The organism is Magnetospirillum fulvum MGU-K5, assembly GCF_000442515.1.
Classification (GTDB): domain Bacteria; phylum Pseudomonadota; class Alphaproteobacteria; order Rhodospirillales; family Magnetospirillaceae; genus Phaeospirillum; species Phaeospirillum fulvum_B.
On the sequence record NZ_AQPH01000011.1, the window covers coordinates 1 to 55,886 of the forward strand.

Genomic DNA, 55,886 nt, shown 5'->3' on the forward strand with positions numbered 1-55,886 from the left:
GGTCCGCAACGTCTCGGTCGCCGTCTGCGGCCCGACCGAAACCGCGACGATCTCGGTGGCGACGCCCGCTTCTTTCAGCCGAACCGCCTCCTCGACCGCGATCTCGTCAAACGGATTCATGCTGAATTTGATGTTGGCGGTCTCGACCCCGCTCTTGTCCGATTTGACCCGGACCTTGACGTTGTAATCAACCACCCGTTTGACCGCGACCAGGATCTTCATCTTCGACACAACCTCGCAGACCGGCCGGGCGGCCCTTAATATGGTGGCGCCAGGCGGAAATTGGTATTGCGATGCACAATAAAGGCGGGCGGTGGCGATGTCAACGTCACCCCAGGCGACAGAGGAAAGCGGGTCAAGTGCCCATATAGCGCTTTTCGACGTCTCGGATCAGTTCGATCCCCTGGATCATTTCAGTCATGATGAAGTCGGCCCGCTTGATCGGTCCGCCGGAATTGGGGCGGGGGAACATTCGGGCAAAGGAACTCATGATAACCGTCAGGCCGCACAGCGCAGCGCCGATGGTAATATGATAGCGTTCGACCATGGTGCGGATCGCGCGAAATTCTTCCTGACTGATATTTTCCCACATTTCGCGGGTGCGTTTCTCGAAGACTTCAAGCCGCCCGGTGATGGTCGCGCTCATCGAGTTGATGACTTCTTCGACCATGTCGCAGGTCTTCATCAAATTGACGTTTTGTTTCAACTGAAAGTGGCTGCGGATCGGGGCCAGTGCGCGAACACAGGCAGTGAAATAGGGTTCCAGCCGGTCGAGGCAGTGGCGGAAGTAGCTGAGCGACATGAAGGTGTCGCCGTAATCTTCCAGGAAGCGAGGGACGTCGAACACTTCGATATTGAGGCTTTGCGCCATCGATTCGAGGCGGACGCGGGCCTTCTTGACGTCGGGATCGCGAAACAGCCGCAACAGATCGTCATAGCTTTCGAAATTCACGTCCTCGCCCGAATAGATCATCTTCATCAGCGGGCGGGTGAACATCACCATATAGCGGGTCAGCTCGGCCGCCTTTTCCGGCGACAGCTTCAACGCGGCGTAATCGTTGACCATGATCCCGTGCTCGCGCAGCGAAATCCGCAGCGAGTAGACATCGTAGCTGGGCAGCAAAGCGAGGCGGCGCAGGATCATCAGGTCGGGATGGACCTGATCGGCCGGCCAGTTGAACATCGCGGGCAGGGCCTCGACCTCGATCTGGCCCGACCCGGTCTGAATGTCGGAGAAGATTTCGACAACGCTGCGCAGTCGGACGTTTTTGATCAGGCGGGCTGCCTGCAACGCCGGGGTCTGGAGCGGGATGATCGACAGCGGCAGGACGAACAGGGAATCCATGTCGCTGTCATTGATCGGCTTCAGCCCGTCGTCGTCGGTCATGTCAGACGGCGTCCGCTTTTGGGTTGGCCGCGCTGGCTTCGGCCGCACTGGCCGCGGTGGCGATGATGTCGCCGAATTCGCGCAAGAACACCGATCCCTTGACGGTGCGCTGGATCAGCACCGAGCGGCGATCGTGATCATCGACCTTGCGCTTGATCAGGCCGTATTCGGTCAGCCGGTCAAGCGCCCGGGTGATCGCCGGTTTCGAGACGTTGAGATGCGCCGCCAGCCCCCGCACCGTGTGCGGCGGTGGGATCAGATAAACGGTCAGCAGCAGAGCCATCTGCCGCGCCGACAGATCCGGGGCGTCGCGGCGAACGCTCTCGACGATGGCACCACGCCACAGATCAAGAGCCTGTACGGCCTTGAGTTCTACACTCATCATGGGCCCAGTAATCGTTGCGACGACGAAATATTCTAGCCGAGCCGTTTCAACACGGCAATGACCGATTTCATTTTGCCCCCTTTGCGGCGGAACTAAAACAAATAGTCGCTAGGTCGCGACCAGAGGCCCGTCAGTCCTGGGAAACCGGGCGGCGATCACGGCGAACAACGCGCGCAGAGCCAGGGCTTCGCCGCCTTCGGGCCGACCGGGCCGGGCCGCGCCGTTCCAGGCCATCACGTCGAGATGGGCCCAGGCAATGTCCGGTCCGACGAATTCCTGGAGGAACAGGGCCGCGGTGATCGCCCCGGCATAGGGGCCGTCCGAAACGCTGGCGATGTCGGCAACCTTGCTGTCGAGCAGGCGGCGATAGGGGGTGTGGAGCGGCAGCCGCCACAGCGGATCGGCCTCGGCCCGTCCGGCGGCCAGAATCTCGTCGGCCAGCCTGTCATCGTTGCAGAACAAGGCGGGCAGGTCGGGACCCAGCGCGGTGCGCGCCGCCCCGGTCAGGGTGGCGATGTCGATCAACAATTCGGGAGCCTGCTGCGCCGCCTCGCTCAGGGCGTCGGCCAGGATCAGCCGCCCCTCGGCGTCGGTGTTGCCGATCTCGACGGTCAGCCCTTTGCGGGTGGTCAGCACGTCGAGCGGGCGCATCGCCTCGGCCGAGACCGCGTTCTCGACCGCCGGGATCAGCACCCGCAGCCGCACCGGCAGCCTCGCCGCCATGATCATCAGGGCAAGGCCGAGGACGTGGGCGGCACCGCCCATATCCTTTTTCATCAGCTTCATCGAGGAAGACGGCTTCAAATCCAGGCCGCCGCTGTCGAAGCAGACGCCTTTGCCGACCAGGGTCACCCGGGGGGCGGTGTGATCGCCCCAGGTCAGGTCGATCAGGCGCGGCCGCCGCGCCGTCGAGGCGGCGCGGCCGACGGTGTAAATCGCCGGGTAATTTTCTGCCAGCAGACCATCGCCGACGATGGTGCGGCAATTGGCGCCGAACCGTGCCGCCAGGGCTTCGGCCGCCCCGGCCAGTTCGGCCGGGCCAAGATCGGCGGCGGGCAGGTTGACCAGATCGCGGACCAGCCGGGTCGCCTCGGCGCAGGACGAGACCCAGTGACGATCGGCCAAAGCGGGCCAGACCAGATCGGGACCGTCGCGGCGCGGGGCGTTTTTGTAGCGGTCGAAGCTATAGCCCGCCAGGGTCCAGCCCAACGCCGCCCATGATGCGGCGCGCGTGCTGTCGGGTTCGGGATCGAGCCGATAGCAACCAAGCGGCAGCCGGGCGGGCAGGGCGGCCAGGCTCCACGGGTCTTCGGGGTCGGCCAGCCCGGCCAGAGCGGCGGCCAGCCGTCCGTCCGGTCCGGGGATCAGGCACAGCGATCCCGCCTCGGCGGTAAAGCCGACCGACTCGACCCAGGCCCGGGCCGAGTCGTGGGAGTCCAGCCATGGCCCCAACTCCGCCTTGGTCAGAGGGACCAGCGCCACCGTTTTCGTATCCGCGCCAAGCTCGATCAGGTGTTCCGTCACCGTGCGTCTCCCGCAACCATCTGCTTTGTAAAGATGGCCGAGTCGTCGCCCGCTGAAAAGAGGGCTGGATGCGGCCAAAGGGCGATGCGACAGTCTTTTCCGACGTTTGATCTGGAGAACGAAGCCATGTCTCTCATCCTGGTGGTCGGAACCAAGCGGTTTTCGTCGTGGTCGCTGCGTCCCTGGCTGGCCCTGAAGGCAACCGGGGCACCGTTCGAAGAGGTCGAGATCGCCCTGCGCCAGCCCGGGACCAAGGCCGAGATTCTGAAATGGTCGGCGGCGGGCAAGGTGCCGGTGCTGGTCGATGACGGGGTGCAGATCTGGGACTCGCTGGCGATCTGCGAGTATCTGGCCGAACGTTTCCCCGAGGCCGGATTGTGGCCCGATGACCCGGTTGCCCGCGCCGTCGCCCGCTCTGTGTCGGCCGAGATGCATGCGGGGTTCCCCGTCCTGCGCCAGCAATGCTCGATGGATTTGCTGCTCGATTCGCCGCTGGCCGATCCTTCTCCCGAACTGCTGACCGAAATCGCCCGGATCGATGCGCTGTGGAGCGATTGCCGCGCCCGCTTCGGCGGCGGCGGTCGGTTCCTGTTCGGCCGCTTCACCATCGCCGATGCGATGTATGCCCCGGTGGTGACCCGCTTTGCCACCTATCATCTGCCGCTGGGGCCGGTCGCCGCCGCCTATCGCGATGCCGTTCTGGCCTGGCCCGCTCTGGCCGAATGGAAGGCCGATATCCGGTCTTAGGTCGTCACGGACGGCAGGGCGATTGACAGTCTTGTCGTCAGGCGAAAAGATGAGGCCGCAACGGCCCGTGGGGGACGTGGTGAAATGGTAAACACTGACGACTTAAAATCGTCCGGCTTCGGCCTTGCGGGTTCAAGTCCCGCCGTCCCCACCATCTTTTATCTCCGTTCTGGCTCGAACGGAGCAGCGTGAAGGCAACCGACTGGACCTGTTTCATCATTCAACGGAGGGAAAATGGGCTTTCATCGTCATTTTGGACTGCCGAAGGGGGACCGGAATCAGACAGACAAAAGGACGCTCTCTCCCGTTTTGGTCTTTGGGGTGACCTTTGTCGCCGTGATTGCCGCTTTTTATGTGATCGTCACCAAGTTCTAAGCCCTTCCGGGGGCGGAAGGGCGTATCCTCATCGACAGACATGTGAACCGTTGGTTTGTCGGGAGGGCCGCCTCCACACACCGGGAACCGCCGGTTCCCGGACCGGTCCCGATCTTAAACGGGGCCGGACGGGGCATGGGCTTACGTGCCGGGTGGATTTTCACCGCGCCAACGTCGGAGCCTTAATGTCGGGCCTGCGGGGATTTTCCCTCGCCGGATACCGGAGCGCCGCCAATGCCAAGGTTTCGTGGGGCCATTCAGAACGCCAAGGACATGGTGGCCGAATCGACCAAGATGGTGGCGGATTCAACCAAGATGGCAGCGGATTCGGCGCGTCAGGCTGGAACCAACTTCGATGCCGACATCGCCGCGTGCCGCAAGGCGGTCGCCGACAGCCGCATTCTGTTGCAGCGCAGTCGTCTGAAGTAGTCCCAACCGGCCAAAGACTTGGCCGGTTGACGTGTTCCGCGCTCTATTCCTCGCCGTTTTCGGCCAGCACGGTTCCCGCCAGATAGAGCGAGCCGCAGATCAGGATGCGGGCGGGGCCGGGCAGACGGGCGGCCAGATCATCCAGTGCCGCCGCGACCGAGATCGCGGTTTCGGCCTGATCGAATCCGGCACGGCGGGCGGCGGCCAGAGTGTCTTCGGCCGACAGCGATAGCGGCTCGCCCGGAATGGTGACGGTGCGCAACTGGGCGATGCGGGGGGCAAGCGGCTGGAGGATGCCATCGGCATCCTTGGTTGACAGCAGCCCCATCACCGCCCCCAGCGGGCGGTCGTTCCAGGTTCCGATGTGGGCGGCCAGCGCCAGCGCGGCGTGCGGATTGTGCCCGCCATCGAGCCAGATGTCCCAATCCGCAGGCAGACGGTCGACCAGGGCCCCGGCGCCTAGGCGTTGCAGCCGGGCCGGCCATGTTACCCGGCCCAGCCCGGCGGCGAGGCGGTCGCGGTCAAAGCCGGGCAGGAGTGTCGGCTGGGCGGTCCGGGCCAGATGCTCGGCGGCAGCCAGCGCCACGGCGGCGTTCTGGCGTTGGAACGCGCCCGGCAAGGTGGGGGCGGGCAGCGTCATCGACCCGAACCGGCTAGTATACAGCAGCGATCCGTCCGGGGCGGTTTCGGCGGAAAAGTCGCGCCCCTCGACGATCAGCGGAACCCCCAGCGCGGCGGCACGCGCCTCGATCACGGTCTGGGCCTCGTCGGGCTGCGCGGCCAGGATGCAGGGAACGCCGGGCTTTAAGATGCCCGCTTTTTCCCCGGCGATCGCGGCCAGGGTGTCGCCCAGATAGCTTTGGTGGTCGAGCGCGATCGGGGTGATGATTGTCAGCGCCGGATGATCGACGACGTTGGTGGCGTCCAGCCGCCCGCCCATCCCGGTTTCCAGCAGGCACAGATCGGCCGGAGTACGGGCAAAGGCCAGCAGGGCGGCGATGGTGGTCGCTTCGAAAAAGGTGATGCTGCCTTCGGCATTGGCGGCTTCGACCTCTTCGAGCAAAGCCTCCAGAATCCTGTCGTCGGGCAGGGCTCCGGCGATTCGGATGCGCTCGGCAAAGCGGACCAGATGCGGCGAGGTATAGACATGCACCCGCCGCCCGGCCGCTTCGGCCAGGGCGCGCAGGGTGGCGATGGTCGATCCCTTGCCGTTGGTTCCGGCAACGTGAACGACCGGGGGCAGGTGGCGGTGGGGATCGCCCACCACCGCCAGCAGCCGCCGCACCCGGTCGAGCGAAAGATCGATCACCGAGGGGTGCAGGCGGCCGAGGCGGTCGAGGACCGCCGAAATCACGCTCCGGCGACCTCGGGGTCGGGAGCGTCGATCGGCAGCGGGACCACCGGCGCGGCCGGGCTGCGGTTGCGCAACAGCGAGACCACCCGGATCATGGTGTCGCGCAGATCGCGCCTGGGCACCACCATGTCGACCATGCCGTGTTCCAGCAGGTATTCCGCCTTCTGGAAGCCTTCGGGCAGCTTCTCGCGGATGGTGGTTTCGATCACGCGGGCACCGGCAAAGCCGATCACCGCACCCGGTTCGGCAATGGCGATATCGCCCAGCATCGCAAAGCTGGCCGAGACGCCGCCGGTGGTGGGATCGGTCAGCAGCACGATGTAGGGCAGCCGCTTTTCCTTGACCTTATCGACCGCGACGGTCGAACGGGCCATCTGCATCAGCGACAGAATGCCTTCCTGCATTCGCGCCCCGCCCGAGGCGGGGATCACGATCAGCGCGGCGTCCTGGACCACCGCCAGTTCAGCGGCGGCCACCAGACCCTCGCCGACGGCAACGCCCATCGATCCGCCCTGGAAGTCGAAATTGAACCCGGCAACCACCACCGCCTGACCGCCCATCCGGCCATGCGCAACGATGATCGCATCGGTCTCCCCGGTCTTGGTCCGGGCGTCCTTGAGACGGTCGATATACTTCTTCTGATCCTTGAACTTCAAAGGATCGTCGGCGACCTTGGGCAGCTCGATGCGCTGGTACAAGCCGTCGTCGAACAGCATCTGAAGCCGCGCCTTGACCTTGAGGCGCAGATGGTGGCCGCAATGCGGGCACACATTCAGCGCCGCCTCGAGATCGCGGTGGAACACCATGTGGCCGCAGATGGTGCAGCGGTGCCACAAATTTTCCGGCACTTCGCGCGGCGCGACCAGCCGCTGGAATTTGGGGCGGACGAAGTTGGTCAGCCAGTTCATCGACAGGGCCCTTCTCTAGTGCGTTACCGCCGTGCGGCGCGGACGCCGGCGGCAAGTTCCTCGACCAGCGCCAGCGGCGCGGTGACCGTTGCGGGAGTTCCGATCGTGTCGGCGATCGCCTGGACGATGGCCGATCCGACCACCGCGCCTTCGGCCAGCCGGGCGACCCCGGCGGCCTGGGCGGGCGTGCGGATGCCAAAGCCGACGCAGACCGGAAGGTTGGTGTGGCGGCGGATGCGGCTCACCGCCTCTTCGATGGCGCTTTCCGAGGCCGAAGCCGTGCCGGTGACGCCCGCGATCGAGACGTAATAAACGAAGCCAGACGCATTGGCGAGCACGGCGGGCAGCCGGACATCGTCGGTGGTCGGCGTGGTCAGAACGATGAAGTCGAGCCCGACCGCGCGCAGATGCGGCACCAGTTCGTCGGCTTCCTCGGGCGGCAGATCGACGATGATCAGCCCATCGACCCCGGCCCGCGCCGCATCGGCGGCAAAGCGCTCGGCGCCCCAGGTGTGGATCGGGTTGTAATACCCCATCAGCACGATCGGGGTGCTGTTGTCGGTTTTGCGGAAAGCGGCGACCATCTCAAGGGTGGCGGCCAACGACGCCCCGGCGGCCAGCGCCCGTTGCGCCGCCAGCTGGATCGACGGGCCGTCAGCCATCGGATCGGTGAAGGGCATCCCCAGTTCGATCAGATCGGCCCCGGCGGCGGGCAGCCGGTCCAGGATGCTCTGGCTGGTAGCAATGTCGGGATCGCCCGCGGTGATGAAGGTGACCAGGGCGGCGCGGCCCTCTGCCTTCAGATCCTGGAAACGTTTCTCGATACGGCTCATCACACCAATCCCCCCAGATGGATGTCACCCAGCGCGCGGGCGATGGTGGCGACGTCCTTGTCGCCGCGCCCGGACAGGCAGACGACCATCAGATGATCGGCGGGCAGTTTGGCGGCGATCTTGCTGGCATAGGCGATGGCGTGGCTGGATTCCAGCGCCGGGATGATCCCTTCCAGCCGGGTGCAGCGCTGGAACGCCTCGACCGCCTCGGTATCGGTGACCGAGACATACTCGACCCGGCCGGTTTCATGCAGCCACGCATGTTCCGGGCCGATGCCGGGATAATCGAGACCGGCCGAAATCGAATGGGCCTCGGCGATCTGGCCGTCATTGTCCTGAAGCAGATAGGTGCGGTTGCCGTGCAACACGCCGGGGCGGCCGCCGCTCAGGCTGGCGGCGTGGGCCTTGTCGAGACCGTGACCGGCGGCTTCGACGCCGATGATCCGCACGGTCGCTTCGTCGAGGAAGGGGTGGAACAGCCCCATCGCGTTCGAGCCGCCGCCGATGCAGGCGACCAGCGAATCCGGCAGCCGTCCTTCCTGAGCCAGGATCTGGGCGCGGACTTCATCGCCGATCACCGACTGGAAGTCACGGACCATCGCCGGATAGGGATGCGGACCGGCCACCGTGCCGATCAGATAATAAGTGTCGTGGACGTTGGTGACCCAATCGCGCAGGGCGTCGTTCATCGCGTCCTTCAGCGTCGCCGCGCCGGACTGCACCGGGCGGACTTCGGCCCCCAGCAGCTTCATGCGGTAGACGTTGGGCTGCTGCCGCTCGATGTCGGTCGCGCCCATATAGATGACGCAGTCCATCCCGAACAGGGCGCAAACGGTGGCGGTGGCGACACCATGCTGACCGGCGCCGGTCTCGGCGATGATCCGCTTCTTGCCCATCCGCCGCGCCAGCAGGATCTGGCCGATACAGTTATTGATCTTGTGCGCGCCGGTATGGTTCAGATCCTCGCGCTTCAGGAAGATCTTGGCGCCGCCGAATGCTTCGGTCAGCCGTTTGGCATGATAAAGCGGGTTGGGGCGTCCGACATACTGGGACAGCAACTGGCGGAACTCCGCCTCGAAGGCCGGGTCGGCCTTGGCGGCGGCATAGGAGCGTTCGACGTCGAGGATCAGCGGCATCAGCGTTTCGGCGACATAACGTCCGCCGAAAATGCCGAAATGACCACGCTCGTCCGGTCCGGCGCGGTAGGTGTTCAAGCTCTGCATCAGTTTCCCATGGGCCTGGGCGGTGAAAGGGTGCAATAAAGCACGAAGTCCCCCCACCTGGGGAGTGGTTTTGTGGGCTTTTCTGCGCCCGATGTACAGAAGCCTCTTCGCCGGTTCGTCCCGGTCGCGGCATGATGGAGCGATGATACCGCCAGACCCGCCGGGAACCATCGCGGACGGCCCGTCCCGCCATCTCGACCTGATCGCCGAGATGATGGCCGCTTTCGCCCGCTCGCAGGATGTCGAGACGACCTTGCGGCTTGCCCTGATCCGCGCCGTCGAGCGGCTGGAAGCCGAGGCCGGATCGCTGTTTTTGCTTGAGCCCGATGGCGCGCTTCGCTGTCGTGCTGCGGTCGGGCCGGTCGATGTCACCGGGCTGCGCCTCGCCCCCGGCACCGGCATCGTCTGGCGCACAATCGAAACCAACAGCCCGCAACGGGTGGCCGATACCGGCCGCGATCCCGATTTCGCGCCCAGGGTCGATGACGCCACCGGCTTCGTGACCCGGTCGATTCTGTGCGCGCCGCTGGCGGCGGGGCCGGAACGGTTGGGGGCGATCGAACTGTTCAACAAGCAGGGCGGCGCTCCCTTTTCCGATGCCGATCTGGGGCTGTTGCAGGCGCTGGCCGCCTCGGCGGCGCTGGCGATGATCAATGCCCGTCTGCTGGCCGGGCTGGCCGAGCAGGAAGCGATGCAGCGCGATCTTGACCTTGCCGCCGAGATTCAGCGGGCGATGCTGCCGCCACCCCAGGGCGTGGACTCGCCGGTGCACGGACTCAATCGGGCTGCTCGCCGGGTGTCGGGCGATTTTTACGAGATCGTGCCCCTGTCCGACGGGCGGATCGCCTTTGCCATCGGCGATGTCGCGGGCAAGGGGATGAAGGCGGCGTTGCTGATGGCCCGCACCGCGAGCCTGTTCCGCTGTCTGGTCAAGCGCGAGGATGGTCCCGGCCGGGTGTTGGCGGCGATCGAGGCGGAATTGCACGAGACCCGGCTGGCCGGGACCTTTGTCACGATGATCGCCGGTTTGCTCGACCCCGCCCGGGGCCGGGTGGTGCTGGCCAATGCCGGGCACGAGCCGCCGGTGCTGGTTCATCAGGGCCGCTTCGTCGAGATCACCGAGGGGGTGCCGCCGCTGGGGATCGATCCCCGCTTGTTCGACGACGGCGTGCCCGAGACCGTGGTCGATCTCGATGGCGGTGCCCTGTACCTGTTCACCGACGGGCTGACCGAGGCGCGCGGTCTGGTCGGCGGGGTGATGCTGGGGGCCGATGGTGTGCTGGGGCTGTTGGCCGCCTTTGCCGCGATGGACGCGGCGGAGCGGTTGGAGACGGTGCTGCACGCGCTGGGTGGCGCGGTCAGCCTGGAGGACGACGTTACCCTGATGGTGGTCGAGGATCGCCTCCGTCCCCCCGTTCCGGCGGTGCAGCGTCTGTTTCCCGCCCGGCCCGAGGCGTTGGCGACGATCCGCGCCGCCGTCGCCGAGACCCTGGCCGGTCTGGGGGCAAGCGCCGAGGTGGCGGCGGATTGCGTGCTGGCGGTCGACGAGGCTTGCCAGAACATCATCCGTCATGCCTACAAGGGAGGCGAGGGTGATATCGTTTTGCACGTCGCCCGCGAAGAAAGCGACATTGTGATTCGATTGATGGATTTCGCGCCGCCGGTCGATCCGGCTAAACTGGTGTCTCGCCCATTGGACGAAGTGCGTCCGGGCGGATTGGGGACCCATCTGATGCGGTCGGTGATGGATACGGTCGGGTTCCGTCCGCCGCCGCCGGGGATCGGCAATCTGTTGGAAATGGTCAAGCGGAACGGTGTGCCATGAACATCACCTCCACCTTGTGCAACGAACTGGCCGTGGTGGCCCTGGAGGGCGACGTCGATCTTCGATGCAGCCCGGCTTTGCGCAAGGAATTGCTGGAACGGACCTTCGAACGGCGCGACATCGTGGTCGATTTGTCCGGAGTCGGTTATATCGATAGTTCGGGGATCGCCGGGCTGGTCGAGGCCTATCAGGGCGCGCGCGACAACGGCACCCGTTTTCTTCTGGCGGCCCCCAGCGAGCCGGTCCTGCGCGTGCTGCGTCTGGCCCGTCTGGACCGCGTATTCACGATCGTCGACAGCGTCGAGCCGCTTGCCGCCGCTTCTCCCGGAGAACCCTTGTCTTGAGAAAACCCGCCCGCCGTCCCCGTGCCCCCGCCAAACGGCAAGTGTCGCCCCGTCTGGTCGAACTGGAGATCGAACAGGTCGGTGCCCAGGGCGACGGTGTCGCCCGGTTCGAAGGTAATGTCGTGTTCGTGCCCTTTACCGTCGCGGGCGATCGCGTCCTGGCCCGGATCGAAGGGCGGCGCGGCGACGGACTGACTGCCGCCCTGGTCGAGGTGCAAAGCGCCGGGCCGGGCCGGGCCGATCCCGCCTGTCCGCATTTCGGACGCTGTGGCGGCTGCGCCCTTCAGCATCTCGACCCGGAGGCACATGCGGCGTGGAAGTCCGGGCTGCTGTCGCTGCATCTGGCCCGTGCCGGAATTGGCGACGAAACCCTGGCCCCGCTGGTGTCGGTGCCGCCCGGCACCCGGCGCCGTGCCGTGTTCGCCTGGAGCGTGCGCCGCGGCGAGGCGACTGTCGGCTTCAACGCCCGCGCCAGCCATGCGGTCATCGATCTGGAAACCTGTCCGTTGCTCGATCCGGCGCTGGTGGCGCTGCTCGAACCGTTGCGGCAGATGCTGGGCGGGATGGTCAAGACCGGCAGCGGCGACGCCACCGTGACCTTGACCGAGGGCGGCCCCGATCTGCTGATCGAGGGCGAGGCCCAACTGGACCTGTTCGGGCGCGAAACGCTGGCCCGTTTTGCCGAAACCGCCGATCTGGCCCGGCTGCACTGGCGTCGGCCCGGCACCGGCTTTGCCGAGCCGATTGCCCGCCGCCGTCCCGCCTTGGTCCGCTTTGGGGGCGTGGCGGTCGAACCGCCGCCGGGCGCGTTCCTGCAACCCAGCCCCGAGGGCGAGCGCGCCATCGCCGACCGGGTGGTTGCGGCCTTGACCGAGGTCGGTGGGCCGGTCGCCGATCTGTATGCCGGGTGCGGTAGTTTCACCCTGCCGCTGGTGCGGCTGGGGGCGGTTCATGCCGTCGAGGGCGAAGCCGCCCCGCTGGAGGCGCTGGGGGCGGCGGCGCGGGCCGCCGGTCTGGCGGTAACCACCGAAATCCGCGATCTCGCCCGCCGTCCGCTCAGTCCGAGCGAACTGGCACCGTACCGCGCCGTGGTGCTCGATCCGCCCCGCGCCGGGGCGGCGGCTCAGGTCGCCGAACTGGCCCGCTGTGTCGATCCCCGCAAGGGACCGGGGCTGGCGGCGATGGTTTCGTGCAATCCGGCGACGCTGGCGCGCGATCTGCGCGTGCTGATTGATGGCGGATGGACGTTAATCCAGATTATGCCTATTGACCAGTTCCCTTGGTCTGCCCATCTTGAGGCTGTAGCGATACTTCGTCGCTGATCGGTGAGGGGCGGGTGGACGGAAACGATCTCGATCTGGCCGAAGCATTGTGTGCCCGGCTCTGTCACGATCTGGCCGGTCCTTTGGGGGCGGTGGCGTCGGGCGCGGAATTGCTCGGCGAGGATCCCGACCCGGAAACGGCTCGTCTGGTGGCGTCGACCGCCGCCGATGCGGTTTCCCGTCTTCGCCTGTTACGGGCGGCGCTGGGGACGGCAGGGGGCGTTCGGCCCGAAGGAGAGTTGCGCGGACTGGCCCGCTGCTATCTCGATGCAGGGGCGTCGTCTGCCGCCCGCTTCGATCTGGTCTGGCAATCGGACCGGCCGGAGCTGACGGGCGAAATGGGGCGGTTGTTGCTGTCGCTGGTCGTGGTGGCCAAAGAGTCCCTGCCGCGCGGCGGACGGGTCTCGGTCGAGGTTTCGGCGGCTCCTGTCGCCGGTCGGTGCGGTGTGGCGGTTGGGTTTCACGGCCCGTCGGCCCGGCTCGAACCGGACAGTCGGGCAGCCCTGGGCGGGACGGTTCAGGTTTTTGGACCGCGTGCCGCAGTGGCGTGTTGGGTATCGAGACTGGCAGCGAGGGCCGATACTGCCATCGTTGTTGAGGATCAGGTCGATGGCGGATGGATAAGGACATGAAACCGCCGCTGTCGACTTCGTTGCGCAAACGGTTTTATTGTCGTCAGTGGGTCGAGACGGTTCTTCCAGAGCCATCCCGACCGTGTTATGACTAATCCGAGCTGCCTTTCGCGATTCCATCCGGGAGGCGGGAGGATTCGGTGCCCTTGAGGCCAGTGCCCGCGAGGACCCAACTGGAGTCGACCATGGATGATCTCCTCAGCGAATTCCTGACCGAGACATCGGAAAGCCTTTCCGTACTCGATGTCGCCCTGGTGACCTTGGAACAGAATCCGAACGATCCCAAGATCCTCGGCAACATCTTCCGGTTGGTTCATACGATCAAGGGGACCTGTGGCTTTCTCGGCTTGCCCCGCCTCGAACACGTCGCCCATGCCGGCGAAAACGTGCTGGGCAAATTCCGCGATGGCGAGTTGGAAGTCACCCCCGATGCGGTGACGTTGATCCTGCAATCGATTGATTGCATCAAGTCGATCCTGTCGCATCTCGAACAGAACGAAGTCGAACCCGAAGGCGATGACAGCGCCCTGATCGCCCGGTTGAACGACATGGCGGAAGGCCGGTCGTCGTCCCCGGCTGCCGCTGCTTCCGCTCCGCCGCCGCCTCCTCCTCCTCCGCCGCCTGCGCCCGAACCCGTGTTCGAGGCCGCGCCGGAGCCGGAGCCCGAGCCGGTTGTTGCCGCCGCCCCGCCGCCGCCTCCCCCGGTCCATCATCCCGAGCCGGTGCACGAGCCCGAGCCGGTTCATGCCAATCTGCCCGCGACCGCGGTGCAACCGGCCGCCGCCGCGCCGGTGCCGCTGGGCGAGGCCAAGGAATCCGCCGTCGCCGCCCAGACCATCCGCGTCAACGTCGACCTGCTTGAAAACCTGATGACCCTGGTGTCCGAGCTGGTGCTGACCCGCAACCAGCTGCTCCAGATGGTGCGCGGCAAGGACGACAGCGAATTCGCCACCCCGTTGCAGCGTCTGTCTCACATCACCACCGACCTTCAGGAAGGGGTGATGAAGACCAGGATGCAGCCGATCGGCAATGCCTGGGCCAAGCTGCCCCGTATCGTTCGCGATCTTGCCGTTGAAATGAACAAGAAGATCGACCTCCAGATGCTGGGGGCCGAAACCGAACTCGACCGTCAGGTTCTGGAACTGATCAAGGACCCGCTGACCCACATGGTCCGCAACTCCGCCGATCACGGGCTGGAAGGTCCGGACGAGCGCAAGCGGAACGGTAAGTCCGAGGTCGGCAAGATCGTGCTGAACGCCTTCCACGAGGGCGGCCACATCATCATCGAGATTTCCGACGATGGACGCGGCCTGAACCTTGACCGCATCAAGCAGAAGGCGGTGCAGAACGGGCTGGCCACCGAGTCCGAGCTGGAGACGATGACGTCCCAGCAGATTTATCAGTACATCTTCAAGGCCGGGTTCTCGACCGCTGAAAAGGTCACCAGCGTGTCGGGCCGTGGCGTCGGCATGGACGTCGTCCGCACCAATATCGAGCGGATCGGCGGCACCGTCGAATTGAAGAGCCAGCCCGGCAAGGGCTCGACCTTCATCATCAAAATTCCGCTGACGCTGGCGATCGTGTCCGCCCTGATCGTCGAATGCGCGGTCGAACGCTTTGCGATCCCGCAGATCAGCGTGCTGGAACTGGTCCGGGTCACCGCCAATTCCGAGCACGGGATCGAGATGATCAACAGCGCGCCGGTTCTCCGGCTGCGCGACCGGCTGTTGCCGCTGGTGTCGCTGAAGCGCCTGCTGCGCCTCGCCGACGATACCGAGGAGCGGCAGGAGACCTTTATCGTCGTCACCCAGGTCGGCACCTACACCTTCGGCATCATCGTCGACCGGGTGTTCGATACCGAAGAAATCGTCGTCAAGCCGGTGGCGCCGATCCTGCGCAACATCACGATGTTCTCGGGCAATACCATCCTGGGCGACGGCTCGGTGATCATGATCCTCGACCCCAACGGTATCGCGGGCAGCGCGACCGGCGAGTCCGGGATGGTCACCAACGCTCAGACCGCCGAGGCCCAGGTGCCGCGCGAAGCCCACGCCGATGCGAAGACCTCTCTGCTGGTGTTCCGCGCCGGTGGCGACGATCTCAAGGCGGTGCCGCTGGCTCTGGTCGCCCGTCTTGAAGAGCTCGACGTCAAGGATATCGAGCACAGCCACGGCAAGCCGATGGTCCAGTATCGCGGCCAGTTGATGCCGCTGGTCTCGATCGACGGCTCGACCAGCTTCCGCGACGAGGGACGCCAGCCGGTGCTGGTCTTCTCGGACCGCGAGCACACGATGGGGCTGGTGGTCGACGAAATCGTCGATATCGTCGAGGACCGGCTCAAGGTCGAACTCAGCGCCGGATCGACCGGGATTATCGGTACCGCGGTGATCGCGGGCAAGGCGACGACGATCATCGATGCCGGCTATTACCTGCCCCAGGCTTTCGGCGACTGGTTCGGCCGCAACGACAAGGAATTCGGGACGCTGGACGTTCATCAGCCCCGCATCCTGCTGGTCGACGACTCGCCGTTCTTCCGCAATCTGCTGACCCCGCTGCTGTCGGTCGCCGGGTACGAAGTGATCGCGGTCGATGGGGCCGACCGGGCCTTGGCGCTGCGCGAGCAGGGCAACGAGTTCGACGCGATCATCAGCGACATCGAGATGCCGGGGATGAGCGGGTTCGACTTCGCCGACGCGGTGCGCTCCGACCCACGCTGGGCTCAGGTGCCGCTGGTGGCGTTGTCGTCGCACGCGACCGAAAAGGATTTCGAACGGGGACGGCAGGTCGGCTTCAACGACTACATCGCTAAATTCGATCGCGATGCCCTGTTGCAGTCTCTGGCCTCGACCATCGCCACCGCCAAAGGTGCCGCATGACCCAGCAGATCGTTCCCACGGGGAAACGCCCCTCCACGGATCTCGTTGCTCCCGAGACCCAGGATTTCGTCACCATGTTCATCGAGGGGCAACTGTTCGGCATTCCGGTGCTGACGGTGCAAGATGTTCTGGGGGCACAGAAGATCACCCGCATTCCGCTCGCTCCGCGCGAGATCGCGGGCAGCCTCAATCTGCGTGGCCGGATCGTCACCGCGATCGACGTTCGTCTCCGCCTTGGCCTCCCCAAACGGGTCGAGGACAAGAAGGGCATGAGCGTCGTCGTCGATATGGGCGGCGAACTGTACTCGTTGATGGTCGATTCGGTTGGCGAGGTTTTATCGTTGCCAGCGGCGAAGTTCGAACGCAATCCGCCGACGCTTGATCTGCACTGGCGCGAATTCTCGATCGGAATTTATCGGTTGGAGGATAAGCTGCTGGTGGTGCTCGACGTCGCCAAGCTGCTGGACTTTACCCGCAACGAATAAATCGGGCATTGTCGCCCGTAATGACGCGTTCGTGTGACCATCGTGACAACCCGGTCCGCGGATCAGGGGCGTGGTTCGCCATCGGAGGAAAGCTTGGGCATGAAGTCCTGTCTGATCGTCGATGATTCCAAGGTCATCCGCATGGTGGCCCGGAAAATCCTGCACGAGATGAGCTTCTCCACCGAAGAGGCCGAGGACGGTCTGGTGGCGCTCGAAGCCTGCAAACGCGCAATGCCCGATGCCGTGCTGCTCGATTGGAACATGCCGGTGATGAACGGGATCGATTTTCTGCGTGAACTCAGAAAATTGCCCGGCGGAGATCATCCGGTGGTCGTGTTCTGCACCACCGAAAACGATATAGAACATATCCAGGAAGCGATCACCGCAGGGGCGAACGAATACATCATGAAGCCATTCGACAGCGAGATTCTTCAGGCGAAATTCTCTCAGGTCGGTCTTCTCTAGGCCGCTGGCAGCAACGCGATGCCCCCGTCCCCCCCAATGCCGCTTCTGCCGCAGACCCGATCCGGGTGATGCTGGTTGACGATTCGGCGGTGGTGCGCGGTCTGGTGACCCGGATTTTGGAATCCGAGCCGGATATCGAAATCGCCGCCTCGGTCGGCAATGGTCAAATGGCCCTGTCGACGCTGGAGCGCGTTTCCGTCGATGTCGTGCTGCTCGATATCGAAATGCCGGTGATGGACGGCCTGACCGCGCTGCCCAAGCTGCTTCAGGCCGATCCCGGCCTCAAGATCATCATGCAATCGACCCTGACGATGAAGGGGGCCAGCGTCTCGCTCCGGGCGCTGGAGATGGGCGCGGCCGATTACATCGCCAAGCCGACCGCGACCCGCGAATTGGCGGGGGGCGTCGATTTCCGGTCCGAATTGTTGGGCAAGATCCGGGCGCTGGGTCAGGCGCGTCGGCGCAATGCCAACCGTCCGCCCCGTCCCGCCGCCACCGGCGCGGCGACGGCACCGCGTCCGGCTGTGGCGATGGCTCCGGCTCGGGTGCCGCTGCATCCCTCGTCCACGGTGACGTTGCGGACCGCCCCGGTCGAATCCTTTGACGTGATCGCGATCGGCTCCTCGACCGGCGGGCCGCAGGCTTTGTTCACCTTGCTGGGCGCGATGCGCGCCGGAACGGTGACCCAGCCGATCCTGATTACCCAGCACATGCCCGCAACCTTCACCACGATCCTGGCCGAGCATATCTCGCGCGTGTCGGGGTGGGAGGCGCGCGAGGGCCAGGACGGCGAAGCGGTGCGGTCGGGCCGGGTCTATATCGCGCCGGGCGACTTCCACATGGTGGTCGAGGTCCGGGGCACCGAAAAGATCGTGCGGTTGAACAAGAACCCGCCCGAGAATTTCTGTCGGCCCTCGGTCGATCCGATGCTGCGCAGCATCGCCGCGGCCTATGGGCGGCGGGTGATGACCTGCATCCTGACCGGTATGGGATCGGATGGGTTGAAGGGCGGACAGGCGGTGGTGGCCTCGGGCGGTACGGTGATCGCTCAGGACGAGCCCAGTTCGGTGGTGTGGGGGATGCCGGGTGCGGTGGCGACGGCGGGCGTATGCTCGGCGGTGCTGCCTTTGCCCGAAATCGCTCCGTGGATCATGAAGCAGGCGGCGAGGCGCTAGAACGATGCGGCCCGATGAATTCGATTACGTCGCCAAATTGCTGAAGGATCGGTCGGGTCTGATCATCACGCCCGACAAATCCTATCTGCTGGAAAGCCGTCTGACCCCGGTGGCGCGCAAGCGCGGCCTGAAAGGTCTGGACGAGCTGATGAGCGGGCTTCGCTCGGCGGGAGAGGACCTCCTGCGCGAGATCACCGAGGCGATGACCACCAACGAATCGTTCTTTTTCCGCGACATCAAGCCGTTCGAACAATTCCGCACCATGGTTCTGCCCAAGATGCTGGAGGCGCGGGCGGCCCGCAAATCCTTCCGCATCTGGTCGGCGGCCTGCTCGTCGGGTCAGGAAGCCTATAGTCTGGCGATGATCCTGAAGGAAGAGGGTGCCCGGCTGGCGGGGTGGAAGATCGAAATCGTCGGCACCGATCTGTCGAACGAGATGCTGGAGAAGGCCAAGGCCGGGTTGTATTCCCAGTTCGAGGTCCAGCGCGGTCTGCCGATCCAGCTTCTGGTCAAGTACTTCAAAAAAGCCAACGATATGTGGCAGATCGACCCGGCGATCCGGGCGATGGTGCAGTTCCGCGAATACAATCTGCTCCACGATCTGAAGCCGCTCGGTCAGTTCGACGTGGTGTTTTGTCGCAACGTGCTGATCTATTTCGATCAGCCGACCAAGACCCGGGTGCTCGACAATATCGACCGGGTGATGGCTGACGACGGCTTCCTGTATCTCGGCGGGGCCGAGACCGTGCTGGGCATTTCCGACAAGTTCAAGCCGGTGCCGGAGCAGCGCGGCGTTTACGCCACCACTCGCGGCCAGGGCAAATAAGCCCCGCTGTCGCGGTTTAGGCGCTGGCCGACACCGTGACGAACACAGGCGGGAGCGGAGCGATCGTCTCGCCCCGCCCCCCGTCTGAGCAGAATCAGACCTCGCGACCGAACATCTGGTTCAGGGTCTTGTGCCCGGCGAGCTGGTGAATGATCGCCAGGGTCGGATGAATTGCCAGATACCCCCACATCAGCGGACCAAAGGCTTCGTGAAGCTCTTTGATGTCGTGCAGGGTCGGCGACAAGGCCACGCCGGGGGTGATGGTCAAAGCGAGAATTGTTCCCGTCGCGGCCAGAAACAGACCGACCAGCAGGCCAAGGCCCTGGATCGCGGCAGGCAACGGCCGAATTTCATCGCCGTCGGGGGGAAGACGGAACCGCACCGCATCGGCCAGGGTCGCGCCGATATCCTTGGCCAGCGCGCCAAGACGGGCGGCCGAAAACCAGGGAAACAGCATCAGGGGATCGCCGGTCCGGATGGTCTTCAGTACCGCTCGCAGCCAATAGACCACCAGAATTGCGAACAGGACGATGCCAAGGGTTTCATGCACCGAATACCAGCTATTGGGAATTCGGCCCGGCTTCGGTGTAATCATCACCAGACTGACAAACATCTGCGTGGTAATACCTACGGCCAGGGATAAATGGAGCAGGCGAGACAGCGAGTCGTATTTCTTCATGATGAAGATCCATCCTCATGCGGGAACATGAGTCGGAGTGTCGTCCCCTAATGATGAACCAGAGGTGAACCTCGGCGTCACTTCCGGTTCAGAAACGGCAGAATAGGTATAGTCCCTAGGTCGGCAGCGGCCATTGCGGCCACGGCCGAGGCTGAGGGGATAGGTCGAACGTCTAAAGCGTGACGTGGATTGATTTGACAGCCTGCGGAAGACCTCCGCTGCGCGGCTGGGCGACCGCCCAGACCCGTTCGGAGGCAGACGCCTCCGATCCTCCATTCTATTTTATATCAAAGATTTAAAAATATGGAGGGCTCGGGAGGCGGACGCCTCCCGATAGGGGCCGGGGGCAAAAGCCCCCGAAAGGCGTCCGGTCCAAAGCTTATCCGCAGCCTGTTAGGTAAACAGCGCCGACAGGTCGGGGTTGGTCGCTTTGCCGCTGCTGAGGTAAGAGGCGAGATTGCTTTGTGCCGCCGTTCCGCTGGTCGCGCTGTTGCCGCCCAGCAGGGAGGCCAGACTGTTTTGGCCGCTCTGGGTATCGGCGGTGCCGTTCAGATAATCGAGCAGGCTGGGGCCGCCGCGCGCGACCATCGTACTCAGCAGATTGACCTGGGATTTGAGGCTGCCCGACGAGCCGGTATAGGGTTTGACGGTATCGTCGATGGTGCTGGCGATCTGATTGACCAGGGCCTGCACCCCGTCGGAATCCTGGGTGATCGCGGCGTCCAGTTTGGTCGGGTCGATTTTCAGGGTGCCGTCGGATTGCAGCGTCACCCCGATGTCGGCCAGCGATTTGAACGGGCCTGCGGTGTCGACGGTCGCCGTCGCCGCATCGCCCAGATTTTTGAACAGACCGGCGGCAAGATTGGCGTCCTTGTCCAGCCCACCATCTTTCGAGGTCAGGGAAACGATCGCCTTTTGCATCGCGTTGAAGGTGTTGGCGAGCGACTGGACCTGATCGCTGGCGGTCGATAGGGCAACGGTCTGGGTTCCGACCTGGGTAAAGCTGGTCCGGGTTCCGATCGCGACCGGAACATTATCGTTGGTGGCCGAACTGTAATCCTTCCCGCCGACCGAGAAATGGGCATCCTGGGCCGCGCTGACGGTCCCCATCGCCGAGCTGTTGGCCGCCGACGGGTCGTAGGTCAGGTCGGACAGACCGGAAATGGTAAAGGCGTTGCTGGCCCCGGTCGCCGCCCCGGTCAGGTGCAGGGCATAGCCGCCGCCTTCCTCGACCACCTGGGCGGTCACCCCGGCCTTGGCGGCATTGATCGACGTGGCGATGTCGTTCAGCGTTCCGCCCGTAATTGGGATCGACACCGCCTTGGCGCTGGAGCTGGCGGTAAAGGCGTTGGTGTCGGGATTAAGGGTGCCGGTCTGGATCGTCAGCGTGCCGGTGCCCAGCGATGCCTTGTCCGGATTGCCGATCGGGCTGGTGGCGATGCTCTGGGCCTGGGCCAATTGGGTGACGGTCACCGACACCGTGTTCGCTTGGGAGTTCGTCGGCGTTTCAAGCTTCGACACCTCGGTCTCGAATTTGTCGCCAAGCTGGGCTAGCCGGTTATAGCCGACCAGTGCCGCGCTGGTGTCCTGGGAACTGAGCGACAGGGTGAAGGCCGGATCGGCGCCCAATCGTCCCCCGGTGGGCTTCGGCGCGCTGTGCGACGACGTGTCCGTGGTCGAGTTAGTGGTGGTGTTGCCGTATTTGCTCAGCAGGGTCGCGAGCGAAGAGGGCAGGGCGGCGGTTCCGGTCGTGCTCATGTCAGGGTCTCCGATGGAGCGGACTCATCGGACTCAACAAGCAATCCGTGCGCCAGTGGGCGGAGCTGCTTATCCTTCTGATTTATATGGATTTGTTGAGAGTGGAAAAGGGCAGAGGGCGGCATCGTCTGCCGCCCTCCGTTTCCAATCCGGCAAGAAGTGCCGGGACAGGTGAGATTAAACCCGATCCAGCGCCTGGGCGATGTCGGCGATCAGATCGGCTTCGTCCTCGATCCCGACCGACAGGCGCACCAATTGCGGGGTGATCCCCAGCGCGTCGCGGCGTTCGGCCGGGATCGATCCGTGGCTCATGCTGGTGGGGTGGCCGACCAGACTTTCGACGCCGCCCAGGCTTTCGGCCAAGGTGAACAGCGACAGCCCGGTCAGGAAGCGGGTCACCCCCGCTTCGTCGCTGTTCAGTTCCAGTGTCACCATGCCGCCGAACCCATTCATCTGCCGCGCCGCGACCGCATGTTGGGGATGGCTGGCCAAGCCGGGATAGATCAGCCGGGTTAGCTTGGGGTGGTGTTCGAAGGCCTGGGCGATCGCCAGCGCGTTGGCGGAATGCCGCTCGATCCGAAGCGCCAGGGTCTTCAGCCCGCGCAGCGCCAGGAAGGCGGCGAACGGGTCGAGAATCGCCCCGGTGGCATTCTGGAGAAAGCCCAGACGCGCGGCCAGATCGGCGTCCCGCACCACGACGATTCCGGCGATGATGTCGGAATGGCCGTTCAGATACTTGGTCGCCGAATGGACCACGATGTCGAAGCCCAGATCGAGCGGACGCTGCACCACCGGCGAGGCGAAGGTCGAATCCGCGACGGTCAGCACCCCGGTCTTGCGGCCGATCGCGGCAATCGCGGCCAGATCGGCGACCTTCAGCAACGGATTGCTGGGGGTCTCGATCCAGATCAGCTTGGTCTCGGGCCGGATCGCCGCTTCGATCGCGGCGGAATCGGTCGGATCGACAAAGGTGACGGTCAGCCCCGAGGTGCGGCTGCGCACCCGCTGGAACAGCCGCCACGACCCGCCATAAAGATCGTCACCGGCGACGATGTGGCCGCCCTGGTCGAGCAGGTCGAGAATCGTCGTTTCCGCCGCCAGACCCGAGGCAAAGGCGAAGCCGAAGCCGCCGCCTTCCAACTGGGCCACCGCCTGCTCGAACGCGGCGCGGGTGGGGTTGCCGGTGCGGGCATATTCCCAGCCGGTGTGAACGCCGGGCGCGCTTTGGGCAAAGGTGGACGAGGCGTGGATCGGCACCATCACCGCGCCAGTGGCCGGATCGGGGCCGGGACCGGCATGAACGGAGAGGGTGGAAAAACCGTGTTGGGTCATGCTGCTACTTTCCGCCGCAAATGGTTGAGCAGGTCGATACGGGTGATGAGGCCCAGGAAGCGTTCGCCATCGACGACGATCGCGACCCAGCCCCGGTCGAACAGGGGAAGAAGCCGTTCCGGCGGGGTGTCGATCCCGACGGTTTCGATATTGCCGGTCATCGCTACCCGGACCGGCAGGTCGAACCCGGCCGACCATTCGCCAAGCGCAATCAGGACGTCGGATTCGTCCAGCATCCCGACGCATTGATCGCCCGCCAGCACCGGCACCTGCGAGACGTCGTGCAGCTTCATCCGCTGATAGGCAACCAGCAACGAATCCTCGGGCGCCACCGTCACCACCGCGCCTTCGTCATGGCGCCGCGAGATGATATCGCGCAGATCACCGTGACGCGGCCGCGTCAGCAAGCCCTGATCGGCCATCCAGAAATCGTTGTACATCTTGGACAGATACTTGTTGCCCGAGTCGCAGACGAAGGTGACCACCCGCTTGGGCGTCGTCTGTTCGCGGCAATAGCGCAACGCCGCCGCCAGCAAGGTTCCCGACGACGAGCCGATCAGCAGACCTTCGTCGCGCAGCACCTGACGCGCCACCGCGAAGCTTTCGCCGTCGGTGATGGTATAGGCGTGCTTGACCCGCGACAGATCGGACACCGGCGGGATGAAATCCTCGCCGATTCCTTCGACCAGCCATGACCCGGCGGTGCCGACCTCGCCGGTCCGGGTGTATTCGGCCAGAATCGATCCCTTGGGGTCGGCCAGAACGATGTCGGTGGTGGGCGAGACGCGGGCGAAAAAGCGCGACAGCCCGGTCAGGGTGCCGCCCGATCCGACCCCGGCGACCACCGCATCGACCGCGCCGCCGGTCTGTTCCCAAATCTCGGGGCCGGTGGTGGTTTCATGCGCGGCGGGATTGGCCGGGTTGTTGAACTGGTCGGCGAAGAAGGCGCCGGTTTCGCGGGCGATCCGCTCGGCCAGATCCTGGTAATACTCAGGATGACCCTTGGCGACGTCGGAGCGGGTCAGCACCACCTCGACCCCCATCGCCCGCAAATGGGCGATCTTCTCGCGGCTCATCTTGTCGGGGATCACCAGGGTCAGGCGATAGCCGCGCCGGATCGCCAGCAAGGCCAGAGCGAGGCCGGTATTGCCTGCGGTGGCTTCGACGATCTGCCCGCCCGGCTTTAACCGTCCATCCGCCTCGGCCGCCTCGATCATCGATAGGGCGATGCGATCCTTGATCGAGCCGGATGGGTTCTGGTTCTCCAGTTTGACGAACAATCGGCACGGCCCGGCATCGAGCCGGGTCAGCTCGATCAGCGGGGTGTTGCCGATGTGATTCAACGGGTCGGCATCGCGGGACATGGGAGATCTCCAGAACTCTATAAACAGATCGAATTGGTAGATAGTGCTGAAACTACACGCACGTCAAGCCAAATAGACCAAAAGAGCACTGGATAAGTGGTTTTCCCAACGCCAAGCAGGGGGAGACCATGCCGTCTCCCCCTGTCCGACCGTCCCAATCCCGCTAAATCGTTCGCCGCGCTCCGTGGTTGCGCCGCAGGGCATCGACCAGGGCGTCGATATCCTCGCGGGTGTTATAAAGGGCCAGACTGGGCCGCACCGTCGCTTCGATTCCGAACCGGCGCAAGATCGGCTGGGCGCAATGATGCCCGGCCCGGACCGCGATTCCTTCGCGGTCGAGCGCCTTGCCGATCTCGATCGGCGGGCAGCCGTCGATGACGAAGGACAGCACCCCGGCCTTTTCCGCCGCCGTGCCGATCAGGCGCAGCCCCGGAATCGATCGCAGCCCGGCGGTGGCATAGCCCAGCAGCTCGTGTTCCCAGGCGGCGATGTTGGCCATCCCGATCCCGTCGAGATAATCAATCGCGGCCCCCAGCCCCACCGCGTCGGCGATGTTGCCGGTTCCGGCCTCGAACCGCGCCGGAGCGGGTTGATAGACCGTTTTCTCAAAGGTGACGTCGGCGATCATGTTGCCGCCACCCTGCCACGGCGGCATCGCGTCAAGGACGTCCTTGCGGCCGTAAAGGACGCCGATCCCGGTCGGGCCGAACACCTTGTGCCCCGAGAACACATAGAAGTCGCAGCCCAGCGCCTGGACATCGACCGGCATGTGCGATACCGCCTGGGCACCATCGACCAGGGCCAGGGCGCCGTGACGGTGGGCGATCGCCACCATCTCGGCCGCCGGGGTGACGGTGCCGAGCGCGTTCGAGACCTGGGTGAACGAGGCGATCTTGGTGCGGTCGGTGAACAGCCGCTCGTATTCCTCGAGGATCACCTGACCGTGATCGTCAACCGGCGCAACCTTCAGCTTGGCCCCGGTGCGGGCGCAGAGCTGTTGCCAGGGAACGATGTTGGCGTGATGCTCGAGCCAGGAGACGACGATCTCGTCGCCCTCGCGGAGGTTGCGCCCGCCCCACGCCTTGGCCACCAGATTGATCGCCTCGGTCGCGCCACGGACGAACACGATTTCCTCGACCGACCCGGCTCCCAGAAAGCGGCGGACCTTCTCGCGCGCCGCTTCATAGGCGTCGGTCGAACGCGCCGCCAGGGCATGGGCAGCGCGGTGGATGTTCGAGTTCTCGTGCTCGTAATAGCGGTCAAGCCGCTCGATCACCGCGCGCGGCTTCTGGGTCGTCGCCGCATTGTCGAGCCAGATCAGCCGCTTGCCGTGAACCTGCTCGGACAGGATCGGAAAATCGCGGCGGATCGCGGCGGCGTCGAACGCCCGCACCCCGCTGGTGGGGGCCAGATCGATTCCGAGCGGATGGGTTTCGGTCCGGGTCGGCAGCGATGCGGTGGGGGCCTCGCGCAGGCTGATCCCCTCGGCATCGTCGATGAAGTAATAGCCCGCGACATCGGGAAGCGCGGGAGCCGCCGCGACCGGAGCCGAGGCCGGGGCCGTCGCGGGACTTGGCAGATCGGGCGCGGCCGCTTCGGGCAGATCGGGGCTGCCGACCGGGGCCACCGGACCGGCGGCATGGTCGGGCGGCACCAGCGACAGCACCGCCCCCAGCAGGGTGGGGATGGTGCGCAGATCGCCATTGCCCGGAATCGGCGCGGGCGGCACCGCGGTCGGGTTGACCGGAGCGGGCTTGGGCGCCGCCGCCAGCGGCCCCAATCCAGGCAGAGCGGGGTTGGTGGTGAGATGGCCGACCGATGGCGGGGTCGGCGCTCCTGGGGGCACGAAGCCCCCGCTCGGCCCCGTCTCGACCAACGGTGTCGAGGGCAGGGCCACCCCCAGCGATGGCGCCGTCTGACCCGGCAAGGCCGCGAAGAAGGCGTTGGCCATCTGCGCGATCAAAGCCGGGTCGGGCGCCCCCGCGAAGGGGAGGGGAGGAACGGGGTCGCTCATGCGAATTTCTTGTCGTAATCGAAGTAGTGATCGACTTCGACGCCGTCGAGAACCGCGATTGCGTCTTCGGTCAGCACCGCCGCCGAGCAATAAAGCGAGATCAGGTAAGACGCGATCGCCTTGCGGTTAATCCCCATGAAGCGGACCGACAGTGACGGCGCGACTTCGCCCGGCACCCCCGGCTGGAACAGGCCGACGACGCCCTGCTTCTTCTCGCCGGTGCGCAGCAGCAGGATGTTGGTCTTGCCATCTTCGCCGATGGTCAGCTTGTCGGACGGCACGATCGGCAGGCCGCGCCAGGTGATGAAGGGATTGCCGAACAGATTGATCGTCGCGGGCGGCACGCCGCGCTTGGTGCATTCGCGCCCGAACGCGGCGATGGCGCGGGGATGGGCGATGAAAAAGGCCGGTTCCTTCCACACCTTGGTAATCAGTTCGTCGAGATCATCGGGGGTGGGGGCGCCGGTGCGGGTGTGAATCCGCTGTTGCGGCGCGATGTTGTTGAGCAGGCCGTATTCGCTGTTATTGATCAGCTCGTGTTCCTGCTTTTCCTTCACCTTCTCGATCAGCAGGCGAAGCTGTTCCTGAATCTGGTCGATCGGATGGGAATAAAGGTCGGAAACGCGGGTCTGGACGTCGAGAACCGAGGTCACCGCATTCAGCGAATATTCGCGGGGATGTTCTTCGTAGGGAACGTAGCTTTCGGGCAGGTCGGCATCGTTGCGCGGGCTGCACGTCACGTCCGAAGCCCCGGCGGCGGCGGCTTCCTTGACGCGGTTCAGGCGATAGATACCGGCTTCGACCGGGGTCCAGGGCAGGAACGACACCAACCAGCGCGGGGTAATTCCCGACCACTGCGCCCGGGTCTTGGTGGCGTTGGCAAGCTGGCGCGCCGCCTGCTCGTTCAATGTGCGGCGAACCTCATTGTCCTCGGACATGCACGCGTCTCCCTCGAATGTGATGAGGACCGAAATCCTCTAACGATCTCTCTCTTCTACACTTGATTTTCGTCAAATAGAGGCCCGTCCGAACCCGGAAGTGGCGCTTCCAGTCGGTTTCCTCCGTTATAGTGGAGGCGGGTTCTTAGATAGCGGAGGAGGTCCGGGCCGTGACCGAATCCAGCGCGGCGATGATCGCGGCGATCCCGGTGCTGCGGAGCGGACGGAACGGCTTGTCGAGGCGGCGGCACAGGCTCTTGACCCGGTCCTGGGCGGCGTGGCTGACGCAGCCCACCGGGAACAGGACGGCGTCGGCCCGTTCAAGCTGCGCCGACAGCTTGCTCAGGCTCTGTTCGACCCCGCCGTCATGATGGACGAAGGCGCCGTTATGCGCCTCGACGATCCGGCGCAGGTGGCTGACATGTTGGTGGCGGCCGCCGACATACAAGATCAGGCGTCCGGATAGATCGGGGCCGGTGGCGGCAAAACTGTCTAAGGGGGGCTGCATCGATGTCTCCCAGTGTGTCAGATGGAATAATCGAACGATTCGTAGGCAAGGGCGCCCAGCACCTCGCCCGGTGAGCGGGTGTCGGCGGCGGGATTGGAGCGGATCACTTTTGCCGGGATTCCGGCGACGGTGGAGTTGGGGGCAACCTCGCGCAGCACCACCGATCCGGCGGCGATGCGGGAATAGGCCCCGATTTCGATGTTGCCGAGGATCTTGGCCCCGGCCCCGATCATCACCCCCCGGCGAACCTTGGGATGACGGTCGCCGCTCTCCTTGCCGGTGCCGCCCAGGGTGACGTTCTGGAGCAGCGAAACGTCGTCATCAACCTCGGCCGTCTCGCCGACCACCAGCCCGGTAGCGTGGTCGAGGAAGATGCCGCGTCCGAAGATCGCCGCCGGGTGGATGTCGGTCTGGAATACGTCGGAGGAGCGGCTTTGCAGGTACAGCGCGAAATCGCGCTCGCCCCGCCGCCACAGCCAGTGGGCCAGACGGTGAGTCTGGACCGCGTGAAAGCCCTTGAAATAGAGGAACGGCTCGATCAGCCGCTCGGTCGCGGGATCGCGGTCCAGCACGGCGGCGATGTCGGCGCGCAGCGCGGTCCCGATCGCGGGGTCGTGGGCCAGGGCGCGGGCAAAGGTCTCGGTCAGCAGGGTCTGCGAGACCTGATCGTTCTTCAGCCGTCCGGCGATGCGGTGGAACACCGCCGCCTCGAACGTTTCCTGATCGAGGATCGAGCCGATGAACAGACCGGCCAGCATCGGCGAGCGGGCCAGGGCCTCGGTCGCTTCGGCGCGCAGTCGGACCCAGAACGCGTCGGCCTCGCCGCGCAGAGCTTCGAGCGTGTCAGGCAGGCCCCGGACTTTGCTGGCTTCGGTCATTCGGTGTGTTCCGGATAAGTCATCACCAGATAGAACAAGGCCTCGATCGGCCCAGCATTGCGGTAGGAATGGGGGCGGTCGGCGACAAAATGGATCGCGTCGCCGTATTCGAGGCGGAACCGCTCGTCGGCGACGACCACCTCAAGGCTGCCCTGGGCCAGCACCAGATTCTCGGTCGTGCCGGGCGAATGGGGATCGGCGTCTTCGATGGTCTGGGGGGCCAGACGCATCTCGTAGAATTCAACGCGGCGGGGGCCGCTGAACGGGAACAGGGCCCGCGACGAAAACCGTCCGCTGCGCGATGTCAGCAATTTGGCCCGGTGAGCCCGCAGCACCGAGACTTCGCCGCTGCCGGTCGCGGCGGTGAAGGCCGAGAACGGAACTTCCATCGCCCGGGCAATCTTCCACAGCACCGCGACGCTGGGGACCGAGCGGCCCAATTCGATTTGCGACAGCATCGCCCGGCTGACCCCCGAGGCTCGGGCCAGACGCTCCAGCGACAGGCCGTTGCGGGTGCGCAGCCGCCGCAGATTCTCCCCGACCAGAGCGGTAAAATCGCTGGTTGAGGAATCCTCCGACGTCGGTTCCGGGGTCAGGTGGGAAACCGATTCGTTCATCTGCCTGACCGCCTTCAGCCGACCTGCCACACCGGCAGCATGACCCAGACGGGAACCCAGACGATGCCGGGGATCGACGTCGACGGAGCCGCGGCCAATTGGCGGCGGCGGCGAACTTCGGTGAAATCGATGATGGTGGCGGACCGGCTCATGGACTTACCCTTTCCTAACACTCTGTCAAGGCGGGAAGCCCGGTTTTCCGGGGATTCCGCCGCAGCAATCCGGCTGGGCGGGCCAACCTCTTTAGCTGCATTTGTTGAGCGCCCGCAAGCTGAAACCTCAAATCGGCGCTGTAGTAAGAGGCTACAATCCACAAGCCTCGGTGTCAATCCATAAGATCAGTAGAGATGTGAGTTTACATCCCGACGCGGCAACGGAGGAAACCGACGTCTCGCCGCCACGATCGGTTGAGGGCACCCCGGCAGCGGAGCATCTTGATGGAAGAGAAAGGGCGGACGGAGGGTCCGCCACAGGGCAAAAGGGGAACCACCATGATGACCGCGATGCAGATGCCGACCGCCACGATGCCGATGCAAATGCCGATGATGAACGGCATGATGATGCCGATGATGAACGGTATGACCATGCCCATGATGAATGGCATGACGATGCCGATGATGAACGGCATGACCATGCCGATGATGAACAACGGCATGATGATGCCGATGATGATGCCGACCCCGTGCTGTACGATGACTTGTGAAATGACCGCCGAGGGCATGGTCTGTAAGATGATGCCGACGGCTGGCATGACCATGGACATGATGAAGGCGATGTGTGACCGCATGACCACGATGATGGCGATGGGCATGCCGATGACGATGATGTGCAATGGGATGCCGATGATGGTCGGCATGACGATGAAGGCGTGACGATTTTTGGCCGGGGGCAAGGGCGCGTTGACAGCGTCTGCCCCCAGCCTGATCGGTTTTGTGCTGCTCTACATCACGCCCGCGCAACCGGCAAGTCGGTCCAGGCGGTGGTGTAGTTGGGCGAACGGTTGCCGCAGCGCATCTGCCACGGCGCATCCTTCGGGATCAGGCCGTATCCGACCAATCCCTTCCCCAGCCGCCCGTTGAGGCCGTCGACCGCTGCCATCAGCGCCTGTCCGCGTGGATTTGGCGGCGGCGAGAACAAATCGCGGGGCACGTTGGCCGGATTGACCAGATCGAGCAGGATCACCCCGGCTTTCTTATAGGCATACCCCTCCCGCCACGCCGAGCGCAGCCCGGCGATTGCCGCCGCGATCACCCGTGGCGTCGATGACGTCGGCGGCGACAGCCGGACCATCGCGTTCAGCGAGATTTGCGGCTGGTCGCGGCGAAAACGGTCGGTATAGGCGAACACCTGAAGCGCTCCGGCGACCAGAGTCTCGGCGCGGATTTTCTCGGCGGCCCGGCTGGCGAAGGTCAGCACGGCGTCGTGGACATGCTCATAGGCGGTCACCGTCTCGGCGAACGAGCGGGAACAGCAGGTGGTTTGCTTGTCCGACGGTTCGGTGTCGAGGGTATGGACCGGAATGCCGCGCAGCTCCATCACGGTGCGCAGGCCGACCGCTCCCATCGTCTTCCTGATCCAGCCGTCTTCGGCCTGGGTCAGGTCATAAGCGGTGAGGATGCCATGCAGCCCGCAATGCCCGGCATAATTCCGCCCGATCCCCCAGACCTCGCGGACCGGGGTTCGCTTCAGCGCCGCTTCGACCCAGCCCGGATGTCCGGCCAGATCAAGCACCCCGTTGGCGCGGGGCGAGGTCTTGGCCAGCCGGTTGGCCAGCTTGGCCAGCGTCTTGGTGCCGCCGATCCCCACCGAGACCGGGATGCCGGTCCAGCGTTTCACCGTCGCCCGGATGTGCCGACACCATGCGGCCAGGTCCGGCACCGCCAATCCGTCAAGATCAAGGAAGCATTCGTCGATCGAATAGACTTCGGCCCCAGGGGCAAAGGTCGCCAGCACCGACATCACCCGCTCGGACATGTCGCCATACAGGGTGTAATTGGACGATTGCAGGATCAGGCCATGGCGCTCGACCAGGGGGCGGAGCTTGAAGGCCGGCTCGCCCATCGGCACGCCGATCGCCTTGGCCTCGGCAGAGCGCGACACCGCGCAGCCGTCATTGTTGGACAAGACGGCCACCGGCTTCCCCTCAAGGGCGGGATTGAACACCCGCTCGCAGGAGACATAGAAATTGTTGCAATCGACCAGGGCGTAGACCGCCATGGCGGATCACCGCCGCGTCATCGCCGACACGGCGAAGGTGACAATTCCCCAAATCTGCACGCCGTCCTCCTCGTTGACGGGGAAGCTTGGATAATCGGGGTTGGCCGAGGCGAGTTCCCAGCCCGCGTCGGTCTTGCGCAAGGTCTTGACCGTCAGCCCGCCGTCCAGCGTCGCGACGACGATGTCACCGTCCTGGGGCTGGACCGAGCGATCGACCACCAGCAGATCGCCACTTTGAATCCCGGCCCCGGTCATGCTGTCGCCATCGGCGCGGCAGAAGAAGGTTGCCGCCGGGCGCTTCACCATCAGTTCGTGCAGGTCGAGCTTGCCCTCAAGGTGATCGTCGGCCGGAGAGGGGAACCCGGCCGGAACCAGCGCCGAATAGATCGGGGCCGCGCCCTCGCCGGGAACGAAGGCTCGGGACGAGGCCCGGCAGGTGCCGGGGGGCAACGGGGCGTTGTGATCCGATGAGAACATGAAGTGAACAATAGCCCAAAACCGAGAGGTTGGGCAACAGGATCGTCACCCTCACCGACCGGGTTACCGTTCCAAACGTGGGGCCAAGGCAAAGGCGAACGGAACAACCGTCAGCGCGACCAGGGCGGTCGCGGTCACCGCCCAAACCGGCCCGACCGCATCGCCCAGGGCCCCGTAAAGAACCGGGGACAGGGCCCCCGATCCGATCGTTCCGGTATAGAACAGGGCAAAGGCCCGCTCTTGGCTCTGATGGGGCAGGGTCACCTCGGGCACCGCTCCATACAGCACCGAGGAGGTGCCGTTCAGCACCATTCCCAGCAGCGGCAGCAGCAGGAGCGCTGGCAACAGCGGTGCGGCGAGAACAACGAAAATCAGCGCCGCCGTCCCGCCCTCGGTCACCACGATTGTTCGCAGCGTTCCGAAGCGGGCTCCCAACCAGCCGCAGAGGAATTTTCCGGCGGCCCCGCCGACGAAGACCAGGGCAAGCCCGAGTCCGACCGTCGGTAGCGCGGCCCCTTTGTCGCGCAACAGGAAGGGCAGAAAGGTCAGCAACCCCATCCGCACCCCGGTATCGAGGATGCCGATCGTCAGCAGCAGCCGAAATCCACCGCGCCCGCCGCCAATCCTCGGGCGTTTTTCCGCCGCCGCCGTCGCCGGGGCAATGGGCGGCATCCAGACCGCGATCACGACCGCCAGCGCCACGGTCAGTCCCGCGATCAGCCCCAGCGAAAGTTGCCACGACAACGCCATCAGCAGCAGCGACATCAAGGCCGGGATCGCCGCCTTGCCGATATCGCCGCTGAAATTGTAGACGCCAAGCGGGCCGCGCCCGGCCGACCCATAGGCGCGCGATACCGCCGCCGAGGCGATGGGATGTTGAGTGCTGGAGCCAAGACCGGCGATTGCCAGACCGGCGCACAGTCCCCAAACGCTTCCGGTGCTGCCCGCGATGACGAAGCCCAGCCCGGTGAAAAGGGTGCCGCAAGCGAGAACGGCCCGTCCGTTCCAGCGCTCGGCCAGCCGTCCGGCTGGAACCTGCAACGCCGCCATCGATCCGGCATAAACCCCGCGCAACAGCGCCAGCGCGCCATAGCCCAGGCCGAACTCGGTCTGCCACAGCGGCAGCAGAACATAGATCAGATCGGTACAGCCATCGTGGAGCGCATGGGCCGCGCCCGCGATGCCAAGAGTCCGCTTTGGACGAAGCGTCTCCATCTCATTCCCGCAGTTCCAAGGCCGTCGTTCGGCCTTATCGCACGTTCTGTTCTGACTGCGTAGGAACAAAGTGCCGGAAAGGGAAGGCGGTTCCCTTTCCGGTCGTTTGGGGGATCACACCGGATTGGGCGGATCGGCGGGCCGGTGCGATCCGGTGAACCCGTCCAGGGCATAATCCATCATCGCCAGCGCCAGTTGATGTTCGCCCATCACCGCGAGGCCGACGCCTTGGCGCTGGAGGTAGTCGCGTTCCTCCTCGTTGTGGGTCCGGGCGACGATGTCGATCGTCGGGGAGGCGGTGCGGGCGATCTCGACAACCTGACGAACCTGGAACCCGTCGGGAATCGCGACGACCAGCAGCCGCGCCCGGTTGATATCGGCCTTGCTCAGCACGCCGGGCACGCTGGCATCGCCATACAGAACCGACAATCCTTCATCGCGCAGGGTGGTGACCAACTGGCGGTTCTGTTCGATCACGACATAGGGAATCCGGGCGGAATCGAAGGCCTGGGCCACCGTCCGCCCGACCCGGCCGAACCCGACGATCACGGCATGGTCGCGGTGGCCGTGATCGTCCGGCGTCGGGGGGAGATCGGCCAGCCGGTCGTCTCCTGACCGCTCGATCAGGGCCAGCAAGCGCGGGTGGGCGCGCAGCCAGCGTTCCAGCGGTCCCATCGCCCAGAACACCAGCGGGTTCAGCGCGATCGACAGCAAGGCCCCGGCCAGAATATAGGCCTGTCCCTCGGGGGGCAGCAGCCCCAGTGACAGCCCGAGCGCGGCCAGGATGAATGAGAACTCGCCGATCTGGGCCAGGCTGGCCGAGACGATCAGCGCGGTCGAGAGCGGATAGCGGAACAAAAGCACGATCGCGAACGCCGCCAGCGACTTGCCGACGATGATGACGGCCAGCACTGCCAACACCGCCAGCGGTTCCTTGATCAGGATGCTGGGATCGAACAGCATCCCCACCGAAACGAAGAACAGAACGGCGAAGGCTTCCTTCAGCGGCATCGAATCCGCGGTGGCCTGATGGCTGAGGTCGGATTCGCTCATCACCACCCCGGCAAAGAACGCGCCCAGCGCGAACGACACCCCGAACAGCGCCGACGACAGATAGGCGATGCCGAGTGCAAGGGCGAGAACCGCCAGGGTGAACAATTCGCGCGACCCCTGCCGGGCGATCTGGTCCAAAATCCACGGCACCAGACGCCGCCCGCCGATCAGAACGATCGCGATGAACAGAGCGACCTTGGCCAGCGTCAATCCCAGGACGGGCAGGATGTCGGCCAGACCCGCCGCTCCGCTCGCATGGGGGCTGTTGATCGCCGTCGCCAAGGCGGGCAGCAGGACCAGGGCAACCACCGTCGCCAGATCCTCGACGATCAACCAGCCCACCGCGATGCTGCCGTTCAGGGTCTGGACCGCGTTACGCTCTTCGAGAGCGCGGAGCAGAACCACGGTACTGGCCACCGACAGGGCCAGACCAAACACCAGCCCGGCCGGCAGGCTCCATCCCCAGATGCTTGCGAGGATCGCGCCGATCGTCGTTGCCACCGCGATCTGGGCCACCGCGCCGGGCAGGGCGATCCAGCGGACCGACCATAATTCCCGGACCGAGAAATGCAGCCCGACCCCGAACATCAGCAAGATCACCCCGATTTCGGCCAATTGCTGGGCCAGCCCGGAATCCGCGACATAGCCGGGCGTGAACGGCCCGACCGCAATGCCCGCCAGCAAATAGCCGACCAACGGCGGTACTCTGAGCTTCGAAGCGATCCAGCCGCCGCCGAAGGCAAACAACAGACTCATCGAAATTGTTGCGATCAGGGATGCATCGTGATGCATTGTGTTCCTTAATATGACTGGTCTGTTTCAATGGATATTGTGATCAAAGGTTTTGTATGCAAGGGCGTTTATGACACCTCTTCCCGTCTTAGGGGTTTCTCCTCATTACTGTCGGATTCAGGCGCGCGCCGCAGCCGATGTTCGCCCAGGAACAGCAGAATCGGCGCGGCGATGAAGATCGACGACGAGGTTGCCAGCACCACGCCGAACAACAGCACCAGGGCGAATTCCCGGATCGCCTCGCCGCCGAACAGGGCCAGCGGCAATGTGGCGAGGAACAGCGCGACCGAGGTGCCGACGGTCCGGCTCATCGTCTCGTTGATGCTCAGGTCGATCAGCTCGCGCAGAGGCATCTTGCGATAGCGGCGCAGGTTCTCGCGCACCCGGTCATAGACGACGACCTTGTCATTGATCGAATAGCCCATGATCGTCAGAATCGCCGCGATCGCGGTCAGGTTGAACTGCATCCCGGTCAGGGCGAAAAAGCCCATCGTCTTGGTCACGTCGAGAATCATCGTCACGACCGCGCCGACCCCGAACTGCCATTCAAAGCGGATGGTGATGTAGATCAGCATCGCCACCGCCGCCAGGGCCAGGGCCAGCATTCCGCTTTCGAACAGTTCGGCGCTGACCGAGGCCCCGACCGATTCGACCCGCCGGATCGAGGCTGCGGGGAAGTCTTCGGCCAGCTTCTGTTCGATCAGGCTGACCGCCTGTTGTTGGGCCGGATCGCCGCCGGGCTGGCGTTCGAACCGGATCAGCAGATCGGTGGGCGCGCCGAATTGTTGCAACGCCACCTGCCCCAATCCCAATTGGCCCATCGAGTCGCGCAGGGCCGGGAAATCGGCCGGTCCCTCGGTGCGAATCTCGACGATGGTGCCGCCGGCGAAATCGACGCCGTAATTCAGGCCAGGGGTGTAGACCAGCCCGACCGAGGCCAGACTGAGGATCAGCGAGACAATCAGCCCGACATTCCTTCCCTTCATGAAGGGAATCCGGGTCACGTCGGGGACCAGCCGCAACAGCCGCGACAACAGCAGCACCTTCGGCCGCTTGGCGCGGAACCACGCCACCATCAGCCAGCGGGCAACAACTGTCGCGGTGAACATCGAGGTGATGATGCCCAGGCTGATCGTCACCGCGAAGCCTTTGACCGTTCCGGTCCCGACCGCATAGAGCAGCAGCATCTTGATCAGGGTGGTCAGATTGCTGTCGACGATGGTGGAGAAGGCACGGCGGAACCCGGCCTCCATCGCCGCGGCGGGGGTTGCCCCCTTGCGCACCTCCTCGCGAATCCGTTCGTTGATCAGGATGTTGGCATCGACCGACATGCCCAGCGTCAGCAAGATACCGGCGATGCCGGGCAGGGTCAGCGTTGCCTGGAGCAGCGACAGCGCGGCCAGGGTCAGGGCCAGATTGAACAGCAGGGCGATGTTGGCGAACAGGCCGAACAGGCCGTAGCTGACCGCCATGAAGCTGACCACCAGGACGAAGCCGACGGCGCAGGCGATCAGACCGGCCCGGATCGCATCGGCACCCAGATCGGGACCGACGGTGCGTTCCTCGACCACGGTCAGCGGTGCGGGCAAGGCCCCGGCACGGAGCAGAACCGCCAGATCATGGGCGGATTGGGCCGAGAAATTGCCGCTGATCTGCCCCTGTCCGCCGGTGATCGGTTCACGGATCACCGGGGCGCTGATGATTTTGCCGTCCAGCACGATCGCGAAGGGGCGGCCGACATTGCGGGTCGAGATATCGGCGAAGCGCTTGGCCCCGACGCTGTCGAAGGCAAAGGTGACGACCCATTCCCCCGCCCGCGAATCCATCGTCGCGGCGGCATCGCGCAGGCGGGCCCCATCGACTTCGACCTTGGTGCGGACCGGCATCTTTTGTCCGGCCTGGGCGGAGTCCGCCATCGGCAGCAGCCGCACCCCCGGACCCGGTTCTTCGGCCAGCAGGTGAAAGCTCATCTTCGCGGTCTGACCCAACAGCCGCTTGATCCGTCCCGGATCGTCGATGCCGGGCAATTGGACCAGAATGCGGTTCTGCCCCTGGCGGGCGACCACCGGCTCGTTGACCCCGGTCTCGTCGATCCGGCGCCGCACGATTTCAACCGATTGTTCGACCGCGCGCGATTGGGCGGCACGGATCGCCGCCTCGGACAGGACGAGTCGGACCTGATCGGTCGGGGTGATCTCCAGATCGAAATCGCGCAGTCCCGGCGTCGCGCCGTTCAGCAGCGGCCGCAGCGCCGCCCGCATCGCGGATTCGCGGCCCCGGTCGATCAGGGTGAAGGAGACGTCGGTGGCACCGGCGGCAAGGTTGCGATAGCCGATCCCCGCCTCGCGTAGGGCGGTGCGGACCCCGTCGACGGTGCCGTCAAGCCGCTCCTTGGTCACGGACTCGCCATCGACCTCGAGCAGCAGATAGGCACCGCCCTGAAGATCCAGGCCAAGATGAACCCGAGGCGCGTTCAGCCAGTCGGGCAGGGCGTCGGGCTTGACGAAATTGGGAAGACTGAGGACGACCCCCAGGGCGCAGATCACCCAGATCAGCGTCGTCTTTACTTTGGAAAAATACAGCATGGTCCAATCCCCGGCGCTCGCCGTGGCGGCGGGCGCAGTCTCGCGGGTGGGCAACGGCGCGAACGCTTCCGGGCACGAAGCCGAAATCCGAGCGTGTAACAGCCGTGAGGAGAGAGAAAACGCCTAAACGGCGCGAGACGCGGGCGCGGGTGGCCCGGTGGGGATGCGCAGGGTCAGATGACCGCTGGCAGAGGGCGGATAACAGCCGCCGCCAGCGCCGATCGCGGTGGCTTGGCCGAGCGGGCCGAAGGTCGCGGCCGCAGGCAGAAGGGCGAGCGGACGGAGGACTTCGCCCTGGGGCGGGCCGTCGGCGGCAGAGGGCTGACGGGTCAGCTTGGTCGAAAGACTGGGCCGGATCAGCGCCGCCGACGGATCGCTCTCGTCGACCGTCATGTCCGAGGCGCGATCGACGCTGGCAAAGGTCACCAGGGCGACGCGGGCGGTCGGGGCCAGCGAGACCGACAGCCCCACCACCATCGCCAACACCAGCATCAACGCCGCCAATGCGGCCGTCAGCGGACGGTCGGGGCGGGGCATGGGGAGCCGGATGGGAAGGCGAGGCGGCACGGGAGTCTCCAGTGTCTAGCCCCTATTTGACCACATTCAGGTCGGTGTTGAGAAGGATTTTCACCGCCGCGTCGGCACTCTTTCGCCGGTTTCACGGCGACGGCTTGCCCACAAAAAAGGGGGGATGCTTCCCCCCTTCGTTCCCCGTCGCATCGTGGCTTAACTAGCCTTGACGACCTTGCTGACCGTGCTGCGCATGTCGTCGAGGAATGTCAGCAATTCCGCTCGCAATGTGTCGCTGGAGGTTGCCAGGGTCCGGGTGGTGCCGAGCACTTCGGTCGAGGCGGTGCCGGTGTCGGTCGCCGCCGTACTGACCCCGGAGATCGCCGCCGCGACCTCGTTGGTGCCCTGCGCCGCCTGCTGAACGTTGCGGGCAATTTCGGCGGTCGCCGCCGCTTGCTGCTCGACCGCCTCCGCGATTGCCGACCCGATGGTGTTGATCTCGTCGATCCGGGCGACGATGCCGCCGATCGCCGCGACCGCCTGCTGGGTCGAGGTCTGAACCGCGCTGATCTGGCTGCCGATTTCCTCGGTCGCCTTGGCGGTCTGGTTGGCGAGGTGCTTGACCTCACCCGCGACGACGGCGAACCCCTTGCCCGCTTCGCCCGCCCGCGCCGCCTCGATGGTGGCGTTAAGGGCGAGAAGATTGGTCTGGGACGCGATGTCGTTGATCAGATCGACCACTTCGCCGATCCGGCTCGACGCCTCGGCCAGACCGCGCACGGTGGTGTTGGTCTGCTTGGCTTCCTCGGCGGCGGTCGAGGACAGGCGACTCGATTGTTCGACTTGGCGCCCGATCTCGCGGATCGAGGCCGATAATTCCTCGGCGGCGCTGGCGACGCTTTCGACATTGCTGGTCGCCTGCTGGGTGGCCGAGGCGACGGTGGTGACCCGTTCCTGCGATTGCTCGGCGGTTCCGGCCAGGGTGCGGGCGGTTTCCTCCAATTCGGTCTGGGCCTGCTTGACCTCGGACAGAACGGCGGCGGCGCGATTCTGGAACGCACTCATCAACTCGCCCACCGCCTTGCTGCGATATTCGCTGGTGGCAAGGCGGTCGCGGTCGCTCTGCTCGATCTCCTTGCGCTCGATCGCGTTCTGGCGGAACACCAGGATCGCCTGGGCGATGTGGCCCAATTCGTCACCGCGCTCATGATCGGTGACGACGATTTCGGTATCGCCCCGGGTCAGTTGATCGACGGCGGTGCTGAGGCGGGAGAGCGGCTGAGTCACCAGTCGCGAGACGATCAGATACAACACCAGCAGGGCGATCACCGTCATCCCCGCCGCCAGCAGCACCAGTTCCAGGGTGATGGTGCCCAACAGCGACGTCATGTCCTCTTTCGAGGCCTGCATCGCCTTGACGTTGAACCCAACTCTGTCTTCGACCGCATCGCCGAAGGCCAGACGGGCGGCGCGGGCCTCGTTCATGAAGATTTCGGCGCCGGCCTCGCGGTTCCCCGCCAGGATCTGGTTCATTGCTGCGCGGGTGGCCGAATCGTACCTCTCCAGCTTGGCCCGCAGATCCTCGGCGGCGGCGCGCCGTTCCGGGCTGGTCGCCATCGCCGAGCCCGCTTCCAGCGCCTTTCTGACTTGGGTGACGCTGCTTTGATACCGTTCCTGAACCATCTTCAGGTCGGTGGTGTTGGTTTGGAGCAGCGAGGACAGCGCCGCGACGGTGGCGTTGTTGACCTCGGCCTTCATGTCCATGGTGAGAAGCGAGCGTTTGACGTCGACATCAATGATGTTGGTCGCGCTCTGATTGAGCGTTTTCAGTCCGTGGAAGCTAATCGCGATCGTCACAACAATCGTCGTGATAACGAGAACCATCGGAAGAAGAATTTTGCTAAAGACACTCAGATTCAGAAGCCAACGTTTCATCGGTCGTTTCTCACGTCATTGGTGCAAATTGGTAAGTATTTATTGAAATGATGAGTGATCGAGGGCCGGGTCGCGGATTGTTCTGCCCGACATGAACGAAGTCTGTTCTAAAATGGCAATGATCGTAAAAATACGTATAGGATAAAATGGTAGCGTGAAAATAACGCGGGCAGACTGTGGCGCTTCCCGGATCGTGACAATCAGAAATATAGTCATAGGGGGTATGCGCTGCACGCATTGTCTGCGTCAGGTTTTTAATTTGTTTCGGTTCTTGATGATATATGACTTTTATTTACATTTAGCGCGCAAATCAATAAAAACCGCGCAAAATGTAGCTTTTCCTTGAAGCCAGCTTTATTGGCTGGCCCAGAGAATACGCGCCAGCCAGGCAACCTCTTCCGTCGCCAGGACGCGACCGGGATGGGCCGGGTTGATCGAGGCCAGCTCGATCCGCCGCGCCGTCAGGCGGGCCAGTTGCTTGACCATCACTTCGCCCTCGGTGGTGCGGACCACCACTCGATCGCCCCGGCGAACGCTGGCCGATGGCGAGACGATCACGACGTCACCGTCGCGAAACAAGGGTTCCATCGAATCGCCGCTGATCTCCAGCGCATAAGCGTGTGGGTCACCGATCTCCGGAAACGGAATTTCATCCCATCCACCACCGAGCGGATAGCCCGCATCGTCGAAGAATCCGCGGTCTCCCGCCTGGGCAAAGCCGATCAGCGGAATGGTCGGCGCCGGGCGGTTGGCCGAACCGCCATTTTCGATATAGCCGAGGAAGCGACCGAGATTAGCCCCTGTCGCATCAAGGACTTTGGCGACGCTCTCGGTCGAGGGCCAGCGGGCTTTTCCCTCGCGGGTGATCCGCTTGCTTTTATTGAAAGTAGTGGGATCAAGCCCGGCTTTACGCGCAAGAGCAGAGGCAGTCAGCCCGTTGTCGCGGGCCAGAGCATCGATTGCCGCCCAGATGTCGCTATGTTTCAGCATGGGAAGATTGTCCCGCAGTTCGGTTGATTTCGCACCAGGAATAAATACCCGAATCTTCTTGACGCGTACCTGCTTTGGCGCCACAAGGTATATGGTTTGTTCCGCAAAAGGGAGAGTCATATGGCACGAGACAGGTATGTCGGTTGCGTTCTCAGCGATCGGGCAGCCGAACCATTCACAACTGTTGAGGAGGCGTGGCTGTGGTTCGTCCGCTGCTGCGTGGCGCGGGCGGAGGGTGCGCGCTTTGGTGCCGGGCGGGGTGAGGTGGCCCGTCCCTGCGAACCCGACGATATTGCCCGCGAGGTCGGTCGGCTCTATCGCGGCCGGATCTTGCGCCCCGCTCATCTGGCGGTGCTCGACCGCTTCGGTCGTCGCCTTGCCCCGCCCGATCCCTGGGCCGGGGACAGCCAAACCGACGCTTTGTTGTGGGCCGAAGCGCTCGATCGTCTGGCGACACCGCTGAAGCGCAAGGGGATCGTATCGTGACGGAAGTCGGAAAAAGTGAAGAAAATCAGATGTTTTATCGCCGCGCCCTGGTGATGTTTTCCGGCCGGGCCGATCTGTGCTGGCTGCGATTGCTGCGGCCGGGCTTTCGTCATTGCTTTGTCGTGGTGGAAACGCCAGGCGGCTGGGTCAGCCTGAACCCGATGGCGCATCGCACCGATCTGACTGTCTTGTCGATCCCGTCCGGTTTTGATCTGGCCGGGTGGTATCGCGCCCAGGGCTTGATCGTGGTGGAGACGGTTTCGCACCCGCCGCCCCGGCGTCAGGCTCCCTGGCGGCCCTATAGCTGTGTCGAGGCGGTCAAGCGGGTGTTGGGAATTCATGACGGATTCGTGCTGACACCCTGGCAATTGTTCCGCTTTCTCGAAAATAGAGGAAAAAAATCATTGACAGGGCGCGGAGATTTGCGTGATGATCTTCCCATCAACACCACATTTGCGCCCGAAGCCGACCGGAGCCCCGCTCCGGCGGCTTTTTTTGTGGCCAAATCAGAACAAAACAAGATCAAACGCTCCGGAAAGGAATTCGCCATGGGTGGTTTTTTCGCTCCCTCATCCTCGCCCAGCCCGGCCCCGGTGGTGGTCGCCCCCACCCCCGATACCAGCACCGAAGACGCGGCCAAGGCCCGGCAGGAGACGGTCGAGCGTAATCGGCGCGGTTTGTACGGCACCATCGCCACCTCGGAATCCGGGCTGTTGTCGTCTCGGGCATCGGGCGGCAAATCGCTGCTGGGAGAGTGAGGATGACCCGCAATTCCCCTCGTGTAGAGGATGCGGCGGCGCGGGGTGAGCATCTGCTTGGCCCCGATGCCGACGATCCTTCAATCCTGCTCGGCCGCTTTCGCAAGGCCAAGCAACGCCGCGCCGTGTGGGAGTCGCATTGGCAGGAATGCTATGACTTCGCCTTGCCGCTGCGCGATGCGATCCTGACCGCCTCGGTGCCGGGCGAGAAAAAAGCCGACCGCCTGTTCGATGGCACCGCGCCCGATGCGGTCGATCAACTGGCCGCCTCGCTGTTGTCCGAACTGACCCCGCCCTGGGCGCAATGGTTCGGCCTGACCGCCAGCGACCGGCTGGAGCCGTCCGAACGGGACCGGGTCGCCCCGGTGCTCGACCGCATCGGCACGGTTCTGCAATCGCATTTCGACCGCTCGAATTTCGCGATCGAGATGCATCAATGCTATCTCGACGTCGTCACCGGCGGCACCGCCTCGCTGCTGTTCGAGGAAGCGGCTCCGGGCGAGTCCTCGGCCTTTCGCTTTACCGCCGTGCCGCTGGGTCAGGTCGTGCTGGAGGAGGGGCCGGACGGGCGGCTTGACGTCACCTTCCGCCGTTGCGAACTGACCGTCGCCGCGCTTCACGCCCGCTTTCCCGCCGCCCGCTTGCCCGAGGCGATCATCCGCGCCGCCGCCAACGATCCCGATCTGCGCATCGGCATCGTCGAGGCGGTGGTGCCGTCGCAGGGCTCGTATGGCTATGCCGCCGTGTTGGAGGCGGAGTCCGACGAAACCGTGCTGGCCCAGGGCCGGTTCGAGATGAGTCCGTTCATCAATTTTCGCTGGCTGAAGGCCCCAGGCGAGGTCTATGGCCGCTCGCCAGTGATGAAGGCGCTGCCCGACATCAAGACCGCCAACAAGGTGGTTGAGTTGGTGTTGAAGAACGCCACCATCGCCGTCACCGGCATCTGGCAGGCCGACGATGACGGGGTACTGAACCCCGCCAACATCAAGCTGGTGCCCGGCACGATCATCCCCAAGGCGGTCGGCTCGCAGGGGCTTCAGCCGCTGGTCGCGCCGGGCCGGTTCGATACCTCGCAACTGGTGCTGGACGATCTGCGCGGCCGGATTCGCCACGCCTTGTTGGCCGACAAGTTGGGCCAAACCAACAGCCCCAAGATGACCGCGACCGAAGTGCTGGAACGTTCCAGCGAGATGGCCCGGTTGCTGGGGGCGACCTATGGCCGACTGCAAAGTGAATTGCTGACCCCCCTGGTGTTGCGGGCGGTTCACATCCTGCGCCGCCGGGGCGAGATCCCCGATCTTGTGGTCGATGGGCGCGAGGTCGATCTGCAATACCGCTCGCCGCTGGCGCAATCACAGGCCCAGCGCGACGCCCGCAACATGCTGACTTGGCTGTCGTCGCTGTCGCACTTGGGGCCGGAGGCCCTGGCCGCGATTGATCCCGCCGCTGCCGCCCGCTGGCTGGGGCGCAGTTTCAACGTTCCCGCCGACATCCTTCGTCCCGTCGCCGCCGCCACCCCGACGGAGGCCAACGATGGACTCCGCTGAGACCGGCTGGGACGGGTTGGCTCCGTCCTCCGCGCCACCGGGCGGGGCCGAATCTGCCCTGTTGGCCCGTCAGACCGCCCGGCTGTTTGCCTCCCCCGACGGGGTGGCCCTGCTGGCCCACCTGCGTTCGATCACGCTGGACCGCTGCCTTGGCCCGCACTCCGGCGAGTCCGCGCTGCGCCACCTCGAAGGTCAGCGCCACCTTGTCCTCCACCTGCTGTCTCTGGCCGCCCGTGGCCGCGACGGACGGTGAGGACCTGTTTCAAACCAAAGGAAGACCCGATGTTCGAAGACGATTCCCGCGACAGCTTTGCCGATCCCGATCTCGATTCCGCCCGTAAGCCCGCCGTCCGTCCCGCCTCGATTCCCGCCAAGTTCTGGGACCAGGCCAAGGGCGAATTGAGGACCGAAGCGTTGCTTCAGGCCTATCTTGAGCTTGAACGCCGCGTCTCGGCCCGGGGCGGTATCGACATTCCCGACAACGCCGAGAAATACGCGATCTCGGCCCGCCATCCCGCCGTCACCTCCGATCCCGAAATCAACAAGCGGCTGCACGAGGCCGGGTTTACCCAGCAGCAGGCTCAGTTGGTCTATGATCTGGCGTTCGAGCGGCTGGTGCCGTTGCTGGTCGCCGCCGGGGCCGAGGCCGGGCCGGACTCCGGGGCGGGGACGGACAGTGCCGCGCCCGATCCGCGCGACGGCGAGATTCTGCATCTGTGCGATCATTTCGGCGGTGAGGCGCGCTGGCGTCAGATCGCGCCGCAACTGGCGGCCTGGGGGCGCAAATCCCTGCCACCCGAGGCGTTCGAGGCCCTGGCCTCCAGCGTCGAGGGGGTTAAGACCCTGCATCGTCTGATGAGTTCGGGCGAGCCCAGCCTGGGCCGCGCCCCGGCACCGCGCGACGAGGCTCAGTCCGAAGATCAACTGAAGAAGATGATTCAGGACCCGCGCTATTGGAAGAACCGCGATCCGGCCTTCATCGCCAAGGTCTCCGACGGCTTCCGCCGCCTGTACGGCGAGGCCTGAGGCACACCCGTCCGTCGGGGGGACTCCCCCGGCGGGCGGGGTGTTGCCTAGCGATTCATCGCCGCAATGCCCGAGCCGATCTCGAGGGTGGCGAACCAGTCGAGGAAGCGTTTGACGTCGTCGCCCTTGAAGATCAGCCCGTGTTGCGGGGCCAGGATGTCGATGTCAAGCTTCGAGACCTGGGCGATCCAGGCGTCACGCGCCGGGGGAGACGGCATCCAACGGCGATGGAAGCCTTCCATATAGCCGATATGGCGGTTGAAATCGGTGACGAACAGGCTGTCGGCCGGGCGGTCGCGCGGAATCAGCGCCGCGCCGATGTCGCCCGAGAACAGGATGCGAGCCTGCGGGTCGTAGACATTGAAGTTACCCGAGGAATGAAGGTAATGCGCGGGCAGGAAGCGCAGCCGCAGCGACGGCGACAGCGCCACTTCCAGCCCCTCGTCCGGAATCGTGGTGAAAACGGCGTCACGGTCGAAATGCGACGCGAAGCTCTCCCACAACCACGAAATATAGATGTCGATGTCGGGTTGGCAGACCCGCCGCCACAGCGGCAGCGACGAGCCGATATCCGGGTCCTGGTGCGAGATGAACAACGCCTTGACGTGCTCGACCGGAATCTCGCGGGTCAGCGCCGCCAGCATCGAGGGGAACACTTCGATCCCGCCCGGATCAAGCAGGATCGCCGAATCGCCCGAACGGATCATGTATTGGTTGGTGTCGATGATGCGGTCGGGCTTTTCCGGATCCTGGCCGAACGCCTGCCAACAATGATCGTCCCGGCGGAACAGGGTGACGCATTTCATCCGTGATGTTCTCCCGGTCTAGGCTTCGGCGGTTAGCCGAAAGGCCTTGAGTTCGTCCAGGCTATCCAATCCGAGCCGCCGCAAGGCCTCGCCCCGGTCGGCGGCGCGGCGGACCGCGTCGGAGGCATCTTCGATCATCACCCGCAAATCGTCGACATAGCGACGCATCGTATCGGCGACAGTGCGGAATTCCTTTTCATGGACACCCGCCGCCGCCGCCTCGATCGCGATGTTGGTGGCGATTGAATCCGACTGGCTGACCACTTCTTCGACTGCATGGGTGCGGCGCGACAATTCACCGACCGCCGCCGCCATCCCGTCCAGCGTATCGACCATCCGTTCGGTCGCGGCGGCGAAGGCGCGTTCGGCCACCAGCGCGCCGGGGCCGCTGCCGCCGACCAGATCGACCGCCCGCTCGAACATCGTCATGTGTTGCAGGCCGAGCAGGATCGTCGAGGAGAAGGCAAAGGTGCGGCCGCGCAGCGCCTCCATCTCAAGCTGAATCTGCGCCAGACGGTTGACCAGTTCGCGGGTGTATTGGGTCAGCGCCCGCACGGCGCGCCCCTTGTCCCCGGCCCGGCCCGCCGCCAATTCGGCGTTCAGCGAGAGGATGCGCAGATTTTCGGCCAGTTCGTCCAGATCGGCAAAGGAATGAAAAGCCCGGCGGCAATCGCCCAGCAGGCCGCCTGCGCGCGCTTCGATCCGGTTGGTGCGCGGAGTTGCGCTTCGGGCCGGTGCCAACGCCACGTTCATCGACCCTCTTCTCCCCGACTGGTCGTCAGTTTACGGAAAACCTGGGGATCATAATGATTTTTGTCGTCGGAAACAGAGGGAATATCGCGGAGGGACGCGATGGGGCGGAAAATGACGATCCCCATAAAAGGAATTTATTGACAGATATGGGAATGTAAGTCTATAACCGTCCTTATCAACACCCGAACTGCGTCTGGCCCCCGGCCCGCCGGTTCCCCTTTCCCACATTGATCGATTTTGCCCCGGAGAACCGCTGATCCCAGCGGCCCGGCGCTCTTGCCCGTCTTCCTCTGGCCGCCCGAGGCCTTGGCCAGCCTTGCGGCGATAACCGGAAGAGGGCGGCTGCTGTGTCCTAACCCATGTCATCGAAAGGAACAAAACATGTCCACGAGTATCGTCAACGCCTATTCGGTCCAATATGGCCACGAGGTCCACGCCGCCTATCAGCGGATGGGCACCAAGCTGCGCAACACCGTCCGCGCCCGCAACAACGTCAAGGGCGCGGTTGCGGTGTTCCAGAAGGTCGGCAAGGGCACTGCCAGCACCAAGGCCCGTCACGGCAAGGTGCCGGTGATGAACATCGATCACACCGCCGTCGAATGCCAGTTGTACGATTATTACGCTGGCGACTGGATCGACAAGCTGGACGAACTGAAGGTCGAGCATGACGAACGCGCCGTGCTGACCAATGCCGGGGCCTATGCCCTGGGCCGCAAGAGCGATGAACTGATCATCGCCGAACTGGACAAATCGACCAATTTCGCCGCCGACGGCACCACCGGCCTGACCAAGGACAAGGTGCTGACCGCGTTCGAAATGCTGGGGGGCGCCGATGTCCCCGACGACGGCGAACGCACCGCGATCGTCGGCTGGAAGCAATGGTCCGAACTGATGCAGCTCGACGAATTCGCCAGCGCCGATTATGTCGGCGAGGACGATCTGCCGTGGAAGGGCACCCAGGCCAAGAAGTGGCTGGGCACGTTGTGGATGCCCCATTCCGGCCTGACCAAGACCGGAAACGTCCGCTCTTGCTACTGGTACCACAAGACCGCGGTCGGTCATGCCTGCGGGGCCGAGGTCAAGACCGAGATCACCTATCACGGCGAGCGTGCCGCCTGGTTCGTCAACAATTTCATGTCGCAGGGTGCGGCGCTGGTCGATCCGTCCGGCGTGGTCGCGCTGCGGTGCCTCGAAGCCTAAGGGAGGACCAGATGGCTTATCTGTCGAAGGATCTGTCGGTCCTGGCTTATGCCAACGGCTTCACGCTGTGGCACTACACCACCCCCGATCTCGCCAGCGTCGTTGATACGACCGGCTATTTCAACCCCGCCGCCCAGATGTTGCGGGTCGGTGACATCGTGATCGCCAATGTCGATACCGCCGGGTCGATGAAGGCCGGTCTGTTCCTGGTCTCGGCCAATGCCAACGGCATCGTCGATGTCAACGATCTGACCCAGATCGGCAGCGCCGACAGCCGGTAGCACCGGCTTTACCCTGGTTGGGACGAGAGGCCGGGCGGTGACGCCCGGCCTCTCTGACATTTCATCGGTCTTAAAGAAGGAATTCACCGCCATGGCCTTGTCCGCCATCGGGCTGTGCTCGCGCGCGCTGTTGCGTCTGGGCGCGACCACCATCGCCAGTTTCGAGGAAGGCACCGCCGAGTCCGAGGTGGCGGCCAACCTCTATCCGCCGCTCCGCGACGCCGTGCTGTCGTCGCATCCGTGGAGCTTTGCCACCGCGCAGGCGACGTTGTCTCGGCTGGCCGCGGATCCCGTCGCCGATTGGGAGGCGGCCTATCAATTGCCCGCCGATTTCCTTCGGGTGCTGTCGGCCGGGCCGGAAGGGACGGGGCGGGGGCTATCCTATCGTCTGGCCGAGAAGCGGCTGTTGTGCAATTCCGACGACGTGACGCTGACCTACATCTTCCGCCCCGACGAGGCGGCGTTTCCGCCCTTCTTCGATCAGATGCTGATTGCCCGCCTGACCGCCGAATTCTGCATCCCGATCACCGAGAGCACCAGCCGCGCCCAGTTCCTGTTCCGGCTGGCCGAGGACGAGTTCCGCCGCGCCAAGCTGATCGACGCTCAGCAGCATACCCCCGTCGCGATTTCCGATTTCCCTCTGGTCGAGGTGCGGTCATGAGCCTGCTGACGCTGAACAAGACCAGCTTCACCGCCGGAGAACTGGATGTCGAGATGATGGGACGCGGCGATCTGTCGGCCTTTGCCAACGGTGCCCGCTGGCTGCGCAACGTCGTGATCGCGCCCACCGGCGGCGTGTCGCGCCGTCCCGGTCTGCGCTTCGTCGATCGGGCCAGGGGGGCGGGGCGGCTGATCCCGTTCGAGTTCAACACCGAACAGACCTATCTGTTCGTCGTCACCGCCAACCGGATCGATATCTATGCCGGGGACAGTCTGGTCGGCGGGCTGACGACGCCGTGGGGCGCGGCCGACATTCCTCGCCTCAACTGGACCCAAAGCGCCGATACTTTGCTGGTGGTGCATCCCGATATCGCGCCGCGCAAGATCACCCGGAGCGGCGACGGGAATTGGACCATCGCCGAATGGAGCTTTCACGAATCGGGCGGGCTGCTCTATGTCCCCCACCACAAATTCGCTGCCGACGCGGTGACGGTGACCCCCAGCGCCACCAGCGGCACGATCACTGTCACCGCTTCGGCCCCGGTGTTTCAGGCGGGTCATGTCGGTCAGCGTCTGTGGATCGGCGGCAAGCAGGTCCGGGTTACCGCCTTTCTCTCCGCCACCCAGGTCTCGGCCGAGGTTCGCGCCACCCTCGGCGGCACCGCGGCGACTACCGATTGGGAGGAACAATCCTTCTCGTCGTTGCGCGGCTGGCCGGTGTCGGTCTGCTTCCATCAGGGACGGCTGGTGATCGGCGGCAGCCGCGATTTGCCCAACCGGCTGTGGCTGTCGAAATCGATGGATTTGTTCAATTTCGATCTTGGCACCGGCCTCGATGACGAGGCGATCGAATTCTCGATGCTGTCCGATCAGGTCAATGCGATCCGCGCCGTGTTCTCGGGCCGCCACCTTCAGGTGTTCACCTCGGGGGCGGAATACATGGTCACCGGAGCGCCGCTGACGCCGTCCAACATCCAGGTCACCCGCCAGACCCGGATCGGCTCGCCGGTCGATCGCACCGTGCCGCCCCGAGACGTCGATGGGGCGACCCATTTTGTGTCGAGGGACGGCCGCGACCTGCGCGAGTTTCTGTTTGCCGATGTCGAGCAGGCTTATCAGGCCAGCGATCTGGCGATGCTGGCCAAGCATGTGATGGTTCGTCCGCTCGATCAGGATTACGATTCCCGTAATCGCCTGTTCTACGTCACGATGGGCGACGGCACCCTGGCGACGCTGACGATTTATCGCGGCGAGAAGGTCACCGCCTGGACGGTGCAGCAGACCGACGGTGCGTTCCGCTCGGTCGCGGTGGTCGATGGCGATGTCTTCGTCCTGGTCGAACGTGGCACCGCTTTTTTCATCGAGCGGTTCGATGCCGATCTGGCCCTTGATTGCGCCCTGTCTGGCCGCCGCGACGGTCCGACCGTGTCCTGGTCTGGCCTGTCCTATCTGGAGGGGCGTACGGTGCGGGTGCTGGCCGATGGAGGCTCGATCTCTGATCGGGGCGTCGCCGACGGGCGGGTTGTCCTGGCCGAACCGGCGGCGGCGATCCAGGCCGGATTGCCCTTTGCCCATCTGATCGAGCCGTTGCCGCCAGTCGGGTCATCGGGGCAGGCCCTGCCGCCGGGCAGCGTTGTCCGTCTGGTTCAGGCCCATTTCCGCGTGCTGGAGACCGAGGCGCTGCATATCGACACCGGGCGGGGCGCGACCGCGATTCCGTTTCGCCGCTTTGGCAAGGCCCGGTTCGGCGACACTCCGCCCGGCTTTTCCGGCGACGTCCGGGTTCGCTCGGTCGGCTGGACCCGCGACGTGATGCAGCCCTTGTGGCGGATCAGCCAGGACGTCCCGCTGCCCTGCACCGTTTTGTCGGTTTCGACCGAAATCAAAGTCGCCGAATAAGGCGCTCCCCGTTTTCAGACTTAAATCCTTGCTCAAGGAAGCAAACGCCATGACCGGACATATCCAGGTCGGCGATGTCGCGCCGCGCGTGCAATACGTCGCCAACGGCAGCCAGACCGTTTTTCCCTATCCCTTCCCGATCTTCACCGAAAGCGACATCGAAGTTTGGATTGGCGCCGCCCGTGTGGCGGCCTCGGCCTATTTCGTTGCCGGGGCGGGAAGCTCCGAAGGCGGTGCGGTGACTCTCGCCGCCCCGCCGCCCCCTGCCACCATCGTCACCCTGCGCCGTCGTCTGACCCTGCGCCGCACCAGCGACTTTCACGATGACGGCATCATCCGCGCCAAGGTGGTCAATGACGAGTTCGACTATCAAACAATGTCGGTCCAGCAGGTCGCCGAGGATGTCGATCGCGCCGTCAAGCGCGCCCATACCAGCAGCTCGAAGGCCGATCTGACCCTGCCCGATCCCGTGCCCGGCCGGGCGATCAAATGGAATGCGGCGGCCAGCGGGCTGGAGAATTCCGCGATCGATGTCGATCAGGTGCTGGCCCAGGCGATGGGCGGAGCGGCCGAGGCCGTGGCCAGCGCGGCTTCGGCCTCGGTGTCGGCCATGACCGCGACGGCGCGGGCGGCAGACGCAACCAGTGCCGCCAGTACCGCCACCGCCGCCGCCGACCGGGCGGTTGCCCTGGTCGGCTTCACCCTCGATTCCGATCCGACCCTGGCCGCCAACAGCGACTCTCGGATCGCGACCCAGAAGGCGGTCCGGGCCTATGCCGAATCTGCCGCAGGACAGGCGACGAATGCTGCGATTGCGGCAATCGACCCTCTCAAGGCCCAGATCGCTTTGGCCAACCTGCGCCAGTTGCTGACCAGTTCAGTCGCCTCGGGGGCGTTGGTCCAGGGCTATCAGTGGGAGCTGGCAACTAACGAGTGGAGCGCCAGCACCGGCCAGACCTTGGTGACGGCATCCCCGAACTATTACACCAACGCGGTCTATGTCCGGCGCACCTTCGCCTATACGGGCGCGGTCCAGTCCGAAACCGTCCCGGCGGGGGCGATCGCAGCGACGGTCAAGCTGTGGGGTGCTGGCGGCGGCGCGACAACCCAGGCCAGCCCCTACAATGATTATGGCGGTGCCGGTGGGTTTACCACCGCGACGATCCCGGTCACGCCCGGCCAGACCTTGGCGATTATCGTCGGCCAGGGCGGATGGAATAACACCTCTTCCACCTTTGGCGGCGGTGGCGGGGTGAGCGGCACGACCGACAGCGGTCACTACCCCGGAACGGGGGGCGGCTATACCGGCCTGTTCAACGGGTCCGTCTCCCAGGCCAACGCCCTCGCCCTTGCGGGTGGTGGTGGTGGCGCAGGAAATAAGTCTGATGATGGGTGGAGTGGTGGTGCCGGTGGCGGGACTTCTGGGGAAGCCTCTAAATCATCCGTTCAGGGGGGAACGCAGACGCAGGGAGGACAGAGTTGTAATCCTGGCTCTGCCCTGCAAGGCGGTAACGGAACGAACGGTGCTGGCGGCGGCGGTGGCGGCTACTATGGTGGTGCCGGTGGTAACGTAAGCTACTATCCCGGCGGCGGCGGTTCGGGCTACATCACGCCGGGGGCAACGAACGCGGCCTTCATCACCAGCCCGGACCACGTCTCCGCACCCAACACGACCGACCCCGCATATCCTGGGGGAATCGTTGGTGCTGGAGGCAAGTATTCCCTGGACACGGGGCGTGCCGGGAACGGCTATGCCGTCATCACCTACACCATCAAATCCGACATGGTGCTGACCAGCGACGCCATTCCCGTCGCGTCCGCTCCGGCCTATGCCTCGCTCCATGCCCTCTATCGCGATGATAGCGGGACGGCCGTCCTCGGCACCGACTTGACCGCCGAAATTAGCCGCGATGGCGGAACGACGTGGACAGCGGCGGCGATCGCCGTCCTGGCCGCCTATGACGGCACCTATGCCTTGATCCGGGCTCGTGCCGCTTTGGCCGCGCAGCCGGTCGGCACGTCGTTGGTGGCCCGCATCAAGACCCTCAATCTCAAGGCCCAGCGCATCGCCGCTCCGGCCCTTTATGCGGAGTAAGCGCGATGACCTCCTGGATCGATCCCCTGATCGAAACCATTACCGCCAAGCTGGCGGAACAAGGCCTTGACCCGGCTGACGTCGCCTATGCGACCCGGCGGCGGATGGCCTACGACCTGCGTTGGCCGGTCCGCCGCCAGATGGAAGCCCATCTCGACGCCGCCAACGGCAACGCCACGACGCTTGAGGCGATGAAGGCCGAGTTCGCCGACATCAAGGCCCATGCCTTTTTCGCCAAACCCGAAAGACCGTTTTAAGGAGAGCACGATGGCCGAGGATCTTGCCGGTTTGCGCCAGCATCTCGCGCTGCGTCTGCCCGACCGGATCGCGGCGGCGGTCGGCGGGTACGAGGCGTTCGTTACGACCGTTCCGCCCGACGATGCCAAGGGCTTTGCCGCCTGGCACGCCGCTGCCAAGGCGGCGCTGGCCCATGTCGATGCGCTGGTCAAACTGGCCCGCTGGGCCGAGGGCGGGACCAATGTCCGTGACGAGGCGGAGGGACTGGACGGCGTGCTGGCTCGCGCCCGTGCCGTTCTGGCCGGGTTCGAGGATGAGGACGAAGACAGTGGAGACGGGGAATGAACCCCGTCGATTTTCCCGAATTCGTTCTGGTGTGGAACGAGCGCCAGGGACTGGGAACGCCGCGTCATCAGATCCGGATGGCGCGGTGGCTGGCGGAACGTCGTAATTGGAACGACCGCGAACTGCTGCTGATGGCGTTCCGTTCCAGCGGCAAATCAACCGTAGTCGGTCTGTATTGCGCCTGGCTGCTGCGGACCGATCCCAACCTTAGAATCATGGTGCTGGCCGCCGATCTGGCTCTGGCCAAGAAGATGGTCCGCAACGTCAAGCGGATCGTCGAGCGCCATCCGCTGACTCAGGGGTTGAAGCCGAAACGGCGCGACCAATGGGCCGCCGATCAGTTCACCGTTAACCGGTCGGGCGAGTTGCGCGACCCGTCGATGGTCGCGCGCGGGATCGGGGCCAACATCACCGGCTCACGCGCTGAAATGGTAATCTGCGACGATGTCGAGGTGCCCAACACCTGCGACACCGCGCCGAAGCGGGCCGATCTGCGCGAGCGGCTGGCCGAGATTGATTACGTGATGGTGCCGGGGGGAACCCAGCTTTACGTCGGCACTCCGCACAGTTTCTACACGATCTATGCCGAGACCGCCCGGCTGGAGGCGGGGGAGACCCGCCCCTTCCTCGACGGGTTTTCCCGTCTCGAAATCCCGTTGGTCGATCCGGCCGGGCGCAGCGCCTGGCCCGAGCGCTTCCCCCTCGACCGGATCGCGCAATTGCGCAAACGCTCAGGCCCGAACAAGTTCGATAGCCAGATGATGTTGCGCCCGGTCAACATCGCCGATGGCAGATTGGATCCCGACCGGCTGCGGCTCTACGAGTCCGAACTGGTCTATGCCGAGGGCAATGGGATGCCGTTGCTGACCTTGGCGGGGAAGCGGATGGTGTCGGCCGCCTGCTGGTGGGACCCGGCCTATGGTGCTCCCGGCAAAGGCGATGCCTCGGTGGTCGCGGCGGTCTTTACCGATGAGGAGGGAGGCTATTGGCTGCACCGGGTCCGCTATCTCGAACACGATCCGACGCAGTGCGATGACCTTGACGAGGCCAGCCAGCTCTGTCGGCAGGTCGCCGCCTTTGCCGCCGATCTGCATCTTCCGGCGGTGCAGTTGGAGACCAATGGGCTGGGCCGCTTCCTGCCCGGTCTGCTGCGGCGCGAAATCGCCCGGTCGGGCCTGTCCTGCGCGGTGATCGAAGCCAGTTCGAGCCGGGCCAAGGACCAGCGGATCGTCGATGCCTTCGATGCGGTGCTGGCCGCCGGAGCCCTGCACGCCCATCGCAGCGTCTGGGACACCCCCTTTGTCGCCGAGATGCGGGAATGGCGGCCGGGGGGCAAAGGCCATGACGACGGATTGGACGCCGTCGCCGGATGCCTGCTGTCTCAGCCGGTGCGGCTGGGACGACGACGCAGCAGCACCCCGTCCCGTGCCGATTGGCGGCCCGGCGGCGGCAGTCTGCAAGCCCATACCGATTTTGAATTGTGAGGATTGAAGGAGCGCCGTTGCGATGGATCATGCCTTTCTCGACCCCGGCTGGTGGGTCACCGCGATCGAACTGCCCGCGCTGGGCGCGATGGCGCTGTTGCTGTGGCGGGCGCGCCAGGAGTGGGACAGCCGGATCGACGAGCTTGAACGCCGTTTCGATCTTGGCCTCGGTCAGATGCGCGAGGCGCTGGCCGCCTACAAGCTGGAGGTGGCGAAAAGCTATGCCACCACCGGCTATCTGAAGGATGTCGAACGCCGCCTGACCGAACATCTGGTTCGGATCGAAGCGAAGCTGGACGCGGTTCAGACCGGCCAAAGATAGGAGGAAATCCGATGGACCCGATCTCGATTGCCCTGGGGCTTGCCCAATTTGTTCCTGGTTTGATCCGGTGGGTCAGCGGCGACGACCAGTCGAAGGCGGCCAAGGTCGCTGAAACCGCGATCAACGTTGCCCGCGAGGTCACCGGCAAGGACAGCGGCGAGGCCGCCCTGGCCGCGATCAAGGACGATCCCGCGCTGGCGCTGGCGCTGCAAAAAGCCTGGATGGTTCACGATCTCGCCCTGGCGCGCGAGGAAACCCGCCAATTGGCCGAGATCAACGCGACAATGCGGGTCGAAGCCGCCAGCACCGATCTTTATGTCCGGCGCTGGCGGCCGACCTTTGGCTATGCCGTCGCCTTGACCTGGACCGCGACGATGGGCGCGGTGTCGTGGGCGATCATCGCCCAGCCGGTTCAGGCCCCCACCATCATCACCGCCCTGGTCAACACCTCGCCGATTTGGGGCATTGCCTTGGGTGTGCTGGGGGTGTCGGTGGTCAAGCGCTCGCAGGACAAGAAAAACAAGGTTTAACGTATGGCGGTGGGCCAAAGACTTGGCCCACCGATTGCCCCTCGCCGGGCGCGCCCATCCGGGCGCTTGGCCGCCGCCGCAATGGCGGCCAGATACCGGCGAACGGCTCATTTCAACGGTTCGCCGGTATCACATTCCAAGAGAGGAACAGACCCCCATGTCCGGTTTTTCCAATATCGTTCCGTCCGCTTTGACGCTGGCGGGCGATTTTTCCCAATCCGAAAGCGATAAGAACGCGGCCCAGGCGCGGGCCGATCAGGTCGCCCTTCAAAACGACCTGATCGAATCCGACCGCCAGACCCAGGCGGCGGAGCGGCGCGATCTGCTCGCCCGTCAGCAGGCGACCCAGCGGGCTCAGATCGCGACCTGGGGCGTCGGTGGCGAGGGTGGCTCGTCCGACGCGCTGTTGAGCGGGCTGTCCCAGCGCAGCACCAGCGAGCTTGCCGCTCTCGACCGCACTGCCGCGTTACGCTCGGCGCG

Annotated in this window: 56 protein-coding genes and 1 tRNA gene (1 of these 57 running past the window's edge); 28 read left to right on the forward strand and 29 right to left on the reverse strand. The window is 64.8% G+C overall.

Going from position 1 to position 55,886, the window contains the following annotated elements:
• From K678_RS04625 to K678_RS04640, 4 genes are all read right to left on the reverse strand, one after another.
• Window positions 1-222: electron transfer flavoprotein subunit beta/FixA family protein (locus K678_RS04625; RefSeq protein ID WP_021131298.1), on the reverse strand; the 222-nt coding region annotated here is incomplete at its 3' end.
• 133 nt (window positions 223-355) lie between these two features.
• Window positions 356-1,387, reverse strand: a complete 1,032-nt coding sequence (locus K678_RS04630; protein WP_021131299.1) for a hypothetical protein — start codon at window positions 1,385-1,387, stop codon at window positions 356-358.
• 1 nt (window position 1,388) lies between these two features.
• Entirely contained in the window at window positions 1,389-1,769 is a 381-nt protein-coding gene (locus tag K678_RS04635) for a MarR family transcriptional regulator (protein ID WP_039852068.1), read from the reverse strand.
• Window positions 1,770-1,880: 111 nt separating this feature from the next.
• Window positions 1,881-3,296, reverse strand: a complete 1,416-nt coding sequence (locus K678_RS04640) for a leucyl aminopeptidase family protein (protein ID WP_021131301.1) — start codon at window positions 3,294-3,296, stop codon at window positions 1,881-1,883.
• Window positions 3,297-3,422: 126 nt separating this feature from the next.
• Here K678_RS04640 and K678_RS04645 point away from each other — a divergent pair, with 126 nt between their 5' ends.
• The 3 genes from K678_RS04645 to K678_RS04655 all read left to right on the forward strand — a co-directional run bounded on the left by K678_RS04645 (window position 3,423) and on the right by K678_RS04655 (window position 4,847).
• On the forward strand, window positions 3,423-4,043 hold the full coding sequence (locus K678_RS04645; RefSeq protein WP_039852060.1) for a glutathione S-transferase family protein: 621 nt from the start codon (window positions 3,423-3,425) through the stop codon (window positions 4,041-4,043).
• A gap of 70 nt (window positions 4,044-4,113) precedes the next feature.
• Window positions 4,114-4,197 (forward strand) — tRNA-Leu (locus K678_RS04650).
• A gap of 455 nt (window positions 4,198-4,652) precedes the next feature.
• Window positions 4,653-4,847, forward strand: coding sequence for a hypothetical protein (locus K678_RS04655; RefSeq protein WP_039852062.1), 195 nt, complete (start codon window positions 4,653-4,655; stop codon window positions 4,845-4,847).
• Between the two features lie 43 nt (window positions 4,848-4,890).
• On the opposite strand, the gene K678_RS04660 is transcribed toward K678_RS04655, so the two are convergent.
• From K678_RS04660 to trpB, 4 genes are read right to left on the reverse strand one after another with little or no spacing between them, the layout of a single operon-like run.
• On the reverse strand, window positions 4,891-6,201 hold the full coding sequence (locus K678_RS04660) for a bifunctional folylpolyglutamate synthase/dihydrofolate synthase (protein WP_021131303.1): 1,311 nt from the start codon (window positions 6,199-6,201) through the stop codon (window positions 4,891-4,893).
• On the reverse strand, window positions 6,198-7,109 hold the full coding sequence (accD, locus tag K678_RS04665) for an acetyl-CoA carboxylase, carboxyltransferase subunit beta (protein WP_021131304.1): 912 nt from the start codon (window positions 7,107-7,109) through the stop codon (window positions 6,198-6,200). The genes K678_RS04660 and accD overlap by 4 nt, the downstream gene beginning before the upstream one ends.
• 23 nt (window positions 7,110-7,132) lie before the next feature.
• Window positions 7,133-7,942, reverse strand: a complete 810-nt coding sequence (gene trpA / locus K678_RS04670) for a tryptophan synthase subunit alpha (protein WP_021131305.1) — start codon at window positions 7,940-7,942, stop codon at window positions 7,133-7,135.
• Entirely contained in the window at window positions 7,942-9,165 is a 1,224-nt protein-coding gene (trpB, locus tag K678_RS04675) for a tryptophan synthase subunit beta (protein WP_039852063.1), read from the reverse strand. The genes trpA and trpB overlap by 1 nt, the downstream gene beginning before the upstream one ends.
• A 142-nt stretch (window positions 9,166-9,307) precedes the next feature.
• Between trpB and K678_RS04680 the strand changes: the two genes are divergently transcribed.
• The 9 genes from K678_RS04680 to K678_RS04720 all read left to right on the forward strand — a co-directional run bounded on the left by K678_RS04680 (window position 9,308) and on the right by K678_RS04720 (window position 19,115).
• Window positions 9,308-10,990 carry an ATP-binding SpoIIE family protein phosphatase gene (locus tag K678_RS04680; RefSeq protein ID WP_021131307.1) on the forward strand — a complete coding sequence of 561 codons (1,683 nt, stop codon included), beginning with the start codon at window positions 9,308-9,310 and terminating at the stop codon, window positions 10,988-10,990.
• Complete coding sequence (locus K678_RS04685; RefSeq protein WP_021131308.1) at window positions 10,987-11,334, forward strand: STAS domain-containing protein; 348 nt, start codon at window positions 10,987-10,989, stop codon at window positions 11,332-11,334. Before K678_RS04680 ends, K678_RS04685 begins: the two co-directional genes overlap by 4 nt.
• Complete coding sequence (locus K678_RS04690; protein ID WP_039852064.1) at window positions 11,331-12,656, forward strand: class I SAM-dependent RNA methyltransferase; 1,326 nt, start codon at window positions 11,331-11,333, stop codon at window positions 12,654-12,656. The genes K678_RS04685 and K678_RS04690 overlap by 4 nt, the downstream gene beginning before the upstream one ends.
• 14 nt (window positions 12,657-12,670) lie before the next feature.
• Complete coding sequence (locus tag K678_RS17570) at window positions 12,671-13,288, forward strand: histidine phosphotransferase family protein (RefSeq protein ID WP_021131310.1); 618 nt, start codon at window positions 12,671-12,673, stop codon at window positions 13,286-13,288.
• Window positions 13,289-13,473: 185 nt separating this feature from the next.
• Window positions 13,474-16,164 (forward strand): hybrid sensor histidine kinase/response regulator, encoded by a 2,691-nt coding sequence (locus K678_RS04700; protein ID WP_021131311.1) that lies wholly within the window; start codon window positions 13,474-13,476, stop codon window positions 16,162-16,164.
• A complete protein-coding gene (locus tag K678_RS04705) occupies window positions 16,161-16,649 on the forward strand; it encodes a chemotaxis protein CheW (protein ID WP_021131312.1) in 489 nt (162 codons plus the stop codon). Before K678_RS04700 ends, K678_RS04705 begins: the two co-directional genes overlap by 4 nt.
• Window positions 16,650-16,748: 99 nt before the next feature.
• Window positions 16,749-17,114, forward strand: coding sequence for a response regulator (locus K678_RS04710; protein WP_021131313.1), 366 nt, complete (start codon window positions 16,749-16,751; stop codon window positions 17,112-17,114).
• A gap of 68 nt (window positions 17,115-17,182) precedes the next feature.
• Complete coding sequence (locus tag K678_RS04715; RefSeq protein WP_021131314.1) at window positions 17,183-18,289, forward strand: protein-glutamate methylesterase/protein-glutamine glutaminase; 1,107 nt, start codon at window positions 17,183-17,185, stop codon at window positions 18,287-18,289.
• 4 nt (window positions 18,290-18,293) lie between these two features.
• Window positions 18,294-19,115 carry a CheR family methyltransferase gene (locus tag K678_RS04720; protein WP_021131315.1) on the forward strand — a complete coding sequence of 274 codons (822 nt, stop codon included), beginning with the start codon at window positions 18,294-18,296 and terminating at the stop codon, window positions 19,113-19,115.
• A gap of 94 nt (window positions 19,116-19,209) precedes the next feature.
• Here K678_RS04720 and K678_RS04725 read toward each other — a convergent pair whose 3' ends face one another.
• The 19 genes from K678_RS04725 to K678_RS04810 all read right to left on the reverse strand — a co-directional run bounded on the left by K678_RS04725 (window position 19,210) and on the right by K678_RS04810 (window position 40,977).
• On the reverse strand, window positions 19,210-19,794 hold the full coding sequence (locus K678_RS04725; protein ID WP_021131316.1) for a cytochrome b/b6 domain-containing protein: 585 nt from the start codon (window positions 19,792-19,794) through the stop codon (window positions 19,210-19,212).
• A 393-nt stretch (window positions 19,795-20,187) separates the two neighbouring features.
• The gene (fliD, locus tag K678_RS04730) at window positions 20,188-21,552 is read right to left on the reverse strand and encodes a flagellar filament capping protein FliD (protein ID WP_021131317.1); all 1,365 of its coding nucleotides are present in this window, start codon (window positions 21,550-21,552) and stop codon (window positions 20,188-20,190) included.
• A 177-nt stretch (window positions 21,553-21,729) separates the two neighbouring features.
• Window positions 21,730-22,884, reverse strand: coding sequence for a trans-sulfuration enzyme family protein (locus K678_RS04735; RefSeq protein ID WP_021131318.1), 1,155 nt, complete (start codon window positions 22,882-22,884; stop codon window positions 21,730-21,732).
• Window positions 22,881-24,248, reverse strand: a complete 1,368-nt coding sequence (locus tag K678_RS04740; protein WP_021131319.1) for a pyridoxal-phosphate dependent enzyme — start codon at window positions 24,246-24,248, stop codon at window positions 22,881-22,883. The genes K678_RS04735 and K678_RS04740 overlap by 4 nt, the downstream gene beginning before the upstream one ends.
• Window positions 24,249-24,411: 163 nt before the next feature.
• A complete protein-coding gene (locus tag K678_RS04745; RefSeq protein ID WP_021131320.1) occupies window positions 24,412-26,262 on the reverse strand; it encodes a family 2A encapsulin nanocompartment cargo protein cysteine desulfurase in 1,851 nt (616 codons plus the stop codon).
• A complete protein-coding gene (locus tag K678_RS04750; protein WP_021131321.1) occupies window positions 26,259-27,200 on the reverse strand; it encodes a family 2A encapsulin nanocompartment shell protein in 942 nt (313 codons plus the stop codon). The genes K678_RS04745 and K678_RS04750 overlap by 4 nt, the downstream gene beginning before the upstream one ends.
• A 145-nt stretch (window positions 27,201-27,345) precedes the next feature.
• Window positions 27,346-27,708, reverse strand: coding sequence for a DUF2325 domain-containing protein (locus K678_RS04755; RefSeq protein WP_021131322.1), 363 nt, complete (start codon window positions 27,706-27,708; stop codon window positions 27,346-27,348).
• Window positions 27,709-27,725: 17 nt separating this feature from the next.
• Window positions 27,726-28,586 (reverse strand): serine O-acetyltransferase, encoded by an 861-nt coding sequence (gene cysE, locus K678_RS04760; RefSeq protein ID WP_021131323.1) that lies wholly within the window; start codon window positions 28,584-28,586, stop codon window positions 27,726-27,728.
• Window positions 28,583-29,203, reverse strand: coding sequence for a helix-turn-helix domain-containing protein (locus tag K678_RS04765; protein WP_021131324.1), 621 nt, complete (start codon window positions 29,201-29,203; stop codon window positions 28,583-28,585). The genes cysE and K678_RS04765 overlap by 4 nt, the downstream gene beginning before the upstream one ends.
• 14 nt (window positions 29,204-29,217) lie before the next feature.
• Entirely contained in the window at window positions 29,218-29,355 is a 138-nt protein-coding gene (locus K678_RS18520) for a hypothetical protein (RefSeq protein ID WP_155804455.1), read from the reverse strand.
• Window positions 29,356-29,558: 203 nt separating this feature from the next.
• Window positions 29,559-30,059, reverse strand: a complete 501-nt coding sequence (locus K678_RS18525) for a hypothetical protein (RefSeq protein ID WP_155804457.1) — start codon at window positions 30,057-30,059, stop codon at window positions 29,559-29,561.
• Window positions 30,060-30,148: 89 nt separating this feature from the next.
• Window positions 30,149-31,420 carry a Y-family DNA polymerase gene (locus tag K678_RS04775; protein WP_021131326.1) on the reverse strand — a complete coding sequence of 424 codons (1,272 nt, stop codon included), beginning with the start codon at window positions 31,418-31,420 and terminating at the stop codon, window positions 30,149-30,151.
• Window positions 31,421-31,426: 6 nt separating this feature from the next.
• A complete protein-coding gene (locus tag K678_RS04780) occupies window positions 31,427-31,897 on the reverse strand; it encodes a LexA family protein (RefSeq protein ID WP_021131327.1) in 471 nt (156 codons plus the stop codon).
• Between the two features lie 63 nt (window positions 31,898-31,960).
• Window positions 31,961-33,112, reverse strand: coding sequence for an MFS transporter (locus K678_RS04785; RefSeq protein WP_021131328.1), 1,152 nt, complete (start codon window positions 33,110-33,112; stop codon window positions 31,961-31,963).
• Window positions 33,113-33,226: 114 nt separating this feature from the next.
• Window positions 33,227-34,921, reverse strand: coding sequence for a cation:proton antiporter domain-containing protein (locus K678_RS04790; RefSeq protein WP_231376204.1), 1,695 nt, complete (start codon window positions 34,919-34,921; stop codon window positions 33,227-33,229).
• Between the two features lie 104 nt (window positions 34,922-35,025).
• Entirely contained in the window at window positions 35,026-37,542 is a 2,517-nt protein-coding gene (gene secD / locus K678_RS04795; protein ID WP_021131330.1) for a protein translocase subunit SecD, read from the reverse strand.
• 123 nt (window positions 37,543-37,665) lie between these two features.
• Window positions 37,666-38,079, reverse strand: a complete 414-nt coding sequence (locus tag K678_RS04800; protein WP_021131331.1) for a hypothetical protein — start codon at window positions 38,077-38,079, stop codon at window positions 37,666-37,668.
• Window positions 38,080-38,268: 189 nt separating this feature from the next.
• Entirely contained in the window at window positions 38,269-39,987 is a 1,719-nt protein-coding gene (locus K678_RS04805; RefSeq protein WP_021131332.1) for a methyl-accepting chemotaxis protein, read from the reverse strand.
• Between the two features lie 354 nt (window positions 39,988-40,341).
• A complete protein-coding gene (locus K678_RS04810; protein ID WP_021131333.1) occupies window positions 40,342-40,977 on the reverse strand; it encodes a S24 family peptidase in 636 nt (211 codons plus the stop codon).
• Window positions 40,978-41,097: 120 nt separating this feature from the next.
• Here K678_RS04810 and K678_RS04815 point away from each other — a divergent pair, with 120 nt between their 5' ends.
• From K678_RS04815 to K678_RS04840, 5 genes are read left to right on the forward strand one after another with little or no spacing between them, the layout of a single operon-like run.
• Window positions 41,098-41,463 (forward strand): hypothetical protein, encoded by a 366-nt coding sequence (locus tag K678_RS04815; RefSeq protein WP_039852065.1) that lies wholly within the window; start codon window positions 41,098-41,100, stop codon window positions 41,461-41,463.
• A 29-nt stretch (window positions 41,464-41,492) separates the two neighbouring features.
• The gene (locus K678_RS19835; RefSeq protein WP_331270946.1) at window positions 41,493-42,221 is read left to right on the forward strand and encodes a hypothetical protein; all 729 of its coding nucleotides are present in this window, start codon (window positions 41,493-41,495) and stop codon (window positions 42,219-42,221) included.
• Between the two features lie 2 nt (window positions 42,222-42,223).
• Complete coding sequence (locus K678_RS04830; protein ID WP_021131336.1) at window positions 42,224-43,768, forward strand: portal protein; 1,545 nt, start codon at window positions 42,224-42,226, stop codon at window positions 43,766-43,768.
• Entirely contained in the window at window positions 43,755-44,021 is a 267-nt protein-coding gene (locus tag K678_RS04835; RefSeq protein ID WP_021131337.1) for a Bbp19 family protein, read from the forward strand. The genes K678_RS04830 and K678_RS04835 overlap by 14 nt, the downstream gene beginning before the upstream one ends.
• 29 nt (window positions 44,022-44,050) lie before the next feature.
• Window positions 44,051-44,794 carry a capsid assembly protein gene (locus K678_RS04840; protein ID WP_021131338.1) on the forward strand — a complete coding sequence of 248 codons (744 nt, stop codon included), beginning with the start codon at window positions 44,051-44,053 and terminating at the stop codon, window positions 44,792-44,794.
• A 47-nt stretch (window positions 44,795-44,841) separates the two neighbouring features.
• Here the strand turns inward: K678_RS04840 and K678_RS04845 are convergent, their stop codons facing one another.
• Both K678_RS04845 and K678_RS04850 read right to left on the reverse strand, forming a co-directional pair.
• Window positions 44,842-45,600, reverse strand: a complete 759-nt coding sequence (locus K678_RS04845; protein WP_021131339.1) for an oxygen-binding di-iron domain-containing protein — start codon at window positions 45,598-45,600, stop codon at window positions 44,842-44,844.
• An 18-nt stretch (window positions 45,601-45,618) separates the two neighbouring features.
• Window positions 45,619-46,353 (reverse strand): methyl-accepting chemotaxis protein, encoded by a 735-nt coding sequence (locus K678_RS04850; protein WP_021131340.1) that lies wholly within the window; start codon window positions 46,351-46,353, stop codon window positions 45,619-45,621.
• Between the two features lie 381 nt (window positions 46,354-46,734).
• Here K678_RS04850 and K678_RS04855 point away from each other — a divergent pair, with 381 nt between their 5' ends.
• The 11 genes from K678_RS04855 to K678_RS04905 all read left to right on the forward strand — a co-directional run.
• Complete coding sequence (locus K678_RS04855) at window positions 46,735-47,553, forward strand: phage capsid protein (RefSeq protein ID WP_021131341.1); 819 nt, start codon at window positions 46,735-46,737, stop codon at window positions 47,551-47,553.
• Between the two features lie 11 nt (window positions 47,554-47,564).
• The gene (locus tag K678_RS04860) at window positions 47,565-47,834 is read left to right on the forward strand and encodes a hypothetical protein (protein ID WP_021131342.1); all 270 of its coding nucleotides are present in this window, start codon (window positions 47,565-47,567) and stop codon (window positions 47,832-47,834) included.
• 91 nt (window positions 47,835-47,925) lie between these two features.
• On the forward strand, window positions 47,926-48,495 hold the full coding sequence (locus K678_RS04865; protein ID WP_021131343.1) for a phage connector family protein: 570 nt from the start codon (window positions 47,926-47,928) through the stop codon (window positions 48,493-48,495).
• On the forward strand, window positions 48,492-50,393 hold the full coding sequence (locus K678_RS04870) for a phage tail protein (RefSeq protein WP_021131344.1): 1,902 nt from the start codon (window positions 48,492-48,494) through the stop codon (window positions 50,391-50,393). The genes K678_RS04865 and K678_RS04870 overlap by 4 nt, the downstream gene beginning before the upstream one ends.
• Before the next feature lie 49 nt (window positions 50,394-50,442).
• A complete protein-coding gene (locus tag K678_RS17575) occupies window positions 50,443-52,488 on the forward strand; it encodes a glycine-rich protein (protein WP_021131345.1) in 2,046 nt (681 codons plus the stop codon).
• Between the two features lie 5 nt (window positions 52,489-52,493).
• Window positions 52,494-52,745: a hypothetical protein gene (locus K678_RS04880; RefSeq protein WP_021131346.1), complete on the forward strand. Its 252-nt coding sequence runs from the start codon at window positions 52,494-52,496 to the stop codon at window positions 52,743-52,745.
• 10 nt (window positions 52,746-52,755) lie between these two features.
• Window positions 52,756-53,070: a hypothetical protein gene (locus K678_RS04885; RefSeq protein ID WP_021131347.1), complete on the forward strand. Its 315-nt coding sequence runs from the start codon at window positions 52,756-52,758 to the stop codon at window positions 53,068-53,070.
• Window positions 53,067-54,554: a phage terminase large subunit gene (gene terL / locus K678_RS04890; RefSeq protein ID WP_021131348.1), complete on the forward strand. Its 1,488-nt coding sequence runs from the start codon at window positions 53,067-53,069 to the stop codon at window positions 54,552-54,554. Before K678_RS04885 ends, terL begins: the two co-directional genes overlap by 4 nt.
• Before the next feature lie 22 nt (window positions 54,555-54,576).
• The gene (locus K678_RS04895) at window positions 54,577-54,876 is read left to right on the forward strand and encodes a hypothetical protein (protein ID WP_021131349.1); all 300 of its coding nucleotides are present in this window, start codon (window positions 54,577-54,579) and stop codon (window positions 54,874-54,876) included.
• A gap of 11 nt (window positions 54,877-54,887) precedes the next feature.
• Window positions 54,888-55,406, forward strand: a complete 519-nt coding sequence (locus K678_RS04900) for a 3TM-type holin (RefSeq protein ID WP_021131350.1) — start codon at window positions 54,888-54,890, stop codon at window positions 55,404-55,406.
• A 157-nt stretch (window positions 55,407-55,563) separates the two neighbouring features.
• Window positions 55,564-55,886: the 5' portion of a hypothetical protein gene (locus K678_RS04905; protein WP_021131351.1), read on the forward strand. The gene runs 109 nt beyond the window's last position; 323 of the gene's 432 nt are visible here — the first part of the coding sequence; its start codon is at window positions 55,564-55,566; its stop codon lies off the right edge, out of view.

Excerpts from the sequence above, each read along its gene's own strand:
- K678_RS04630 (WP_021131299.1), bottom strand. The coding sequence starts at position 1,387 with ATGACCGACGACGACGGGCTGAAGCCGATCAATGACAGCGACATGGAT.
- K678_RS04635 (WP_039852068.1), bottom strand. The coding sequence starts at position 1,769 with ATGAGTGTAGAACTCAAGGCCGTACAGGCTCTTGATCTGTGGCGTGGT.
- K678_RS04645 (WP_039852060.1), top strand. The coding sequence starts at position 3,423 with ATGTCTCTCATCCTGGTGGTCGGAACCAAGCGGTTTTCGTCGTGGTCG.
- K678_RS04655 (WP_039852062.1), top strand. The coding sequence starts at position 4,653 with ATGCCAAGGTTTCGTGGGGCCATTCAGAACGCCAAGGACATGGTGGCC.
- accD (WP_021131304.1), bottom strand. The coding sequence starts at position 7,109 with ATGAACTGGCTGACCAACTTCGTCCGCCCCAAATTCCAGCGGCTGGTC.
- trpA (WP_021131305.1), bottom strand. The coding sequence starts at position 7,942 with ATGAGCCGTATCGAGAAACGTTTCCAGGATCTGAAGGCAGAGGGCCGC.
- trpB (WP_039852063.1), bottom strand. The coding sequence starts at position 9,165 with ATGCAGAGCTTGAACACCTACCGCGCCGGACCGGACGAGCGTGGTCAT.
- K678_RS04680 (WP_021131307.1), top strand. The coding sequence starts at position 9,308 with ATGATACCGCCAGACCCGCCGGGAACCATCGCGGACGGCCCGTCCCGC.
- K678_RS04685 (WP_021131308.1), top strand. The coding sequence starts at position 10,987 with ATGAACATCACCTCCACCTTGTGCAACGAACTGGCCGTGGTGGCCCTG.
- K678_RS04700 (WP_021131311.1), top strand. The coding sequence starts at position 13,474 with ATGGATGATCTCCTCAGCGAATTCCTGACCGAGACATCGGAAAGCCTT.
- K678_RS04705 (WP_021131312.1), top strand. The coding sequence starts at position 16,161 with ATGACCCAGCAGATCGTTCCCACGGGGAAACGCCCCTCCACGGATCTC.
- K678_RS04710 (WP_021131313.1), top strand. The coding sequence starts at position 16,749 with ATGAAGTCCTGTCTGATCGTCGATGATTCCAAGGTCATCCGCATGGTG.
- K678_RS04715 (WP_021131314.1), top strand. The coding sequence starts at position 17,183 with ATGCTGGTTGACGATTCGGCGGTGGTGCGCGGTCTGGTGACCCGGATT.
- K678_RS04720 (WP_021131315.1), top strand. The coding sequence starts at position 18,294 with ATGCGGCCCGATGAATTCGATTACGTCGCCAAATTGCTGAAGGATCGG.
- K678_RS04725 (WP_021131316.1), bottom strand. The coding sequence starts at position 19,794 with ATGAAGAAATACGACTCGCTGTCTCGCCTGCTCCATTTATCCCTGGCC.
- fliD (WP_021131317.1), bottom strand. The coding sequence starts at position 21,552 with ATGAGCACGACCGGAACCGCCGCCCTGCCCTCTTCGCTCGCGACCCTG.
- K678_RS04735 (WP_021131318.1), bottom strand. The coding sequence starts at position 22,884 with ATGACCCAACACGGTTTTTCCACCCTCTCCGTTCATGCCGGTCCCGGC.
- K678_RS04740 (WP_021131319.1), bottom strand. The coding sequence starts at position 24,248 with ATGTCCCGCGATGCCGACCCGTTGAATCACATCGGCAACACCCCGCTG.
- K678_RS04745 (WP_021131320.1), bottom strand. The coding sequence starts at position 26,262 with ATGAGCGACCCCGTTCCTCCCCTCCCCTTCGCGGGGGCGCCCGACCCG.
- K678_RS04750 (WP_021131321.1), bottom strand. The coding sequence starts at position 27,200 with ATGTCCGAGGACAATGAGGTTCGCCGCACATTGAACGAGCAGGCGGCG.
- K678_RS04755 (WP_021131322.1), bottom strand. The coding sequence starts at position 27,708 with ATGCAGCCCCCCTTAGACAGTTTTGCCGCCACCGGCCCCGATCTATCC.
- cysE (WP_021131323.1), bottom strand. The coding sequence starts at position 28,586 with ATGACCGAAGCCAGCAAAGTCCGGGGCCTGCCTGACACGCTCGAAGCT.
- K678_RS04765 (WP_021131324.1), bottom strand. The coding sequence starts at position 29,203 with ATGAACGAATCGGTTTCCCACCTGACCCCGGAACCGACGTCGGAGGAT.
- K678_RS18520 (WP_155804455.1), bottom strand. The coding sequence starts at position 29,355 with ATGAGCCGGTCCGCCACCATCATCGATTTCACCGAAGTTCGCCGCCGC.
- K678_RS18525 (WP_155804457.1), bottom strand. The coding sequence starts at position 30,059 with ATGCCGACCATCATCGGCATCCCATTGCACATCATCGTCATCGGCATG.
- K678_RS04775 (WP_021131326.1), bottom strand. The coding sequence starts at position 31,420 with ATGGCGGTCTACGCCCTGGTCGATTGCAACAATTTCTATGTCTCCTGC.
- K678_RS04780 (WP_021131327.1), bottom strand. The coding sequence starts at position 31,897 with ATGTTCTCATCGGATCACAACGCCCCGTTGCCCCCCGGCACCTGCCGG.
- K678_RS04785 (WP_021131328.1), bottom strand. The coding sequence starts at position 33,112 with ATGGAGACGCTTCGTCCAAAGCGGACTCTTGGCATCGCGGGCGCGGCC.
- K678_RS04790 (WP_231376204.1), bottom strand. The coding sequence starts at position 34,921 with ATGAGTCTGTTGTTTGCCTTCGGCGGCGGCTGGATCGCTTCGAAGCTC.
- secD (WP_021131330.1), bottom strand. The coding sequence starts at position 37,542 with ATGCTGTATTTTTCCAAAGTAAAGACGACGCTGATCTGGGTGATCTGC.
- K678_RS04800 (WP_021131331.1), bottom strand. The coding sequence starts at position 38,079 with ATGCCCCGCCCCGACCGTCCGCTGACGGCCGCATTGGCGGCGTTGATG.
- K678_RS04805 (WP_021131332.1), bottom strand. The coding sequence starts at position 39,987 with ATGAAACGTTGGCTTCTGAATCTGAGTGTCTTTAGCAAAATTCTTCTT.
- K678_RS04810 (WP_021131333.1), bottom strand. The coding sequence starts at position 40,977 with ATGCTGAAACATAGCGACATCTGGGCGGCAATCGATGCTCTGGCCCGC.
- K678_RS04815 (WP_039852065.1), top strand. The coding sequence starts at position 41,098 with ATGGCACGAGACAGGTATGTCGGTTGCGTTCTCAGCGATCGGGCAGCC.
- K678_RS19835 (WP_331270946.1), top strand. The coding sequence starts at position 41,493 with ATGTTTTATCGCCGCGCCCTGGTGATGTTTTCCGGCCGGGCCGATCTG.
- K678_RS04830 (WP_021131336.1), top strand. The coding sequence starts at position 42,224 with ATGACCCGCAATTCCCCTCGTGTAGAGGATGCGGCGGCGCGGGGTGAG.
- K678_RS04835 (WP_021131337.1), top strand. The coding sequence starts at position 43,755 with ATGGACTCCGCTGAGACCGGCTGGGACGGGTTGGCTCCGTCCTCCGCG.
- K678_RS04840 (WP_021131338.1), top strand. The coding sequence starts at position 44,051 with ATGTTCGAAGACGATTCCCGCGACAGCTTTGCCGATCCCGATCTCGAT.
- K678_RS04845 (WP_021131339.1), bottom strand. The coding sequence starts at position 45,600 with ATGAAATGCGTCACCCTGTTCCGCCGGGACGATCATTGTTGGCAGGCG.
- K678_RS04850 (WP_021131340.1), bottom strand. The coding sequence starts at position 46,353 with ATGAACGTGGCGTTGGCACCGGCCCGAAGCGCAACTCCGCGCACCAAC.
- K678_RS04855 (WP_021131341.1), top strand. The coding sequence starts at position 46,735 with ATGTCCACGAGTATCGTCAACGCCTATTCGGTCCAATATGGCCACGAG.
- K678_RS04860 (WP_021131342.1), top strand. The coding sequence starts at position 47,565 with ATGGCTTATCTGTCGAAGGATCTGTCGGTCCTGGCTTATGCCAACGGC.
- K678_RS04865 (WP_021131343.1), top strand. The coding sequence starts at position 47,926 with ATGGCCTTGTCCGCCATCGGGCTGTGCTCGCGCGCGCTGTTGCGTCTG.
- K678_RS04870 (WP_021131344.1), top strand. The coding sequence starts at position 48,492 with ATGAGCCTGCTGACGCTGAACAAGACCAGCTTCACCGCCGGAGAACTG.
- K678_RS17575 (WP_021131345.1), top strand. The coding sequence starts at position 50,443 with ATGACCGGACATATCCAGGTCGGCGATGTCGCGCCGCGCGTGCAATAC.
- K678_RS04880 (WP_021131346.1), top strand. The coding sequence starts at position 52,494 with ATGACCTCCTGGATCGATCCCCTGATCGAAACCATTACCGCCAAGCTG.
- K678_RS04885 (WP_021131347.1), top strand. The coding sequence starts at position 52,756 with ATGGCCGAGGATCTTGCCGGTTTGCGCCAGCATCTCGCGCTGCGTCTG.
- terL (WP_021131348.1), top strand. The coding sequence starts at position 53,067 with ATGAACCCCGTCGATTTTCCCGAATTCGTTCTGGTGTGGAACGAGCGC.
- K678_RS04895 (WP_021131349.1), top strand. The coding sequence starts at position 54,577 with ATGGATCATGCCTTTCTCGACCCCGGCTGGTGGGTCACCGCGATCGAA.
- K678_RS04900 (WP_021131350.1), top strand. The coding sequence starts at position 54,888 with ATGGACCCGATCTCGATTGCCCTGGGGCTTGCCCAATTTGTTCCTGGT.